The 53,341-nt window shown below is 70.7% G+C and carries 60 protein-coding genes (1 of these 60 cut by a window edge); 24 read left to right on the top strand and 36 right to left on the bottom strand.

Annotated elements, in window-relative coordinates; translation table 11 throughout:
- Positions 1 to 503: the 3' portion of an O-succinylhomoserine (thiol)-lyase gene (locus tag WCD84_RS07365; RefSeq protein ID WP_343280925.1), read on the top strand. 706 nt of this gene lie to the left of the window's left edge; the window shows 503 of its 1,209 coding nt (coding positions 707–1,209); its start codon lies beyond the left edge, outside the window; the stop codon is at positions 501 to 503.
- On the top strand, positions 500 to 1,606 hold the full coding sequence (locus WCD84_RS07360) for a homoserine dehydrogenase (RefSeq protein ID WP_343280924.1): 1,107 nt from the start codon (positions 500 to 502) through the stop codon (positions 1,604 to 1,606). The genes WCD84_RS07365 and WCD84_RS07360 overlap by 4 nt, the downstream gene beginning before the upstream one ends.
- A gap of 113 nt (positions 1,607 to 1,719) precedes the next feature.
- On the opposite strand, the gene WCD84_RS07355 is transcribed toward WCD84_RS07360, so the two are convergent.
- Positions 1,720 to 3,102 (bottom strand): L-serine ammonia-lyase, encoded by a 1,383-nt coding sequence (locus WCD84_RS07355; protein ID WP_343277613.1) that lies wholly within the window; start codon positions 3,100 to 3,102, stop codon positions 1,720 to 1,722.
- Between the two features lie 91 nt (positions 3,103 to 3,193).
- Between WCD84_RS07355 and WCD84_RS07350 the strand changes: the two genes are divergently transcribed.
- Positions 3,194 to 3,421 carry a glutaredoxin family protein gene (locus WCD84_RS07350; RefSeq protein WP_343280923.1) on the top strand — a complete coding sequence of 76 codons (228 nt, stop codon included), beginning with the start codon at positions 3,194 to 3,196 and terminating at the stop codon, positions 3,419 to 3,421.
- A gap of 40 nt (positions 3,422 to 3,461) precedes the next feature.
- Here the strand turns inward: WCD84_RS07350 and WCD84_RS07345 are convergent, their stop codons facing one another.
- Positions 3,462 to 4,157, bottom strand: coding sequence for a YceI family protein (locus WCD84_RS07345; RefSeq protein WP_343255705.1), 696 nt, complete (start codon positions 4,155 to 4,157; stop codon positions 3,462 to 3,464).
- 145 nt (positions 4,158 to 4,302) lie between these two features.
- Between WCD84_RS07345 and WCD84_RS07340 the strand changes: the two genes are divergently transcribed.
- Positions 4,303 to 7,866 carry a hybrid sensor histidine kinase/response regulator gene (locus WCD84_RS07340; protein WP_343280922.1) on the top strand — a complete coding sequence of 1,188 codons (3,564 nt, stop codon included), beginning with the start codon at positions 4,303 to 4,305 and terminating at the stop codon, positions 7,864 to 7,866.
- Positions 7,867 to 7,907: 41 nt separating this feature from the next.
- Positions 7,908 to 8,834 carry a hypothetical protein gene (locus WCD84_RS07335; protein ID WP_343280921.1) on the top strand — a complete coding sequence of 309 codons (927 nt, stop codon included), beginning with the start codon at positions 7,908 to 7,910 and terminating at the stop codon, positions 8,832 to 8,834.
- A 17-nt stretch (positions 8,835 to 8,851) separates the two neighbouring features.
- Here the strand turns inward: WCD84_RS07335 and hemE are convergent, their stop codons facing one another.
- The 4 genes from hemE to WCD84_RS07315 all read right to left on the bottom strand — a co-directional run bounded on the left by hemE (position 8,852) and on the right by WCD84_RS07315 (position 11,952).
- Positions 8,852 to 9,913: a uroporphyrinogen decarboxylase gene (gene hemE / locus WCD84_RS07330; RefSeq protein ID WP_449280080.1), complete on the bottom strand. Its 1,062-nt coding sequence runs from the start codon at positions 9,911 to 9,913 to the stop codon at positions 8,852 to 8,854.
- A gap of 47 nt (positions 9,914 to 9,960) precedes the next feature.
- Positions 9,961 to 10,218, bottom strand: coding sequence for a WGR domain-containing protein (locus WCD84_RS07325; protein WP_343255701.1), 258 nt, complete (start codon positions 10,216 to 10,218; stop codon positions 9,961 to 9,963).
- A gap of 73 nt (positions 10,219 to 10,291) precedes the next feature.
- Positions 10,292 to 11,383, bottom strand: a complete 1,092-nt coding sequence (aroB, locus tag WCD84_RS07320; RefSeq protein ID WP_343280920.1) for a 3-dehydroquinate synthase — start codon at positions 11,381 to 11,383, stop codon at positions 10,292 to 10,294.
- Entirely contained in the window at positions 11,380 to 11,952 is a 573-nt protein-coding gene (locus tag WCD84_RS07315; protein ID WP_343255699.1) for a shikimate kinase, read from the bottom strand. Before WCD84_RS07315 ends, aroB begins: the two co-directional genes overlap by 4 nt.
- A 133-nt stretch (positions 11,953 to 12,085) precedes the next feature.
- On the opposite strand from WCD84_RS07315, the gene WCD84_RS07310 reads away from it, so the two are divergent.
- Positions 12,086 to 12,289 (top strand): dodecin family protein, encoded by a 204-nt coding sequence (locus tag WCD84_RS07310; RefSeq protein WP_343255698.1) that lies wholly within the window; start codon positions 12,086 to 12,088, stop codon positions 12,287 to 12,289.
- On the opposite strand, the gene WCD84_RS07305 is transcribed toward WCD84_RS07310, so the two are convergent.
- A complete protein-coding gene (locus WCD84_RS07305) occupies positions 12,270 to 13,103 on the bottom strand; it encodes a kinase (RefSeq protein ID WP_343280919.1) in 834 nt (277 codons plus the stop codon). The two genes, WCD84_RS07310 and WCD84_RS07305, sit on opposite strands and share 20 nt — an antisense overlap.
- Before the next feature lie 86 nt (positions 13,104 to 13,189).
- On the opposite strand from WCD84_RS07305, the gene pdxH reads away from it, so the two are divergent.
- The 3 genes from pdxH (at position 13,190) to WCD84_RS07290 (ending at position 15,144) form a co-directional block, all read left to right on the top strand.
- Entirely contained in the window at positions 13,190 to 13,786 is a 597-nt protein-coding gene (gene pdxH, locus WCD84_RS07300) for a pyridoxamine 5'-phosphate oxidase (protein WP_343280918.1), read from the top strand.
- On the top strand, positions 13,783 to 14,613 hold the full coding sequence (locus WCD84_RS07295; protein WP_343280917.1) for a cobalamin-binding protein: 831 nt from the start codon (positions 13,783 to 13,785) through the stop codon (positions 14,611 to 14,613). The genes pdxH and WCD84_RS07295 overlap by 4 nt, the downstream gene beginning before the upstream one ends.
- A gap of 135 nt (positions 14,614 to 14,748) precedes the next feature.
- Positions 14,749 to 15,144, top strand: a complete 396-nt coding sequence (locus WCD84_RS07290) for a DoxX family protein (protein WP_343280916.1) — start codon at positions 14,749 to 14,751, stop codon at positions 15,142 to 15,144.
- Positions 15,145 to 15,146: 2 nt separating this feature from the next.
- Here WCD84_RS07290 and proC read toward each other — a convergent pair whose 3' ends face one another.
- Together proC and WCD84_RS07280 are read right to left on the bottom strand one after the other, a co-directional pair.
- Entirely contained in the window at positions 15,147 to 16,001 is an 855-nt protein-coding gene (gene proC, locus WCD84_RS07285) for a pyrroline-5-carboxylate reductase (protein WP_343280915.1), read from the bottom strand.
- An 81-nt stretch (positions 16,002 to 16,082) separates the two neighbouring features.
- Positions 16,083 to 16,796: a YggS family pyridoxal phosphate-dependent enzyme gene (locus WCD84_RS07280; RefSeq protein ID WP_449280078.1), complete on the bottom strand. Its 714-nt coding sequence runs from the start codon at positions 16,794 to 16,796 to the stop codon at positions 16,083 to 16,085.
- Positions 16,797 to 16,932: 136 nt separating this feature from the next.
- On the opposite strand from WCD84_RS07280, the gene WCD84_RS07275 reads away from it, so the two are divergent.
- The 5 genes from WCD84_RS07275 to WCD84_RS07255 all read left to right on the top strand — a co-directional run bounded on the left by WCD84_RS07275 (position 16,933) and on the right by WCD84_RS07255 (position 21,169).
- Positions 16,933 to 17,970 carry a type IV pilus twitching motility protein PilT gene (locus tag WCD84_RS07275; RefSeq protein WP_343255691.1) on the top strand — a complete coding sequence of 346 codons (1,038 nt, stop codon included), beginning with the start codon at positions 16,933 to 16,935 and terminating at the stop codon, positions 17,968 to 17,970.
- Between the two features lie 12 nt (positions 17,971 to 17,982).
- Entirely contained in the window at positions 17,983 to 19,113 is a 1,131-nt protein-coding gene (locus WCD84_RS07270) for a PilT/PilU family type 4a pilus ATPase (RefSeq protein ID WP_343280914.1), read from the top strand.
- A gap of 38 nt (positions 19,114 to 19,151) precedes the next feature.
- Positions 19,152 to 19,781 (top strand): YajG family lipoprotein, encoded by a 630-nt coding sequence (locus WCD84_RS07265; RefSeq protein ID WP_343280913.1) that lies wholly within the window; start codon positions 19,152 to 19,154, stop codon positions 19,779 to 19,781.
- A gap of 115 nt (positions 19,782 to 19,896) precedes the next feature.
- Positions 19,897 to 20,523, top strand: coding sequence for a superoxide dismutase (locus WCD84_RS07260; RefSeq protein ID WP_343280912.1), 627 nt, complete (start codon positions 19,897 to 19,899; stop codon positions 20,521 to 20,523).
- 184 nt (positions 20,524 to 20,707) lie between these two features.
- The gene (locus tag WCD84_RS07255; RefSeq protein WP_343280911.1) at positions 20,708 to 21,169 is read left to right on the top strand and encodes an FKBP-type peptidyl-prolyl cis-trans isomerase; all 462 of its coding nucleotides are present in this window, start codon (positions 20,708 to 20,710) and stop codon (positions 21,167 to 21,169) included.
- Positions 21,170 to 21,187: 18 nt separating this feature from the next.
- Here WCD84_RS07255 and WCD84_RS07250 read toward each other — a convergent pair whose 3' ends face one another.
- Complete coding sequence (locus WCD84_RS07250; RefSeq protein ID WP_449280077.1) at positions 21,188 to 22,993, bottom strand: DUF4153 domain-containing protein; 1,806 nt, start codon at positions 22,991 to 22,993, stop codon at positions 21,188 to 21,190.
- A gap of 78 nt (positions 22,994 to 23,071) precedes the next feature.
- Between WCD84_RS07250 and WCD84_RS07245 the strand changes: the two genes are divergently transcribed.
- From WCD84_RS07245 to WCD84_RS07235, 3 genes are read left to right on the top strand one after another with little or no spacing between them, the layout of a single operon-like run.
- Entirely contained in the window at positions 23,072 to 23,638 is a 567-nt protein-coding gene (locus tag WCD84_RS07245; RefSeq protein WP_343277629.1) for a YqgE/AlgH family protein, read from the top strand.
- A complete protein-coding gene (gene ruvX, locus WCD84_RS07240; RefSeq protein ID WP_343280909.1) occupies positions 23,638 to 24,126 on the top strand; it encodes a Holliday junction resolvase RuvX in 489 nt (162 codons plus the stop codon). The genes WCD84_RS07245 and ruvX overlap by 1 nt, the downstream gene beginning before the upstream one ends.
- The gene (locus tag WCD84_RS07235) at positions 24,123 to 25,064 is read left to right on the top strand and encodes an aspartate carbamoyltransferase catalytic subunit (RefSeq protein ID WP_343255683.1); all 942 of its coding nucleotides are present in this window, start codon (positions 24,123 to 24,125) and stop codon (positions 25,062 to 25,064) included. Before ruvX ends, WCD84_RS07235 begins: the two co-directional genes overlap by 4 nt.
- A gap of 184 nt (positions 25,065 to 25,248) precedes the next feature.
- Here WCD84_RS07235 and mgtE read toward each other — a convergent pair whose 3' ends face one another.
- The 15 genes from mgtE to WCD84_RS07160 form a co-directional block, all read right to left on the bottom strand.
- Positions 25,249 to 26,610, bottom strand: a complete 1,362-nt coding sequence (gene mgtE, locus WCD84_RS07230; protein ID WP_343255682.1) for a magnesium transporter — start codon at positions 26,608 to 26,610, stop codon at positions 25,249 to 25,251.
- A gap of 111 nt (positions 26,611 to 26,721) precedes the next feature.
- Positions 26,722 to 27,654, bottom strand: a complete 933-nt coding sequence (locus WCD84_RS07225; protein WP_343280908.1) for a 2OG-Fe(II) oxygenase — start codon at positions 27,652 to 27,654, stop codon at positions 26,722 to 26,724.
- Positions 27,651 to 29,372, bottom strand: a complete 1,722-nt coding sequence (gene ptsP / locus WCD84_RS07220) for a phosphoenolpyruvate--protein phosphotransferase (protein ID WP_343280907.1) — start codon at positions 29,370 to 29,372, stop codon at positions 27,651 to 27,653. Before ptsP ends, WCD84_RS07225 begins: the two co-directional genes overlap by 4 nt.
- On the bottom strand, positions 29,372 to 29,641 hold the full coding sequence (locus WCD84_RS07215; RefSeq protein WP_343255679.1) for an HPr family phosphocarrier protein: 270 nt from the start codon (positions 29,639 to 29,641) through the stop codon (positions 29,372 to 29,374). Before WCD84_RS07215 ends, ptsP begins: the two co-directional genes overlap by 1 nt.
- A gap of 12 nt (positions 29,642 to 29,653) precedes the next feature.
- Positions 29,654 to 30,046, bottom strand: a complete 393-nt coding sequence (locus WCD84_RS07210) for a PTS sugar transporter subunit IIA (RefSeq protein ID WP_343255678.1) — start codon at positions 30,044 to 30,046, stop codon at positions 29,654 to 29,656.
- Between the two features lie 100 nt (positions 30,047 to 30,146).
- A complete protein-coding gene (rapZ, locus tag WCD84_RS07205) occupies positions 30,147 to 31,016 on the bottom strand; it encodes an RNase adapter RapZ (protein WP_343255677.1) in 870 nt (289 codons plus the stop codon).
- Positions 31,013 to 31,972 carry an HPr(Ser) kinase/phosphatase gene (gene hprK / locus WCD84_RS07200; RefSeq protein WP_343255676.1) on the bottom strand — a complete coding sequence of 320 codons (960 nt, stop codon included), beginning with the start codon at positions 31,970 to 31,972 and terminating at the stop codon, positions 31,013 to 31,015. The genes rapZ and hprK overlap by 4 nt, the downstream gene beginning before the upstream one ends.
- Positions 31,969 to 32,442 carry a PTS sugar transporter subunit IIA gene (locus tag WCD84_RS07195; protein WP_343280906.1) on the bottom strand — a complete coding sequence of 158 codons (474 nt, stop codon included), beginning with the start codon at positions 32,440 to 32,442 and terminating at the stop codon, positions 31,969 to 31,971. The genes hprK and WCD84_RS07195 overlap by 4 nt, the downstream gene beginning before the upstream one ends.
- An 18-nt stretch (positions 32,443 to 32,460) precedes the next feature.
- Complete coding sequence (gene hpf, locus WCD84_RS07190) at positions 32,461 to 32,790, bottom strand: ribosome hibernation-promoting factor, HPF/YfiA family (RefSeq protein WP_343255674.1); 330 nt, start codon at positions 32,788 to 32,790, stop codon at positions 32,461 to 32,463.
- A 107-nt stretch (positions 32,791 to 32,897) separates the two neighbouring features.
- The gene (locus WCD84_RS07185) at positions 32,898 to 34,325 is read right to left on the bottom strand and encodes an RNA polymerase factor sigma-54 (protein WP_343280905.1); all 1,428 of its coding nucleotides are present in this window, start codon (positions 34,323 to 34,325) and stop codon (positions 32,898 to 32,900) included.
- Positions 34,326 to 34,360: 35 nt separating this feature from the next.
- Positions 34,361 to 35,080: an LPS export ABC transporter ATP-binding protein gene (gene lptB, locus WCD84_RS07180; RefSeq protein WP_343255672.1), complete on the bottom strand. Its 720-nt coding sequence runs from the start codon at positions 35,078 to 35,080 to the stop codon at positions 34,361 to 34,363.
- The gene (gene lptA, locus WCD84_RS07175; RefSeq protein WP_343280904.1) at positions 35,080 to 35,613 is read right to left on the bottom strand and encodes a lipopolysaccharide transport periplasmic protein LptA; all 534 of its coding nucleotides are present in this window, start codon (positions 35,611 to 35,613) and stop codon (positions 35,080 to 35,082) included. The genes lptB and lptA overlap by 1 nt, the downstream gene beginning before the upstream one ends.
- The gene (lptC, locus tag WCD84_RS07170; RefSeq protein ID WP_343280903.1) at positions 35,594 to 36,157 is read right to left on the bottom strand and encodes an LPS export ABC transporter periplasmic protein LptC; all 564 of its coding nucleotides are present in this window, start codon (positions 36,155 to 36,157) and stop codon (positions 35,594 to 35,596) included. Before lptC ends, lptA begins: the two co-directional genes overlap by 20 nt.
- Positions 36,154 to 36,705 carry a KdsC family phosphatase gene (locus WCD84_RS07165; protein ID WP_343280902.1) on the bottom strand — a complete coding sequence of 184 codons (552 nt, stop codon included), beginning with the start codon at positions 36,703 to 36,705 and terminating at the stop codon, positions 36,154 to 36,156. Before WCD84_RS07165 ends, lptC begins: the two co-directional genes overlap by 4 nt.
- Before the next feature lie 10 nt (positions 36,706 to 36,715).
- Complete coding sequence (locus WCD84_RS07160) at positions 36,716 to 37,720, bottom strand: KpsF/GutQ family sugar-phosphate isomerase (RefSeq protein ID WP_343280901.1); 1,005 nt, start codon at positions 37,718 to 37,720, stop codon at positions 36,716 to 36,718.
- 125 nt (positions 37,721 to 37,845) lie between these two features.
- Here WCD84_RS07160 and WCD84_RS07155 point away from each other — a divergent pair, with 125 nt between their 5' ends.
- Positions 37,846 to 38,082 (top strand): BolA family protein, encoded by a 237-nt coding sequence (locus WCD84_RS07155; RefSeq protein WP_343255667.1) that lies wholly within the window; start codon positions 37,846 to 37,848, stop codon positions 38,080 to 38,082.
- Positions 38,082 to 39,341 carry a UDP-N-acetylglucosamine 1-carboxyvinyltransferase gene (gene murA / locus WCD84_RS07150; RefSeq protein WP_343280900.1) on the top strand — a complete coding sequence of 420 codons (1,260 nt, stop codon included), beginning with the start codon at positions 38,082 to 38,084 and terminating at the stop codon, positions 39,339 to 39,341. The genes WCD84_RS07155 and murA overlap by 1 nt, the downstream gene beginning before the upstream one ends.
- 787 nt (positions 39,342 to 40,128) lie before the next feature.
- Here the strand turns inward: murA and WCD84_RS07145 are convergent.
- Genes WCD84_RS07145 through purM form a run of 4 tightly spaced genes read right to left on the bottom strand, consistent with a single transcriptional unit; the run spans position 40,129 to position 43,368 of the window.
- Positions 40,129 to 40,845 (bottom strand): DUF3108 domain-containing protein, encoded by a 717-nt coding sequence (locus WCD84_RS07145; protein ID WP_343280899.1) that lies wholly within the window; start codon positions 40,843 to 40,845, stop codon positions 40,129 to 40,131.
- A complete protein-coding gene (locus WCD84_RS07140) occupies positions 40,846 to 41,637 on the bottom strand; it encodes a DUF3108 domain-containing protein (RefSeq protein WP_343280898.1) in 792 nt (263 codons plus the stop codon).
- A gap of 10 nt (positions 41,638 to 41,647) precedes the next feature.
- On the bottom strand, positions 41,648 to 42,310 hold the full coding sequence (purN, locus tag WCD84_RS07135) for a phosphoribosylglycinamide formyltransferase (protein WP_343280897.1): 663 nt from the start codon (positions 42,308 to 42,310) through the stop codon (positions 41,648 to 41,650).
- Positions 42,311 to 42,321: 11 nt separating this feature from the next.
- On the bottom strand, positions 42,322 to 43,368 hold the full coding sequence (purM, locus tag WCD84_RS07130) for a phosphoribosylformylglycinamidine cyclo-ligase (RefSeq protein ID WP_343280896.1): 1,047 nt from the start codon (positions 43,366 to 43,368) through the stop codon (positions 42,322 to 42,324).
- Positions 43,369 to 43,481: 113 nt separating this feature from the next.
- Between purM and WCD84_RS07125 the strand changes: the two genes are divergently transcribed.
- Genes WCD84_RS07125 through hda form a run of 3 tightly spaced genes read left to right on the top strand, consistent with a single transcriptional unit; the run spans position 43,482 to position 46,527 of the window.
- Positions 43,482 to 44,549 (top strand): DUF2066 domain-containing protein, encoded by a 1,068-nt coding sequence (locus tag WCD84_RS07125; protein ID WP_343277646.1) that lies wholly within the window; start codon positions 43,482 to 43,484, stop codon positions 44,547 to 44,549.
- An 11-nt stretch (positions 44,550 to 44,560) separates the two neighbouring features.
- Positions 44,561 to 45,811 (top strand): AI-2E family transporter, encoded by a 1,251-nt coding sequence (locus tag WCD84_RS07120; RefSeq protein ID WP_449280076.1) that lies wholly within the window; start codon positions 44,561 to 44,563, stop codon positions 45,809 to 45,811.
- Positions 45,808 to 46,527, top strand: a complete 720-nt coding sequence (gene hda / locus WCD84_RS07115; protein WP_343280895.1) for a DnaA regulatory inactivator Hda — start codon at positions 45,808 to 45,810, stop codon at positions 46,525 to 46,527. The genes WCD84_RS07120 and hda overlap by 4 nt, the downstream gene beginning before the upstream one ends.
- 58 nt (positions 46,528 to 46,585) lie before the next feature.
- Here hda and rnk read toward each other — a convergent pair whose 3' ends face one another.
- From rnk to WCD84_RS07090, 5 genes are all read right to left on the bottom strand, one after another.
- A complete protein-coding gene (gene rnk, locus WCD84_RS07110) occupies positions 46,586 to 46,996 on the bottom strand; it encodes a nucleoside diphosphate kinase regulator (protein ID WP_343255659.1) in 411 nt (136 codons plus the stop codon).
- 131 nt (positions 46,997 to 47,127) lie between these two features.
- Positions 47,128 to 47,946, bottom strand: a complete 819-nt coding sequence (locus tag WCD84_RS07105) for a M15 family metallopeptidase (protein ID WP_343280894.1) — start codon at positions 47,944 to 47,946, stop codon at positions 47,128 to 47,130.
- Between the two features lie 9 nt (positions 47,947 to 47,955).
- Positions 47,956 to 48,561, bottom strand: a complete 606-nt coding sequence (locus tag WCD84_RS07100; protein WP_343280893.1) for a PH domain-containing protein — start codon at positions 48,559 to 48,561, stop codon at positions 47,956 to 47,958.
- Positions 48,558 to 48,746 (bottom strand): Arc family DNA binding domain-containing protein, encoded by a 189-nt coding sequence (locus WCD84_RS07095; RefSeq protein WP_343255656.1) that lies wholly within the window; start codon positions 48,744 to 48,746, stop codon positions 48,558 to 48,560. The genes WCD84_RS07100 and WCD84_RS07095 overlap by 4 nt, the downstream gene beginning before the upstream one ends.
- Positions 48,747 to 48,755: 9 nt before the next feature.
- Positions 48,756 to 49,622: an SPFH domain-containing protein gene (locus WCD84_RS07090; protein ID WP_343255655.1), complete on the bottom strand. Its 867-nt coding sequence runs from the start codon at positions 49,620 to 49,622 to the stop codon at positions 48,756 to 48,758.
- A 139-nt stretch (positions 49,623 to 49,761) separates the two neighbouring features.
- Between WCD84_RS07090 and WCD84_RS07085 the strand changes: the two genes are divergently transcribed.
- Entirely contained in the window at positions 49,762 to 50,193 is a 432-nt protein-coding gene (locus tag WCD84_RS07085) for a hypothetical protein (RefSeq protein ID WP_343280892.1), read from the top strand.
- A 53-nt stretch (positions 50,194 to 50,246) separates the two neighbouring features.
- On the opposite strand, the gene WCD84_RS07080 is transcribed toward WCD84_RS07085, so the two are convergent.
- Both WCD84_RS07080 and WCD84_RS07075 read right to left on the bottom strand, forming a co-directional pair.
- Entirely contained in the window at positions 50,247 to 51,479 is a 1,233-nt protein-coding gene (locus WCD84_RS07080) for an endonuclease/exonuclease/phosphatase family protein (RefSeq protein ID WP_343280891.1), read from the bottom strand.
- On the bottom strand, positions 51,476 to 52,198 hold the full coding sequence (locus tag WCD84_RS07075) for an arginyltransferase (RefSeq protein WP_343277653.1): 723 nt from the start codon (positions 52,196 to 52,198) through the stop codon (positions 51,476 to 51,478). Before WCD84_RS07075 ends, WCD84_RS07080 begins: the two co-directional genes overlap by 4 nt.
- A gap of 181 nt (positions 52,199 to 52,379) precedes the next feature.
- On the opposite strand from WCD84_RS07075, the gene WCD84_RS07070 reads away from it, so the two are divergent.
- Positions 52,380 to 53,087 (top strand): hypothetical protein, encoded by a 708-nt coding sequence (locus WCD84_RS07070; protein ID WP_343280890.1) that lies wholly within the window; start codon positions 52,380 to 52,382, stop codon positions 53,085 to 53,087.
- Positions 53,088 to 53,341: the final 254 nt, after the last annotated feature.

The following is a 53,341-nucleotide window of genomic DNA, read 5'->3' as shown; positions in this document are numbered from 1 at the left end:
TCACCGGTGCGCCGTTCGACAGCTTCCTCACCCTGCGCGGCCTGCGCACGCTGGATGCGCGCCTGCGCGTGCACCAGGAAAACGCCGAGGCCATCGCGCGCCAGCTTGACGGCCACCCGGCGGTGGCGCGCGTGTATTGGCCAGGCCTGGAGTCGCACCCGGGTCACGCCGTGGCGGCGCGCCAGCAGAAGGGCTTCGGCGCCATGCTGAGCGTGGAGCTGGAGGGCGGCGAGGACGCCGTGCGTGCCTTCATCGATGGCCTGGGCTGCTTCACCCTGGCCGAATCGCTGGGCGGCGTGGAAAGCCTGGTCGCGCATCCAGCCACGATGACCCATGCTGCGATGACGCCCGGGGCGCGGGAGAAGGCCGGCATCGGCGACGGACTCCTGCGCCTGTCAGTGGGCATCGAGGCGCTCGATGACCTGCGGGCCGACCTGGATGCCGCGCTCGAACGCGCCCAGGGCGTGCTGGCGGCGGCCACCTGCCTGAGGGCGGATGCATGAGCGCCGTCATCCGGTTGCCGCGGGCGGTCCGCGACCGTGGGCAAGCCCTGCGTGCTCCGCAGCCGGAGCCCCGCCTCGCCCTGCTGGGCACCGGCACCGTGGGCAGCGCCTTCGTCGAGCGCTGTGAACGCCTGCGCGCACAGGGCGCAAGCCTTCCCGCGTTCGCATGGCTGTCGAACACGCGCGCGCTGCGCGAAGGCGGCGCGCGCCCGCTTGAAGCACTCGCGGAGCTGGATGCCGCGGCGCCCGTGCGCCGCGGAGCCTGGATGCATTGGGTCGAAAGCGAGGGCCTGCGTCCGGGCGACGTAGTGGTCGATGCCACCGCCAACGACAGCGTGGCCGGCTGGCACAGCGAATGGCTGGCGCGCGGCATCCACGTGGTGACCGCCAACAAGCTCGGCAACGGCGGTGACCTGGCGCGCGCGCAGGCGATCGTGGAGGCGCAGGAGGCGGGCGATGCGCGCTATGGCGACAGCGCCACCGTGGGCGCCGGGCTGCCGCTGCTGCGCTCGATCCGCGAGCTGGTGGCCGGCGGCGACCGCATCCGCTCTGTCGAGGGCGTGCTGTCGGGGTCGCTGGCCTGGCTGTTCGACCGCCACGACGGATCGCGGCCGTTCTCGGCGCTGGTGCGCGAGGCGCGTGAACTGGGCTATGCCGAACCCGATCCGCGCACCGACCTCTCGGGTGAGGACGTGAAGCGCAAGCTGCTGATCCTTGCGCGCGCTGCCGGACTGGCGCTCGAGGCGGGGCAGGTGCGCGTGGATTCGCTGCTCACCGATGCCCTGGCGTCGGCACCGGGGGCCGAAGTGGACGCACTGCTGCCTTCGCTCGACGCAGCCCTGCACGCGCGTTTCCGGCAGGCCGCTGCCGACGGCGCGCGGCTGCGCTTCGTCGCCCGTTTCGACGCCGACGGCGCGAGGGTGGGCCTGGACGCACTTCCGGCTTCGCACCCGCTGGGCGCTGGCGGCGGCACCGACAACATCGTCGCGATCGGCAGCTGTCGCTACGCGCACCAGCCGCTGGTGATCCGCGGGCCGGGTGCAGGTGCGGGCGTCACCGCGGCGGCGCTGCTGGACGACGTGCTGGCCATCGTCCATCGCTGAGCAGGCCCGGTCGGCCGTGCAGCCGTGCAGTCGTGCAGCCGTTCAGTCGGCGGTGCGCCGTCCGCCATGGCCAGCGCCTGCGGGGCCACGACGGCAGGCCACAGTCGGAACGCTCAGCACTCGATGACGTTCACGGCCAGGCCGCCGCGCGAGGTTTCCTTGTATTTGTCCTGCATGTCGCGGCCGGTGTCGCGCATGGTCTTGATGACCTCGTCCAGGGTCACCTTGTGCTTGCCGTCGCCGCGCATGGCCATTCGCGAGGCGTTGATCGCCTTCACCGCGCCCATGGCGTTGCGCTCGATGCAGGGGATCTGCACCAGACCGCCGATCGGATCGCAGGTCAGGCCGAGGTTGTGCTCCATGCCGATCTCGGCCGCGTTCTCGATCTGGCTCGGGGTGCCGCCAAGCGCCGCGGTCAGTCCCGCCGCGGCCATCGAACACGCCACGCCGACCTCGCCCTGGCAGCCGACCTCGGCGCCGGAGATCGAGGCGTTTTCCTTGTAGAGGATGCCGACCGCGGCGGCGGTGAGCAGGTAGTCGAACATGCCCTGCTCGCTGGCGCCGGGGCAGAAGCGCTCGTAGTAGCGCATCACCGCGGGCAGGATGCCGGCGGCGCCGTTGGTTGGCGCGGTCACCACGCGGCCCCCGGCGGCGTTCTCCTCGTTCACCGCCAGCGCGTACAGATTGACCCAGTCGAGCACGGTCAGCGGGTCGCGTATTCCGGCCTCGGGGCGCTCGGACAGCTCGGCGTACAGCGCCGGCGCGCGGCGCGACACGCGCAGGCCGCCGGGCAGGGTGCCGCCGTTGGCGATGCCGCGCTGGATGCAGGACTGCATGGCGTCGTGGATCTCGCGCAGGCCCGCGCGCACCTCATCCTCGCTGCGCCAGCAGGTCTCGTTGGCCATCATCAGCTGGGCGATGCTCAGTCCGTGCTCCTGTGCCTGCGCCAGCAGCTCGCGGCCGCTGTTGAAGGGGTAGGGCACCGGCGTGGTGTCGGCGACGATGCGGTCTTCGGCGGCCTCGTCCTGGTTGACCACGAAGCCGCCGCCCACGGAGTAGTAGTCGCGGGTGGCGATCACGTCCTCGCTGGCGTCGTAGGCGGTGAAGCGCATGCCGTTGGTGTGGTGCGGCAGCTTCTGGCGCTTGTTCATCACCAGGTCGCGCTTCTCGTTGAAAGCAACCACGTGGCGGCCGAGGAGCCTGACCTGCTTTTCGCCGCGGATGCGTTCGAGCGCGGCGGGGATGATGTCGGGCTCGATGCTGTTGGGATGCTGGCCTTCCAGGCCCATCAGCACGGCCTTGTCGGTGCCGTGGCCACGGCCGGTCAGGGCCAGCGAACCGAACACCTCGGCGCGGATGCGGGCGACGTCCTGCAGGCGGCCGGATTCGTCGAGCCAGTGTTCGACGAAGCGCGCGGCGGCACGCATCGGGCCGACGGTATGCGAGGAGCTCGGCCCGATGCCGATCTTGTAGAGGTCGAACGTGCTGACGGCCATGGCATCCCGAAGCGGCTGGGTGTATTGCCTATGATAGCCGTCGCCGCGCACGGACCCGTGCGCCGGCGTACCGGAAGCGAGACCCTGCCGCATGCCCCTGATCCTGTTCCAGCGCGACGACTGCCACCTCTGCGACCTCGCCCTGGAGGTGCTGGCCGCGGCGCGGGTCCCGGAGTTCGAGAGCGTGTTCATCGACGGCGACGAGGCGCTGGAGGCCCGGTATGGCGAGCGCGTGCCGGTGCTGCGCGACGATGGCGGGGGCCGCGAGCTGGACTGGCCGTTTGATCTTCGCGGCCTTGAAGGGTTTTTGCCTGGTTGAAAGGCCCCGGGGTCGGGGCTTGCCGAAGAGGGCGGCGCTGTCAGCGGGTGGCTTCGAGTTCTATCCGCACGTCGACCGCGTCGCCAATCATGGAGTCCCATGCGGTGCTGCCGAAGTCCGCGCGGCTCAGCCTGGCGGTGGCCGAAAACCCGACGGTGTGGCGGAACGGCGGCAGCGGATAGCGGCGCTCTGCGTTGCGGACCGCATCAAGCACCACCTCCCGGGTGGTGCCGCGCAGCGTGAGCTGGCCGTGGATGCGGGCGCGCCCGGCACCCAGCACTTCGATGCGCGTGGAATGGAAGGCCGCGACCGGGTGCCGCCCGGTGTCGAGCAGTCCGCGCGCGGCGACCGCGCGGTTCCATGCGGCATCGCCGAAATCCAGCTGCGCGAGCGGGATCGCGACCTCCACCTGTGCGCCTTCCCAGGACCCGGGCACCAGCTGCAGCGTGCCGGTGGTTCCCGACACCGTGGCGACGGCTTTCGAGAATCCGGCGTGGTCGACCGCGATCACGATTCGCGTGTGCACCGGGTCCAGCGTGTAGGCGTGGGCCCCGGGATGCGGCGCCGGAGCAGGATCGGGGAGCACGCGGACGGAGCCGGTCGCCGGGTCGACCGCCGGCGACGCGCCGGCCACCGACGCATCGCGCGATGGGACCTGCGCGCACGCGCAGGCCAGCGCGCAGAGCGCGGCCACTGCCGCGGATCGCAGGCCGGGTCGCTGGTGGATGGCAGGCATGGCGTCACCCGGATGTGGCCGCACGGACCGGTGGCCCGATTCTAGGCAGCTCCGGCGCGTGGCGAAACTTGCGCCAGCGCGCGGCCATTGCGAGGATGCCCCGGGGTCGATCGGTGCGCGGCGCACCGTGGACATGGGGAGTTCGATGCGGGCTTGGGCAAGGGGCTGGTGGCTGTGCCTGCTATCGCTGCTTGCGGGTGCGGCCGCTGCCAGCGTGCCGCAGCTGGCGCAGCTGCCGCAGCCGCGGCAGGTCAGCGTGATCGACGGCCTGCCGTCCAATCGCGTCAATGCCATCGCCGAGGACCGGCAGGGCTATCTCTGGATCGCGACCCGCGACGGCCTGGCGCGTTACGACGGCGTCGGCTTCCGCATCTGGCGCGTTGGCGACGGGCTGCGTGACAACTTCGTGTGGTCGGTGCACGTCGACACCCGGGACAGGGTGTGGATCGGCACGGCATCGTCGGGCCTGGCGATGCTCGACGTCGACCGCGAGCATTTCACCTGGTACGACCGTGAGACGCAGCCGGAGATGGCCAGCAACGACATCTGGTCGATCAACGGCACGCCCGATGGCGACATCTGGTTCGGTAGCTCGGGAGGCGGCCTGCACCGGCTGTCGGCGGACGGTGTGCTGCGGCGCTACCAGCGCGATCCCGATGATGCCTCCAGCCTGCCCTCGGATGGCGTTTCGCACCTCATCGTGGACCGCAGCGACGGCACCCTGTGGGTCGGGACCAAGGGTGGCGTCGCGCGCTGGAACGGACGCGGCTTCGAGCGGCTGCCATCGGAAATGCTTGGCACGCAAATGGTCGACGGGATGGCCATCGACGACGCCGGCAGCCTGTGGATGGGCATCCACGGCGGCGGCATGGTGCGCCACGCCGACGGTCGCCTGGAGCCCCTGCCATGGGCCGACCCGATACTCGGCGAGGTGGCGCTCAACATGCTCATCCAGGACTCGCGGGGCGCGCGCTGGCTGGATACGCGCAGCGGGCTGGCCTGGGTCCATGAAGGACAGGTCCGGAACGTGCCGCTGTACAGCACCACCAGCCGCGGCATGGTGCGCCCGGCCTGGTCGAGCGCCTACGAGGATCGCGAAGGCGGATTGTGGTTCGCCAGCTCCGACTCGGGCCTGTGGCACCTGCCGGCCAACTGGCGGAACTTCACCGTGCTGCAGCGGCGCCTCGGCGATCCGTCCTCGCCGGCCAACGCCTTCGTCTACAGCGCCGCGCCGGCGTCGCCGGACACGGGCAGCGGGATGTGGCTGGTCGGCAGCGGTGGCACGCTCGACCACCTCTCGCCCGGCACCGGGGTGATCGAACACCGGCTGGCGGCGGCCTGCGGCGCGCTGTTCATCACCGGGGTGATCGAGGCCGCCGACGGCGGCGTCTGGCTCGGTTGCCAGGACCAGCTGGTGCGCTTCGACCCGGACAGCCGCGACGTGCGCCGCTGGCATGCCGACGGCAGCCCGGATGCGGCGCCGCCGGGACGCATTGCCCAGTTCGTCGAACAGCGCGACGGCAGCCTGTGGCTGGCGAGCCACCAGAGCATCCAGGTGCGCGATGCCGAGGGCACGGTGCTGGATACCATCCATCGCGGCGACGACCGCGGACTGGCCGCGTCGACCCTGGTCGAGCACATGGTGCGCGCGCCGGACGGCGGGGTCTGGCTGGCCAGCACCGAGGGCCTGCTCGCCTGGAACGACGGCACGGCGCGGTTCGAGCGCGTACCCGGTGCACCGGAGGCGGCGCTCTACAGCATCGCCTTCGATGGCGACGGCGTGGCATGGCTGGCCGGCTACGGCGAGCTCGGCGCCTACGCCTGGGACGGCGGCGCGCTGGCCCCGCTGCGCACGTTCGGTGCCGCCGAGGGCCTGCCGATGGTCGCCCCGGGCGGGGTGATGCTGGACGATGCCGGCGTGGTCTGGCTGACCACGGTGCGCGGCCTGGTGCGCATCGATCCGGAGAGCGGCCAGCTTCGCGTCTACGGCGTGCACGACGGATTGCCCAGCCACGAATTCAGCGAGTATCCCGTGCTGGCCTCGGCCCAGGGCTACGTCGCCGCCGGCACCGCCGACGGCCTGCTGCTGTTCCAGCCGGACCTGGTGCAGTGGAGCCAGCGCACGCCGACGCTTGCGATCGAATCGGTGGACCTGAGGCGCGGCGACGAGCGCATCGTCATGCCGCCGCAGGCCGCGATTTCGCTGCGCCACGACGACCGCGACCTGCGGGTGGTCGCGCGCCTGCTGTCGTTCACCGATGCCCATGCCCACCGCTACCGCTTCCGCCTCGACGGCTACGACCCCGGCTGGGTGGAGACCGGCGCCAGCGGGGAGCGCATCTTCGCGCGGCTCTCCCCGGGCAGCTACCGGCTCAGCGTCCAGGCGCGTACCGCGGACCAGCAGTGGACTCCCGTGCAGGGCCTGCAGCTGCGCGTGGAGCCGCCGTGGTGGCAGGCGCCATGGGCGGTCGTGGCGTTCGCGACCCTGGGCGCGCTGCTGGTGCTGTGGATCGTGCATGGCTACCGGCATCGCCTGAAGCGGCGGCACGCCTGGCAGCTCAACGAGCAGAAGCGCGAACTCGCCGAGCACGCATCACAGGCCAAGACGCGCTTCCTGGCCACGCTGGGCCACGAGGTGCGCACGCCGATGACCGGCGTGCTGGGCATGAGCGAACTGCTGCTGGGAACGTCCCTGGACACGCGCCAGCGCAGCTATGCCGACGCCATCCGCCGCGCCGGCGAGCACCTCATGCGGCTGGTCAACGATGCCCTGGACCTTGCGCGGATCGAATCCGGGAAGCTGGAACTCGTGCTTCAGCCCTTCGATCTGGTCAGCCTGCTGGAGGACGTCGGCGGCCTCGTCGAGCCGATGGCCCGGCAGCGCGGCCTCCGCTTCCGCTGCCACGTCGATGCGGATACGCCGCGCTGGCTGCTCGGCGATGCCGGGCGCGTGCGCCAGATCCTGCTGAACCTGCTCGGCAACGCAGTGAAGTTCACCGAAGCCGGAAGCGTCTCGCTGCAGGCCGCGCCGATCGCCTCCGGAGGCGTGCGCCTGGTGGTGTCGGACACCGGCCCGGGGCTCAACGAGGAGCAGCAGGTGCACCTGTTCCGCCGCTTCGAGCAGGCCGAGGGCGCGCGCACCGCCGCGCGCTATGGCGGCAGCGGCCTGGGCCTGGCGATCTGCCGGGAGCTGGCGATGGCGATGAAGGGGCGGATCGAACTCGACAGCACGCCGGGGCAGGGCACGGACTTCACCGTGGACCTGCCGCTGCCGGATGCGGCGCCGCCGGCGGCGCCGATCGCCGATGCCGCACCGTCCGCGCCGCGGGACGTGCAGGCGCCGCTGTCGCTGCTCCTGGTCGAGGACGATCCCACCGTCGCGCGCGTGATCGCCGGGCTCCTGCGTGCGCAGGGACACGAGGTGGTGCAGGTACCACACGGACTGGCGGCGCTCGCCGAGGTGGCGGGTACGTCGTTCGACATGGCGCTGCTGGACCTGGACCTGCCCGGCATCACCGGCCTGGCGCTGGCCAGCCAGCTGCGGGCGCGCGGGTTCGCCGCACCGCTGCTGGCGGTCACCGCGCGCGCCGACGCCGAGGCCGAGCCGCTTGCGCGGGAGGCCGGCTTCGACGGCTTCCTGCGCAAGCCGGTGACCGGCGCGATCCTGGCCGGCGCGATCGAACGCTTGCGGAACAGGGAGGGGGATTGATGGCGATATGGGACTGGAAGCGCGGGCTGGCATGCGCCGCGATGCTGTTGGTCGCGTGCGCCTCGCATGCGCTGCCGGCCGCGACCGGAGAGGCGGTGGACGATGCCCCGGAACCGTTCCTGGGCGGCTTCCTGAAGGAAACGCGCGTCGTCTATCCGCTCGAAGTCGATGGCTGGCGAGCGCAGGGCGAGAAGCTGTACGACGCAGCGGAGCTCGGCGCGTCGGTGCGCTACCAGTCCGGTGAGCGCCTGGACCGCTGGATCGACATCTATTTCTACCCGGTCGGCGTCGTGCAGGCCTCGCACCTTGACCAGGCCGCGCAGCTCACGCTGCAGGAAATCAGCACCGCCTCCGGCTACCGGGAGGTGGAGGCCGGAGCCTTGCGCAGCTTCGAAGTGGCGCTTGAAAGCGATGGCGAATCGACCAGCATCCCGGCGCGTTCGGCCGACATGCGGCTCGTGCGCGACGAGGGCGCCTTCCATTCGGCGATGGTGCTGCTGGTCGACCGCATGTACTTCGTGAAGGGTCGCTACAGCGTTGCCGCGCAGGCCATGGCGCGCGACGAGGTGCGCGCCATGCTGGAGGCATTCGTCGCGGCGATGCTGCGCGACACGTATATCGGCAGCACCGGCGGCTGCTGGTCGCCGCTGGCCATCGAGGTGCTGCCCGCGGACGCCCCGGCGCCCGCGGATGCGGGCCTCTCGATGACTTCGGATGGCGGAAACGGGGCCTGGGTGGTGGACGGGCGCGTCCTGGCGCGTGATCCGGCGAGTGCCGAAGCGCAGGCGCTGGCCGTGCTCGCGATGGGCATGGACGGCCGCGTGTACCCCGGCTGCGTCGACGCCGAGCCGCACAATCCCGAGGTGCCCGAGGGGCACCGCGAGATCCGCTTCGAATACCGCGCGCCCACCGATACGCGCAGGCACGACGGCCGCCGCCTGGCGCCGTCGGGCGCCGGCATCGGTTGAGCAAGAGCTGCGGCCGGTCAGCGCCGGCTGTAGGCGTGGACCTCGTCCACCAGCACGCGCACATGCTCCGGATCCATGCCCGGCGACATGCCGTGGCCGAGGTTGAACACGTGGCCCTCGCGCGAGCCGCCGTTGCCGTCGCGGTAGCTGTCGAGCGCGCGGCGCACTTCGCGGCGGATGGCCTCCGGCGTCCCGTACAGGGTGGTCGGGTCGAGGTTGCCCTGCAGCGCGACCTTGCCGCCGGTGGCGCGCGCGGCGTCGCCGAGCTCGATCAGCCAGTCGACGCCGAGGCCTTCCGCGCCCGAGTCGGCCAGCTCGCCGAGATAGGCGGCATTGCCCTTGCCGAACATGATCAGCGGCGTGCGGTCCGCGCCTTCGCCACGCTCGAGCTCGCGCGCGATGCGGTTGAGGTAGGGCAGCGAGAATTCGCGGTACATCGCCGGCGACAGCACGCCGCCCCAGGTGTCGAACACCTGCAGCGCCTGGGCGCCGGCCGCGCGCTGCGCGGCGAGATAGGCGATCACCGCCCGGGTGTTGACCTCAAGCAGGGCGTGCAGCGCTTTCGGATCGGTGTGCGCCATGGCCTTGATGCGGGCGAAGTCCTTGCTGCCGCCGCCTTCGACCATGTAGCAGGCCAGGGTCCAGGGGCTGCCGGAAAAGCCGATCAGCGGCACCCGGCCGTCAAGCTCGCGGCGGATCACGCGCACCGCGTCCATCACGTAGCCGAGCTCGCCTTCCATGTCCGGCACGCCGAGCTTCGCGATCGAGGCGGCGTCGCGCAGCGGGCGCTCGAACTTCGGGCCTTCGCCGTCGACGAAATACAGGCCCAGGCCCATCGCGTCGGGAATGGTGAGGATGTCGGAGAACAGGATCGCGGCGTCGAGTTCGAAGCGCTCCAGCGGCTGCAGGGTGACCTCGCAGGCCAGCTCCGGGTTCTTGGCCATGGCCAGGAAACTGCCGGCCTTGGCCCGGCTGGCGCGGTATTCGGGCAGGTAGCGGCCGGCCTGGCGCATCAGCCAGACGGGGGTGTGGTCCACGGGCTCGCGGCGCAGCGCGCGGAGGAAACGGTCGTTCTTCAGTGCTGGGGTCACGTCGGGATCCTGTAGTGCCGGCGCGCGGGGCTGCTCTAGGGCCGGGGAACGTCCGCGCCCTGCGCGAACGTCACCTGGAACCCGCGCTTGAGCTGCTGGTCGCGCGCCTGTTCCAGCGCGTGTGTCGCGCTGGCCTGGTCGAGGAACTGCTCGCGGCGCACCGTGCTGCGGCCGCCGATCTGCCCGCTTTCGCGCACCAGCAACCAGCCGCCCAGGAGGTCGGGCTGGAGCATGAGCTGCACGAAACGCGGGGCCTCGGGGCCGCCGGGTCGCTGTTGGAGGAGCAGGCGCATCCGGTGATTGTAGCCGGGCGCGGGCTTGCCGACGCCGGCCGGGCGCCGCCAGGCGCGTGCCCCGGGCGGCGGTTCAGCCCGCCCGGAGCACGTCCAGCACCCGCGCCTCGGGAACCCCGGCCACCACCCGCGCCCGGCCCGGCCCGTCCCACAGCACGAAGCGCAGGCCGTCGGCCTGGGCCTTCTTGTCCAGGCGCATGCGCGCCAGCAGCGCGGCCGGGTCGAGGCCGCGGGGAAGCGCCACCGGCAGCCCGAAGCGTTCGAGGACGCCGCACAGCGCGTCGGCATCGGCCGCGTCCGCGAGTCCCAGTCCGGCCGACAGCCGGGCCGCCAGCACCATGCCCACGGCCACCGCTTCGCCGTGGTTGAGGCCGTCGTAGCCCTGTTCGGCCTCGATCGCATGGGCGAAGGTGTGGCCGAAATTCAGCAGCGCGCGCTCGCCGTGCTCGAACGGGTCGCGCTCGACGATCGCCGCCTTGTGCGCGCAGCTGCGGGCGATGGCCGTCGCCAGCGCGGCGTCCTCGCGCTCCAGCAGCGCCCCGGCGTGGCCGCACAGCCAGTGCAGGAAGGCCTCGTCGACGATGGCGCCGTACTTGACCACTTCTGCCAGGCCGGCGCGCAGTTCGCGGTCGGGCAGGGTGCGCAGCGCGCCGGTATCGGCGAACACGGCGCGGGGTGGATGGAAGGCGCCGACGAGGTTCTTGCCGGCGGCCAGGTCGACCGCGGTCTTGCCGCCCACCGATGAATCCACCATCGCCAGCAGGCTGGTCGGCAGCTGCACGCAGTCGATGCCGCGCATCCAGCAGGCGGCGGCGAAGCCGGCCAGGTCGCCGACCACGCCGCCGCCGAGGGCGTAGACGCAGGCATCGCGGGTGGCACCGAGGGCGGCCAGCGCGTCGATCGCGGCGCCGAAGCCCTCCAGCGTCTTGCTGGCCTCGCCGGCGGCAAGCACGAAGGCATCCACGCGTGCGTCCGGGCGTGCGCCGCGCAGGGCGTCGCAGACCTGGCGCGCGTACAGCGGACCGACGTGGCTGTCGCTGGCCACCAGCGCCTGGCGTCCGCGCAGCGGCGCGGCCAGGGCTGCGCCGTCCGCCAGCAGGCCCGGGCCGATGGTGATGGCGTAGGGCGCCGGGCCGCCGACGTCGATGCGTTGGCGCGCGCTCACGCCGCCGGCTCCGGCGTGGCCCGCGTCGCCGCGGCCAGCGCGCCGCGGCGCCACGTGGACTCCAGCAGGGTCGCCAGCCGCTGCGCGGCGTCCTGGGCCGGCGCCGGGGCGGGTTCGAAGACGAGGTCCGCCACCTCCGCATAGAGCGGATCGCGCTCGGTGGCCAGGCGCGCCAGGATCGGGGCGCGGTCGCCGCGCGCCAGCAGCGGCCGGCTGCGGTCGCGCGCCAGGCGCTGCAGCTGCGCGGGCACGTCCGCATGCAGGTGGACCACGAAGCCGCCGCGGGCCAGGTTGCGCCGGGTGCCTGCATCCAGCACCGCGCCGCCGCCGGTGGAAATCACCGCATCCGGCCCGGCCAGCAGGTCGGCCAGCACGTCGCGTTCGCGCGCCCGGAAGCCGGCTTCGCCCTCGCAGTCGAAGATCGTCGCGACGGTGGCACCGGTGCGCCGTTCGATTTCCTGGTCGCTGTCGACGAAGGCGAGCTCGAAATGACGCGCCAGGCAGCGCCCGACCGAGGTCTTGCCGGCGCCCATGGGGCCGACGAGCACGAGGTGGCGGGCGGGATTCATGGGCGTTGGCGTGCGCTGTCCGGAGTGTGCCGATGCTAGCAGCCGGCCGCCGGCGAAGGCATGGCCTTAACGGCCACGCACCGAGGATGGCGCTTCGCCACCGGTCCGGTGGCCAATACGGAAGGAGAACACCATGTCGGTTGCCAAGGTCATCGAGATCAATGCGTCCTCGCCCACCAGCGTCGAGGACGCCGTGCGCAAGGGGCTGGCCAAGTGCGCGGAATCGGTGAAGGGCATCAGGGGTGCCTGGATCAACGAAACCAAGGTCGTCACCGACGGCGACGGCACCATCACCGAGTGGCGCGTGAACCTGCGCATCAGCTTCGTGGTCGACTGAGCGCGGTCGCCGCAGCGGCCGGTCGCCGCAGCGCGTCCAGCGTGATCACGTGGTCGGCAATGCCGGGCAGGGTGCGCAAGGCCTGGCGGCTGGTTCGTTCGTGGTGCTGGACGAAGCGTTCGACGCCGGCACGGTCCATGCCGGCGCTGGCGTCGCCGCTGGCGTCGCGCAGGCCCTGTTCGGCCTGCCATCGCCATTCCGGCACGACTCCGAACGAGGGCGGCAGGAGCAGGAGCAGGCGATCGATCAGCTGCCACAGCGCGGGATAGTCGCGTGCCAGCGCGTGGTTGCACCAGCGCCGCCAGCGGCCGTCGGCGTCTTCGTCGCGCTCCAGGGCGTTGAGCGGCGCGACCAGGGCCGCGTCGTCCTCGGCCGGCGTCCCCAGGAACCAGCCCTCGAACACGACCAGGTCCACTGCCCGCGCCGCCACCGGCCATCGGGCGCGCGGCAGGCGGTCGTCGGCAAGCTTGTCGAAGCGTGGCAGGGCGGCGCCGCGGCCCGCGCGCAGGGCGTCGAGCACGTCGATCGCAAGCGCGACCTCGTGCGTGCCCGGCGGTCCGCGCGTGGCCAGCAGCGGATGGACCTCGCGCGCCAGCCGCTGGCGGTCCGCGTGGCCGAGGTAGACATCGTCGATGGACAGCACCGCGCACTGCAGGCCGCGGCTCCGCGCGTGCGCGGCCAGCTGTGCGGCGAAGGTCGACTTGCCGCTGCCCTGCAGGCCGCTGATTCCCAGGATGCGCGCACCCTGGCGCAGCGCGTCGTCCAGCGTCGCGGACACGAGGCGGCTGTCGAAGCCCGGGGTGGACCTGTGCATCGGCGTCGCCATCCGGGCACGATAGCGCAGGTGCGCACGCGTCCCGCGCACGCCGACGACAGCAGAACCGCGGAGCCGCCCAGCTTATGACCGACCTTTACGCCGAAGCCCTGCACACCTTCGACGCGCTGTTTGACGAGGCGCTGGCTGGCGGCGAACCCGATCGCACCGCCATGCAGCTGGCCACCGCCACCGCCGACGGCCGCCCCTCGCTGCGCACCGTGCTGTTGAAGGCGCACGACGCGCGCGGCTTTGTCTTCTACACCCACCTTGAGGGCCGCAAGGGCCGCGAGCTCAAGTCCAACCCGCGGGCGGCGCTGCTGTTCCACTGGCCGCGCGTTCGGCTGGGGGTCCAGGTGCGCATCGAGGGCGGCGTGGCGATCGTGGACGAGGCCGAAGCCGACGCCTATTTCGCCAGCCGTCCGCGCGGCAGCCAGCTCGGCGCCTGGGCGTCGCTGCAGTCCGAAACGCTGGAGTCGCGCGAGGAGTTCGATCGCCGCCTGGCCGACTGCGAGCGCGAGTTCGAAGGCCGTGACGTGCCGCGGCCGCCGCGCTGGACCGGCCTGCGCGTGGATCCCGAACGCATCGAGTTCTGGTACGCCGCCGAATACCGCTGGCACGAGCGCTGGCTGTACGAACGCGACCTCGCCGGCGGCTGCAGCAAGCGGATGCTGTACCCGTGAGCAGCGCTGCCGCGGCCCTGCGTGGCCCCAGGCGCATCGTCTGCCTGACCGAAGAACCCACTGAAACGCTGTATGCACTGGGCGAGCAGGACCGGATCGTCGGCATCAGCGGCTTCACCGTGCGTCCGCCGCGGGCGCGCCGCGAGAAGCCCAAGGTCAGCGCATTCACCAGCGCGAAGATCGACGCGATCATGGCGCTGGAGCCCGACCTCGCGATCGGTTTCTCCGACATCCAGGCCGACATCGCCGCCGAGCTCGTGCGCCGCGGCGTCGAGGTCTGGATCAGCAACCATCGCAGCGTCGAGGGCATTGTCGACTACGTGCGCCGGCTGGGTGCCCTGGTCGGCGTGCCCGAACGCGCCAATGACTACGCCGACGCCCTGCTGCGAGGTGTCGAGGACGTCGAGGCCCGTGCGGCAGCGCTGTCGCGGCGCCCGCGCATGTATTTCGAAGAATGGGACGATCCGCCGATCACCGGCATCCGCTGGGTGGCCGAGCTGATGCGCATCGCCGGCGGCGACGATGTGTTCCCGGAGCTTGCGGCCGAGCCGCTGGCGAAGCAGCGCATCCTCGCCGATGCGACCGAGGTGGTGCGTCGCGCGCCGGACATCATCGTCGGCTCCTGGTGCGGCAAGAAGTTCCGCCCCGACAGGGTCGCGGCGCGGCCCGGCTGGGACGCGATCCCGGCGGTCCGCGACGGCGAGCTGCACGAAGTGAAGTCGCCGCTGATCCTGCAGCCCGGCCCTGCGGCGCTGACCGACGGCCTGCTTGCGCTGGCCGACATCGTGCATGGCTGGGCAGAGCGACAGCAGGCGCGCGCCCGGTAGGAGCACGGCCCGAAGGCGGCTGAAAAGCCGGCGCCGCCGTTCGCCAACGGCGGGCGGGCTGGCGGGCGGTGCACAAGCTGACGACCGCTGCGGGCGTCTGCCATGATTCGCGACTCCAGACAACGGGACACGGCCATGAACCAGGCTGCGATGCAAGACCTCGCGCGGCTGCTGCTGCGCGTCACCCTCGGCGTGCTCATCCTGCTGCACGGCATCACCAAGCTGCGCGGGGGCATGTCCGGCATCGAGGGCATGGTCGAGGCGCAGGGCCTGCCCCGCATCTTCGCCTACGGTGTCCTGGTCGGCGAGGTGCTGGCGCCGCTGATGCTGCTGGCCGGCTTCCACGCCCGCATCGGCGCGGTGCTGGTCGCGATCAACATGCTGTTCGCGATCGCGCTGGCGCACATGGGCGAGCTGGGCCAGTTGAATGCCAGCGGCGGCTGGGCGCTGGAACTGCAGGGCATGTTCCTGGGCACGGCCATCGCCATCGCGCTGCTCGGCCCGGGGCGCTACGGCATCAACCAGCGCTGAGGTCAGTCGTTCGCGGCCGACAGTTCGCGGCCGCGGACGGCGGCGGCATTGATCGCCGACGCGACCAGCGTGCGCAGGCCGCCGGCTTCGAACGTTTCGATCGCCGCCTGGGTGGTGCCGCCGGGCGAGGTGACGCGGCGGCGCAGTTCCGCCGGCGCTTCGTCGGAGCCGGTGAGCATGCGGGCGGCGCCGAGCAGGGTTTCCTGCACCAGGGTGCGCGCGGCGTCCGCCGGCAGGCCCTGGGCGCGGGCCGCGTCCTCCATCGCCTCGGCAAGCAGGAACACATAGGCCGGGCCGCTGCCGGACACCGCGGTGACGGCGTCCATCAGCGCTTCGTCCTCGACCCAGACCGTCTTTCCGGTGGTCGCCAGCAGCGCCTGGGCGCGCTCGCGGCCGGCAGCGTCCACGGCGGCGTTGGCGTGCAGTCCGGTCACCCCGGCGCCGAGCAGGGCGGGAGTGTTGGGCATGGCGCGGACCACGGCGGCATCGCCGCCGAGCCAGGATGCGAGCTGGCCGGCGGTGATGCCGGCGGCGATCGAGATCGCGAGCGGGCGTGACGCACGGGCGCGGTCGGCCAGGTCTTCGCAGACTTCGCGCATCACCTGCGGCTTGACCGCGAACACCCAGGCGTCGGCGGCGGCCACGGCATCGGCGGCATTGGCGTGGACCTGCACGCCGAACTCCCGCGCCAGCGCCTCGCGAAGCGCGTCGACCGGTTCAGCCACGTGGATGCCGGCCGGATCCGCGCCGCGCGCGACCATGCCGCCGATCAGGCTGCGCGCCATGTTGCCGCCGCCGATGAACGCGGTCGCCTGCGGGGTGGTGGTGGATCGGGAACCGGTCCGGGAATCAGTCATGGCGTGGATCCTGCATGGACGTGGCCGGCCATTGTCGCCGAGGCCCACCGCCGCCGCGACCTTCGCCAGGCCGCGCCCCGCTCAGGCCGGTGGCCGCGGTCCGAACAGCGCGCTGCCGATGCGGACCATGGTCGCGCCCTCGGCGATCGCGAGTTCGAAGTCCTCGCTCATCCCCATCGACAGCATGTCCGCGCCCGGGTGCCCGGCCAGCAGTGCGTCATGCAGCGTGCGCATGGTCGCGAACGCGGCGCGGCGGTGTTCGAGGTCGGGGTGCGGCTCGGGGATCGCCATCAGCCCGCGCAGCGCCAGCGTGGGCCGGGCGGCGATCGCCTCGGCCAGCGCCGGCACGTCGGCGGGTGCGCAGCCGTGCTTGCCGGCCTCGCCGTCGACGTTGACCTGGATCAGCACGTTCAGCGGCGGCCGCTGCGGATCACGCGCCGCGGCCAGCGCCGCCACCAGCTTCGGGCGGTCGATCGACTGCACCCAGTCGAACAGGGCCGCGGCCTGCGCCGCCTTGTTCGACTGCAGATGGCCGATCAGGTGCCATTCGATTCCGGCACCGTCCAGCGCGGCAACCTTGGCCGACGCTTCCTGCACGTAGTTCTCGCCGAACGCGAGCGTGGCGCCGGGGCGCAGGGTCGCCCACTCCCCGGCCAGGGCCGCGATCTCGCCGGCCTCGCGGGTCTTGCCCACCGCGACAAGGCGCGGCATTGGCCGCGGGCCGCCGCGGATCGCGTTTTCTTTGCGGGCGTCGTCCATTGCTTGAAGGACGCGCGCGAGGGGTCGATCCGGCATCTGCCTGCTCCTCCAGCACCGCTGGTTCTGTGACGCGTTTACGGGGCTATACTGCCGCCGGGGAGTACTCTGGCGCCAGTCGCGACGCGGCCTGGCGTCCCGCAATCAACTTGTGCACTGCCGCTGGGGAGCATGCATGGATATCGCCGAACTTCTGGCGTTCTCGGTCAAGAACAAGGCCTCGGACCTGCACCTGTCTGCAGGCCTGCCGCCCATGATCCGCGTCGACGGCGACGTCCGCCGGATCAACATTCCGGCGCTCGACCACAAGCAGGTCCACGCGCTGGTCTACGACATCATGTCGGACAAGCAGCGCCGCGACTACGAGGAATTCCTCGAGGTCGACTTCTCGTTCGAGATCGCAGGCCTTGCCCGCTTCCGCGTCAACGCCTTCAACCAGAACCGCGGCGCCGGCGCGGTGTTCCGCACGATTCCGTCCGAGGTGCTGACGCTCGAGGACCTCGGCACGCCGCGGATCTTCAAGGAGCTGATCGACCAGCCGCAGGGCCTGATCCTGGTCACCGGCCCGACCGGCTCGGGCAAGTCGACCACGCTCGCGGCGATGGTCGACCATGTCAACAAGACCGAGTACGGGCACATCCTCACCATCGAGGACCCGATCGAGTTCGTGCACACCGCGCAGAAGTGCCTGATCAACCAGCGCGAAGTGCACCGCGACACCCACGGCTTCAACGAGGCGCTGCGCTCGGCGCTGCGCGAGGATCCCGACGTCATCCTCGTGGGTGAGCTGCGCGATCTTGAAACCATCCGCCTGGCGTTGACCGCTGCGGAAACCGGCCACCTGGTGTTCGGCACCCTGCATACCTCGTCGGCGGCCAAGACCATCGACCGCATCATCGACGTGTTCCCCGCCGGCGAGAAGCCGATGGTGCGCTCGATGCTGTCGGAGTCGCTGCGCGCGGTGATCTCGCAGGCGCTTTTGAAGAAGGTCGGCGGCGGCCGCACTGCGGCCTGGGAAATCATGGTCGGCATCCCGGCCATCCGCAACCTGATCCGCGAGGACAAGGTCGCGCAGATGTATTCCTCGATCCAGACCGGCCAGCAGCACGGCATGATGACGCTCGACCAGCACCTGCAGGACCTGGTCAAGCGCGCCATGGTCACGCGCCAGCAGGCGCGCGACTATGCCAAGGACAAGCGGCTGTTCGAGTAACCGGAGCATTCCATGAGCGCCATCGACTTCACTTCCTACCTCAAGCTGATGGCCCACCAGAAGGCCTCGGACCTGTTCATCACCGCCGGCATGCCGCCGTCGATGAAGGTCCACGGCAAGATCTCGCCGATCACCCAGAACGCGCTGACGCCGCAGCAGGCGCGCGACCTGGTGCTGAACGTGATGACGCCGCCGCAGCGCGAGGAGTTCGAACGCACCCACGAGTGCAACTTCGCCATCGGCGTGTCCGGCGTCGGCCGTTTCCGCGTGTCGTGCTTCTACCAGCGCAACCAGGTCGGCATGGTGCTGCGCCGGATCGAGACCCGGATCCCGTCGATCGAGGAGCTCAACCTCCCACCGATCATCAAGACCCTGGCGATGACCAAGCGCGGTCTGATCATCTTCGTCGGTGCCACGGGTACCGGTAAATCGACCTCGCTTGCGTCGATGATCGGCTACCGCAACCAGAACTCCACCGGGCACATCATCACCATCGAGGACCCGATCGAGTTCGTGCACAAGCACCAGGGCTGCATCATCACCCAGCGCGAGGTCGGCATCGACACCGACAACTGGGAGAACGCGCTCAAGAACACCCTGCGCCAGGCGCCGGACGTGATCATGATCGGCGAGGTGCGCACCCGCGAGGGCATGGACCACGCCATCGCCTTCGCCGAAACCGGCCACCTGGTGCTGTGCACCTTGCATGCCAACAACGCCAACCAGGCGATGGACCGCATCATCAACTTCTTCCCCGAGGACCGTCGCGGCCAGCTGTTGATGGACCTGTCGCTGAACCTCAAGGGCGTGGTCGCGCAGCAGCTGCTGCCGACGCCGGACGGCAAGGGGCGCCGCGTGGCGATGGAGATCCTGCTCGGCACGCCGCTGGTGCAGGACTACATCCGCGACGGCGAGATCCACAAGCTGAAGGAGGTCATGAAGGAGTCGACCAACCTCGGCATGAAGACCTTCGACCAGAGCCTGTTCGAGCTCTACCAGGCCGGCGAGATCTCCTACGAGGACGCGCTGCGCTACGCCGACTCCGCCAACGAGGTGCGCCTGCGCATCAAGCTCGCCCAGGGCGGCGATGCGCGCACGCTGTCGCAGGGGTTGGATGGGGTCGAGGTGGCGGAAACGAACTGATTCATCAACATGTGACAGGGGGTGTTATGGGTCGTTTGATGCGTTGCGTGCTGGTTGCAGCATTCCTGGCCTTGGGCGGATGCGCGTTGACGGCGGAGAAAATCGACGTCGCCTATCAGCCCGCGTCGGGCGTGGCGCCGATCGAAGGCGCCGGAAACGTGCAGGTCGCCCTGCAGGTCAATGACGTCAGGACCGAGCGCGATCGCGTCAGCTCCAAGACCAATGGCTACGGGCAGAAGATGGGGGCGATCTCGCTGAACCAGGACCTGACGGAACTGGTCAAGGACGCGCTGGAGGCCGAGCTTGACGTCCGGGGGTACAGCCTGGCCGGCAACGGGATCCAACTGGTCTGCGACATCGTCGACTTCAACAACGAATTCCGGAGCGGCTTCTGGTCGGGGACTGCGGTCGGCAACGTCCGCTTCAACGTCAAGATCCGGAGTTCGGAAGGCAACATCATCTATACCGAGATGATCACCGGTGACGGACAGGAGGAGGGGATCCAGCTCGCGTCGGGCAAGAACGCCGCTCCAGCGCTCGAACGCGCGCTCCAGGCCGCGGTTGCGGCGCTGATGGCACGGAGTGATTTCCATGCCGCACTGGCCAAGGCGGGTGGAGCCGCTGGCGGGCAGCCGCCGCCGATGCCCCAGACGCCCGGATCGGAGTAGTCGCTGCCCCGGGAGCCGCCGGTGCGACCGGAACGGAGCATCCCCACTGTCTTGTCCGAATCTTTACCGGTTCCGTAGGACAATGTGCTGCAACCCATTTTTTACGGAGATCCCCATGGCCTTCACCCTGCCCAAGCTTCCCTACGCCTATGACGCGCTCGAGCCACATATCGACGCGCAGACGATGGAAATCCACCACACCAAGCACCACCAGACCTATATCAACAACGCCAACGCCGCGCTCGAGGGCACGGAATGGGCCGACAAGAGCGCCGAGGAGATCATTGCCAACCTCGACGCGCTGCCCGAAGACAAGCGCGGCCCGCTGCGCAACAACGCCGGTGGCCACGCCAACCATTCGCTGTTCTGGACGGTGATGTCGCCCAAGGGCGGCGGCAATCCGACCGGTGAAGTGGCCAAGCGCATCGACAGCGACCTCGGCGGCTTCGACGCCTTCAAGGAAGCCTTCACCAAGGCCGCGCTGACCCGCTTCGGCAGCGGCTGGGCGTGGCTGAGCGTGGACACGTCCGGCAAGCTCAAGGTCGAGAGCAGCGCCAACCAGGACAACCCGCTCATGAAGGGCATCGGCTCGGGCAACACCCCGATCCTGGGCCTGGACGTGTGGGAGCACGCGTATTACCTGAAGTACCAGAACCGCCGCCCGGACTACATCGGCGCGTTCTACAACGTCGTCGACTGGAACGAGGTCGAGCGCCGCTACCAGGAAGCCGTCGCCGGCTGATCGCCCAAGAGCCCGCGCGGACGCGTGGTCTCTTTCCCGCAAAGCGGGGAAATACCGGCAATAGAAGAACCCCGCAATCCTGCGGGGTTTTTCATGGAGCCGGTCACGCCGATGCGAATCCGGGCTTGCGCGGCCGCGTGGCGCTGGCGAGGATGCTGCGGTACCCGACGAGGATCGCGCCAGGATGGACATCGCCGACAGCCGCATCGCCACCGTGCACTTCACGCTCACCGACGCTGACAGCGGCGAGCAGATCACCAGCACGCGTGGGCACGCGCCCTTGACCTACATGCACGGCAGCGGCGGCATCGTCCGCGGCCTGGAGAATGCGCTGGCAGGACGAAAGGCCGGCGACCGGTTCGAGGTTGTCGTTGCTCCGGAAGACGGCTTCGGCCCTCGCCACGAGGCGCTGCTGCAGACGCTGCCGCGAACGATGTGGCGCGCGCCGTCGGAGCCGAACGTCGGCGACCGGCTGGAGACCACCACCGCCAATGGGCCGCTGGAGGTGGTGGTCACGGCGGTGGATGCCGACACCCTCACCGTCGACGGCAATCATCCGCTGGCCGGGCGCCGCGTCCGTGCCGAGGTCGAAGTGGTCGCAGTGCGGGTGCCGACGCCGGACGAGGTGCAGTTCGGCCTCGGCTGAAGCGCCACAGCTGCCGGCTCAGGGACCAGCGGGGCCGGCGCTGTCGAACTGCCGCGGCTGGTCATCGCCGATCCGCAGGTCCGGCCAGCGTTGCGGAACCGCCTGCACCCGGCCAGCCAGCAGGTCGCGGCGCAGCGCGCGGCGCCAGGCCTGCTCCGGTGTCCCCGGTGGCCACATCTGCAGGTGGGCCGTGATGCCCCACTCGCCCGCATCATCCCGGGCGAACAGCGCGCACCGGGCGCCATAGCCGTCTCCGAGCGTACACAGCAGGGGGTCGACGGCGCCGTCGGCGTCGAGGTCGGGCGTCAGCAGGATGCAGTCGTCGGCCGCCCCGGCACACTCGTTCCTGCCCGGGCGTTCCGTGGCCAGCGCCTCCCACCAGTCCTCACCGGGCGCGATTGCGCCATCGGCCAGCTGGACCTGCGCACGCAGCTGCGCCACATCGCGCACCGATCGTGCGGCTTCGTCGTTCCGCGGCGCGCCCCAGCGGTTGGTTCGCGCAATCACTCGCTCGAGCTCCCCGAGCCGTTTCGCGTTGCCTGCCCAAGCGGCGTGGTCGCGCAGTGCAAGCGTGGCTTCGTAGCCGCGGCGACCGCTGTCGTGACGCAGCCAGGCGAGGTCGAAGTCTTCGGCATCGATACGTCCGTCCGCCAAGCGCTGCAGCTGGCTCGCCACCGCGATCCGCTGCGCGTCCAGAAGCGGCGTGTTGGCGAGGATCGCCAGCGCCACCACGACCAGCGACATCACCCGGTTCACCGGCCGGATCGCGCCCAGCCAGCCGGAGCGGTTGCGCAGCGTCGCCCAGGCGTAGCCAAAGGCGTAGCCGCATACCACCACCGCGAGCAGCACGGCCCAGAACCGTTCAGTGGTCCAGCCGTACTGGTGGATGCGCAGCCACAGCGCATACAGCGCCAGCAGCGCGTACACCGGCAGCAGCACCAGGCCGGCGTCGACCAGGCGCCGCAGCCAGCCCGGATAGGGCCGTTCGCCCTGGCCGTCCTGCAGCACCGAGTTGGTGAACGCCACCAGCAGCGCGACCACGGCAACCAGCGTGGACGCGGCCGAGCGCATTTCCCACAGCGGCGCCAGGCCGGTGAACGGCAGGCTGGCCACGAAGAGCACGGCGATGAACGCCAGCAGCGGCAGCAGGCCGGTGAAGATCGCGAACAGGATCTGCCGCGCCACCTGCACCGCGCGGTGCTGGGTGCGGCCGATCAGCACGCCCAGGCCGGCCATGGCGCCGGTGGCGAGGTAGATGAAGGCGTCTTCGCGGAACAGCTCGCGGAAGAAGTCGATCTTCACCAGTGCGAACAGCGCCCCCCAGAGCCACAGCACCAGCCAGCAGATGCCGGTGAACAGCGCCGCCAGCGCCAGCGTCAGCGTGTTCTGCCAGGCGTGTTCGAACAGGCAGGGGTAGGGCGCGCGCCAGTGGCCGTGGGCCAGCCTGCACTGCAGCCAGGGCAGGGCGACGAACAGGCCGACGGCCAGCGACGCACCGAATGGCCCCAGCACGCTGCCGGCCTTGATCCCGGGGCCGCCGGTGGCGTTCCACGATGCCCAGGCGGCCAGCACGGCGAACACCACGGTCGCCCCGATCGCGTGCTGCCAGAAGCGCGCGTCGCGCAGGCGCACCACGCTCAGCGCCATCATCGTCGGCACGGCCAGCACCAGGGTGTACCAGCAGACCCGGCCGGCCAGCTCGGCGAACGGCCACCAGCCCGCGTCGTGGCCCTTCTGCGCCAGGTACATCAGGCCGCCCTGGAGCACCGCCAGCAATACGATGAAGGCGCGCTCGTTGCGCGGCAGGGTGGCGTCTACGGACATGGCGGTTTCCGCGGCGGGTGAAGGCACCATGGTAGCCGGCAGCGGGCGCGTGGCGCCGCCACTGGATAGAATGACGCCATGTCCGTCCAGTCCACGCCACTCGCCAACCAGCTGCTGGTCGCGCTTCCCTCGCTGGCCGACGGCAATTTCGCGCGCACCGTGTCGCTGCTGTGCCAGCACGATGCCGGCGGCGCCATGGGCGTGGTGGTCAACCGGCGCTCGGACTACACGCTGGGCGAGATTTTTTCGCAGATGGGCATCGCCTGCAGCGACGACGCGCTGTGCGCGAGGGTGGTCCTTGCCGGTGGTCCCGTGCACCCCGAGCGCGGCTTCGTGATCCACGATGGCGATCGCGACTGGGATTCCAGCCTCACCATCGCCGACGGCCTGCGCGTCACCACCTCGCGCGACGTGCTTGAGGCGATGGCGCGGGGCGAGGGTCCGGACAAGGCCGTGCTGGCGCTTGGCTGCGCCGGCTGGAGTCCCGGGCAGCTGGATGCGGAACTGGCCGAGAACAGCTGGCTGACCGTGCCGTCCGACGATGAACTCCTGTTCGACCTGCCGCTGGACGCGCGCTGGCAGGCCGCGGCGGGCCGCATCGGCGTCGACCTGGCGCATATGCCCGATTACGCCGGGCACGCCTGATGGCCGGCATCCGCCAAGACGGGACGGTGCTCGGCTTCGACGTCGGTGCGCGCCGCATCGGCGTCGCCGTGGGCAGCGCCTTCGGCCACGGCGCGCGCGCGCTGGAAGTGGTCGACGTGCATGCGGGCAAGGTCGACTGGTCCGCGATCGACAGGCTGCAGAAGGAGTGGCGCCCCGATGGCTGCGTGGTCGGCGACCCGATGACCCTCGACGGCGGCGACCAGCCGATCCGGCTGCGCGCGCGCGCGTTCGCGCACGAACTGGCGCGTCGCTATTCGATCCCGGTGGTGATGGTCGACGAGCGATCGAGTTCAATCGAAGCCGCGCAGCGCTTCGCCGTGGACCGCGCCGAAGGCCGTCGCCGCCGCCGCGACGCCGCCGCGCTGGACGCGGTGGCCGCCGCGGTCATCGTCGAGCGCTGGCTGGCCGCGCCCGGCGACGCCACCGTGGTCGATCCCGACGCCGCCGAACCGGACGCGAGCGCATGACCCTGCAGTCCACCGCCGACGGCCGCCTGCGCCACCTGCTGACCCTGGAGGGCATGCCGCGGTCGACCCTGGTCGGGCTGCTCGACCGAGCCCAGGCTTTCGTGGACCACGGCGGCGGCGCCGATCCGCGCGCGGCGCTGGCCGGCACCGCGGTGTGCACGCTGTTCTTCGAACCCTCCACGCGCACGCGGCTGTCGTTCCAGCGCGCGGCGCAGCGCCTGGGTGCGGACGTGCTCGGCTTCGATGCGTCCACGTCATCCACCAGCAAGGGCGAGACCGCGCTCGACACCCTGCGCAACATCGAAGCCATGGGCGTGCGTGGCTTCGTCGTCCGCCATCGCGAAGACGGCGCCGCGGCCATGCTTGCCACCGCCGCCCGGCCGGGCACCGCGGTGGTCAACGCCGGTGATGGCCGCAGCGCGCATCCGACACAGGGCCTGCTGGACGTGCTGACCCTGCGCCAGGCCAAGGGCGCGGACTTCAGCGGCTTGAAGGTGGCGATCATCGGCGACATCCGCCATTCGCGCGTCGCACGCTCCGAGCTGCATGCGTTGCGCGTGCTGGGCGTCGGGGACATCCGCGCCTGCGGGCCGCAGGCCCTGCTGCCCGACGACGCGACGCTGGCCGGCTGCAGCGTCGGCAGCGACCTCGATGCCGCGCTCGAGGGCGTGGATGCGGTGTTCATGCTGCGCCTGCAGCGCGAGCGCATGGTCGAAGGCCTGGTCCAGTCGCTGGAGGAGTATCACCGCGACTATGGCCTGACCCGCGAACGCCTGCGTCGCGCCGCGCCCGATGCCGTGGTCCTGCATCCCGGGCCGATGAACCGCGGCGTGGAGATCAGCGACGAGGTGGCCGACGGGCCGCAGTCGATGGTCCTGCAGCAGGTGGCGAACGGCGTGGCGGTGAGGATGGCCGTGCTGGAAGCGTTGCTGGCCTGAGCTGGCGTCGGCATCCCCGCCTGACGCGGCAGCCTTCACTGTAGGAGCAGCTATAGCTGCGATCGTAGATCCGGTCGCAGCTATAGCTGCTCCTACGGAGGGAGGGCCCGGTCGCAGCTATAGCTGCTCCTGCGGAGGGAGGCCCCGGTCGCAGCTATCGCTGCTCCTGCGGAGCGGGCTTCTGTCAGCGCAGCAGGACGACTGTCGCCAGGCCCAGGAAGCTGAAGAACCCCACCACGTCGGTCACCGCGGTGACCACCACGCCACCCGCGACCGCCGGATCGATGTCGGCGCGCTTCATCGCCAGCGGCACCAGAACACCGGCCAGCGCGGCCGAGGCGAAGTTGATGACCAGGGCGGCCGTGATCACCACGCCCAGCATCCAGTCCTGGAACCAGGCGAAGGCCACCAGGCCGACGAAGCCGCCGATCAGCAGGCCGTTGATCAGCGCCACCCGCAGCTCCTTCCACAGCAGCACGCTGGCATTGCTCGCACCGACCTGGCCCAGCGCAAGGCCGCGCACCATCAGCGTCAGCACCTGCATGCCGGCGTTGCCGCCGATGCCGGCGACGATCGGCATCAGCACGGCGAGCGCCACGATCTGTTCGATGGTGGCCTCGAAGCGCCCGATCACCGCGGCGGCCATGAAGGCCGTGGCGAGGTTCACGCCCAGCCACACGATGCGCCCGCGCACCGCGCGCCGCACCGGCGAGAACAGGTCCTCGTCCTCGTCCAGGCCGGCGGCGCCCAGCGCCTGGTGCTCGGCCTGCTCGCGGATGATGTCGACCACGTCGTCGATGGTGATGCGGCCGAGCAGCACGTTGCCCTCGTCGACCACCGGCGCGGAGACCCAGTCATGGTCGGAGAACTGGCGCGCCACCGACTCCGCCGACTCGCCAACGTGGATCGCGGTGAGTTCGTCGTCGATCAGCTTGTTGACCGGGCTGCCCGGGTCGCGGGTCACCAGGTCCTGCAGCGCGACCCAGCCCAGCAGCTGGTGGCGGCGGTTGACCACGTACAGATGGTCGGTGTGCTCGGGCAGCTCGCCGCGCAGGCGCAAAAAGCGCAGCACCACGTCGACCGTGGTGTCGGCGCGCACCGTGACCACGTCGGGGTTCATCAGTCGGCCGGCGGTGTCCTCGGCGTAGGACAGGGCCTGCTCCAGGCGCTCGCGGTTCTCCCGGTCCATCGACTTCAGGACTTCGTCGATCACCGTGTCCGGCAGGTCCTCGACCAGGTCGGCGAGGTCGTCGATGTCGAGGTCTTCGACCGCGGCGACGATCTCGTCGGGATCCATGTCCGCGAGCAGGCTTTCGCGCACCTCGTCGCCGACGTGGACCAGGACCTCGCCGTCGTCCTCGGCATTGACCAGGCCCCACACCACCATGCGGCGGTCGGGCGGCAGCGACTCGAGCAGGTTGCCGATCTCGGCCGGCGCCAGCGTGTTGACCAGCCGCCGCACCGGGCCCAGGCGGCCGCTGTCGAGCGCATCGGACAGCAGGCGCAGCTGGCGCGCGGTCTTGTCGTGGCGGACGGCTTCGGCCATGGAATGCTTCCGAGGGGGCGCGTCGCGCGACGGTGATGCGCGACAGGGGTCAGGCGTTCATGGCTGCATTATCGCCCGCGCCGATGTCGCTGCCCACCCCGCAGCCGGGGCTCAGCGCCTGAAGCGTGCAAGGATCCGCCGCGCGGCCGCGAACAGTCGGCTTGCGAAGCTCCGGCCCAGCTCCGCCTGGAGCAGGCGCATGTCGGCATACAGGCGCCGGCTGTGCGCATCGCGGCGTGCGAGCAGCTCGTGCAGCTCCTCGACGTCGCGCGCGGTCAGCACGCGACCGGGGGCGATGCGGGCAGGCAGCGGGCGGTCCACGTAGACGGTGGAGTGCGGTGATGCGGCTTCGTCGCTCGGCCGCTCGCGCGTATAGAAGTACAGCGCGATCGATCGCCGGGTGAGCCCGGCCCGTTCCGGCGGCAGGCGGATCGGGGGGAAGCCGTGCCAGCTGTGCTCGGTGGTCTCGAAGATCACGCAGCGGTTGTACGCAGGCACCACCGCGACCACTTCATCGGCGCCGGGATCATGCGGGTCGCGGTGGAGCTCGAGTGCGCCACCCCAGTCCGCGTCCCACTCCGGGTTGAGGTACACGATCAGGTTCAGGCGCCGGTGCCAGCCGGTGGCGGGGTGGTGGTTGAAGTCGATGTGGTTGTCGAGGCTCTGGCCGTCGCGGTTCTCGTGGGTGCCGCCGCCGAAATAGTCGACGTCGTAGAGCAGGCCGTCGATGCCGGTCGTTCGTTCGACCAGGCCGAGGAACCCGGGCGACCGGACGCAGGCATCCAGCCGGGCATACGCCTCGCCCAGTCCGCGAATGCGCTCGACCGTGGACTTGCCGCTCGCGATGCCATCCTCGTTGAGCGCGTTGCCCCGTTCGAAGGCCGGGAACTGCGCCAGCAGTGCGTCGGCGAACGCGGGGACGAAGAAGCCTTCCATGACGCAGTGGCGAAAGGGCGTGGCCGAGAGGAAACCGGCCCGCGTTGTTCCTGCATCCTCGATCACCGCGGGTGCGATGATGCCGGCGAGGGCGTCATCACCGCTCATGTCGCGGTGGCCGCCGCCAGCCAGCGCGCGATGCCGGCCTGGTCGCGGGCGCGCAGCAGCGTCGGAAGGCGCTGCTTGAGCGCGGCAAGGTCGAGCGAGCGCACTTCGCGCCGTACTTCGAGCAGGGTTGCCGGGTGCAGGCTGAATTCCTCCAGCCCGAGCGCGAGCAGCAGCGGGGTGAACAGGGGATCGCCGGCCATCTCGCCGCAGATCGCCGCCGGGCGGCCATGCGCCCGCGCGGTGGCCAGCACCTGGTGCAGCAGCTGGATCACCGCGGGGTGCAGCGGACTGTGGAGTTCCTGCAGGGCGTCGTTGCCACGGTCGGCCGCGAGCAGGTACTGCACCAGGTCGTTGGTGCCGATCGAGATGAAGTCGACCATGTCGATCAGCGCCGGCAGCGCGATGGCTGCCGCCGGCACTTCGATCATCGCCCCCAGGGGAATGGTGTCGGACACCGCATGCCCGTCGCGACGCAGGCGCGCGCCGACCTGGCGCACGAGCCGGCGCGCGGCGACCAGCTCTTCGCGCCGCGCCACCATCGGCAGCAGGATCCGCAGCGGCCCATAGCCGGACGCACGCAGGATCGCGCGCAGCTGGGTGGTGAACACTTCGCGCCGGCTCAGGGCCAGGCGCACGCCGCGTACGCCCAGCGCCGGATTGGGCTCGCCGGGCAGCACGAGCCCGCTGTCGTCGGCCTTGTCGGCGCCAACGTCGAGGGTGCGGATGGTCGCGATGCGCCCGGTCATGCCAAGGACGAGGTCGCGGTAGGCAACGAACTGTTCGTCCTCCGACGGCAGCTCGTTGCGCTGCAGGAACAGGTATTCGGTGCGGTAGAGGCCGATGCCGGCCGCACCGAGGGCGTGCGCTTCGGCCACGTCCTCGCGGGTCTCGGCGTTCGCATACAGGCGGATGTCGACGCCGTCGAGCGTGCGCGAGGGCTCGCGGCGCAGGCGGTGCAGCTGGCGCCGCTCGCGCTTGCCTTCGCGCACGCGTTCGCGGTGCGCAAGCAGGTCGTCGGCACCGGGATCGACGATCACAAGCCCGGTCGTGCCGTCGATCATCAGCACGTCGCCGTCGTTGACCTGGGCCAGCGCCTGCGGCGCGCCCACCACCAGCGGGATGTGCAGGCTGCGCGCGAGGATGGCGCTGTGCGACAGCAGGCTGCCACCCGCGGTCACGATGCCGATCACGCCGCGCGCATGCAGCCGCGCGACTTCCGACGGACCCAGGGCGTCGGCCACCAGGATTTCGCCGGCCACGCCCGTCGGCCTGGCGTCGTGCCGGTGCAGCGCGGCATGGATGCGGCCGATGACGTGGTCGATGTCCTCGATGCGGCTGCGGAAATAGGGGTCGTCCATGCTCTCGAACACCGCGGCCAGGCGGTTGCGCTGCATGCGCAGCGCGTAGTCGGCGCCGTAGAGATCACGGGTGATGAGATCGTCCAGGCCCTGCAGCAGCTCGGGGTCGTCAAGCAGCAGGGCATGCAGGTCGAGGAATTCGCCGACCTCCTTGGCGAGCGCGCCGTGCAGGCGCGAGCGCAGGTCGCGCAGGTCGGCCCGCACCATGTCGATGGCCTCGTGCAGGCGCGCCACTTCGCCGGGTGCCGCGGCGCGGGTGATGCGCTCCTCGGCGACCTCCAGCGCGTGCGGCTGCCGCACCCGGGCGCGGCCCAGGGCGTTGCCCCGGGATGCGCCGTGGCCGGGCAGCAGCTGGCGCATCAGCTGTCCTCGTCGAATCGCCGCTCGAACAGCCCGCACACAGCGTCGGCGGCGGCCACTTCGTCCGGCCCATCGACGCACAGCCTGACGGCGGTGCCGGTGCCGGCTGCAAGCAGCATCACTCCCATGATGCTCTTGGCATTGACCTCGCGACCCTTGGCGGTGAGGGTCGCGTTGACGTCGTAGTCCGACAGCAGCTGCACCAGGCGCGCGGTGGCGCGCGCGTGCAGCCCCAGCCGGTTGGAGACGGTGAGTTCGCGTTCGATCATGGCAGTCCCGCCTCAGGCGTCATCGTGCACCACTCCATTGCGCGCGCCCGCGGCGGCCACCGCGGGCAGTTGGTCCAGCGGCAGTTCGGGATAGTTCAATACCCGCAGCAGCATTGGCAGGCTCAGCGCCGAGACGCGACGCACAGGCGTGCCCAGGTGGGCCAGGCGCGCGGCGAGGTTGGCGGGGGTGGCGCCATAGACATCGGTCAACAGCAGCACGCCGTCGCCGCTGTCGGCGCGACGCAGGGCGGCGCTGGCGGCTGGCAGCATGGCGTCCGGATCGGCGTCATAGGACATCTCGAAGACTTCGATCGCGAGGGGCAGCGTACCCAGAAGCCGGCCCGCCACCGCCTTGAACGCGGTGCCGATGCCAACGTGGGTGATGAGCAGGATGCCGACGGCCATCGATACAAATTAGCAGAGCCGCATGACCCTCAGGAAGCGGCGCGTGCGGGATCCGCAGATTCCAGCGCTGCCCGCGGCCGGCCCGCGCCCGGTTGGGCCATCAATCCAGGCCGCGGTGGTGGGTGGCGACTTCCTTCCAGCCCTTGGCGCGCGCATGTTCGGCTGCGGCTTCGGCCAGGTAGACCGAACGGTGGCGGCCGCCGGTGCAGCCGAAGGCGACGGTGACGTAGCTGCGCGTGGACGAATGCATGCGCGGCAGCCAGGCGTCGAGGAAGCCGTTGACGTGCTGCAGGTACTCGACGACCTCCGGCTGCGCCGCGAAGAACTCGCGCACCGGGCCGTCGCGCCCCGACAGCGGCCGCAGTCGGGCATCCCAGTGCGGGTTGGGCAGGGCGCGGGCGTCGAACACGAAGTCCGCGTCCGGCGGCACGCCGCGGCGGTAGGCGAAGGATTCGAACAGCAGCGACAGCGATGAATCCATGCTCAGGCCGAGATCGGTCAGGACCCGGCGGCGCAGCTGGTGCACGTTCAATTCGCTGGTGTCGATGATGACGTCGGCCAGCGAGACCAGCGGGCGCAGCACCTGGCGCTCCAGCGCGATGGCGTCCGACAGGGCCAGTCCAAGCCGGGTCAGCGGGTGCCGGCGGCGGGTGTCGGCGTAGCGCTTGAGCAGGACGTCGTCGATGGTGTCGAAGAACACCAGCTTCGGGTCGAAGCCCATCGCCCCGACCGCGGACAGCCACTCCGGGATGCTGGCAAGGTCGCCGCGGCTGCGCACGTCGACTCCGACCGCGAGCTTCTGCGAGGCGCGCTCGGGATGGGTGGCGCTGCGCACGAAGTCGGGCAGCAGCTCCGCCGGCAGGTTGTCGACGCAGTAGAAGTCGAGGTCTTCGAGCGTGTTGAGGGCCACGGATTTGCCGCTTCCGGACATGCCGCTGACGATGATCAGCGAGTTGTTGGCGGTGTTCATGACATGCCCCGCTCGAGGAAATGGGAGTGGCGCGCGAGGAATGCGGACGCCGGGTCCACGCCCTTTGCGCGCAGCACGTGCACGCGGGTGGCGGCTTCGGTGAGCACCGCGAGGTTGCGGCCCGGCATCACCGGCAGGGTGATCATCGGCACGTCCAGGTCCAGCACGCGGCGCGCGCCGAGGTCGCCGGTCAGGCGCACCATGCCGCTGGGGTCGCGCGCCTCGCGGCCGTCCTCGGGCCGTGCAAGATGGACGATCAGGCGCAGGTACTTGTTCCGCTTCACCGCGGTGTCGCCGAACATCTCGCGGATGTTGAGCACGCCAAGCCCGCGCAGCTCGAGCAGGTCCTGCAGCAGTTCGGGGCAGGTGCCGTCGAGGACGTCGGGGGCGATCTGCGCGAACTCCGGGGCGTCGTCGGCGACCAGGCGATGGCCGCGCGTCACCAGCTCCAGCGCGAGCTCGCTTTTGCCGGTCCCGGACTCGCCGGTGATCAGCACGCCGATGGAGTAGATCTCCATGAACACCCCGTGCAGCGTGACCCTGGGCGCCAGCGCACCGGCCAGGTGGTACTGCAGCACGTTGTAGAGCTCGTGGCCGCGGCGCTGCGACGACCACAGCGCGATGCCCGACTCCTCGGCCATCTCCACTAGGTCCTCGGGGCAGGGCTGGCCTTTGTTGACCACCAGCGCCAGCGGCTCGAACTGCAGGATCTTTTCCAGTGTTTCCCAGCGCTGCCTGGGCTCCAGGCCGTCGAGCCAGGCCAGCTCCTCGCTGCCGAGGATCTGCACCTTGTTGGGATAGATGATGTTGAGGTAACCGGCCAGCGACGGCCGGCGCGACACGGTGTCGACCGACTCGAGCTGGCGCGTGGCGCCGGCCCGGCCGGCGAGCCACTTCAGCTCGAGCCGTTCGCGGAGCTGGTCGAACAGCGCCTGCGCGGTGATCACCGCCTTCATGCCGATCGCGCCGCGGGCGAGCCGCCCGAGCGCAGGAGCAGCGCACGCAGCGCGTTGATGTCCGGTGCGTGTCGCACGGCCTGCCGGAAGTCGGCATCGGCGAACCGCCCCGCCAGCTCCGACAGGGTATCGAGGTGGTGCTGGGTGCGATCGCCGGGCACCGCCATGGCGAAGACGAGGTCTACCGGTTCGCCGTCGCGCGCGTTGAAATCTATCGGGTTCGCCAGCCGCAGGAAGGCGGCAAGCGGCTCGCTGCAGGAGTCGCTGCGGCAGTGCGGAATGGCGACGCCGTGGCCAATCGCGGTGCTGCCGACGGCCTCCCGGTCGCGAAGGCCATTGGCGATCAGCCCGGTCCATTCCGGAGAATCGCCGCCCAGCAGGCGGGCGGCGACATCCAGGACCTGGTCACGGCTGCCGGGCGACACCACCTGCACGATGCGGCTGGCGGAGAGCAGGTCGGTGTATGGCATCCCCGGGCCTTCTGTGCCTCAGCCGAACTCGCCGTCGCGCACGGGATTGCCGCCGCGGCGATGGTGGTCGATCATTTTCTTCTTCTCCTTCACCAGCATCCGGTCGAGCTTGTCGGCGAGCAGGTCGATGGCCGCGTACATGTCGGCGGCGCGGGCGTCGGCGTGGAGCGTCTTGCCGGCCACGCTGACGGTGGCTTCGGCGCGGTGGTCGGGCTTGTCGATGCTGAGCTGGGTGCGGACCTGCAGCGGCGGGTCGTACAGCCGCGACAGGCGGCCAAGCTTGGTCTCGACGTAATCGCGCAGCGCCGGGGTGACGTCCATCTGCTGGCCGTGGGTCTCGATGAGCATCGCAACCTCCTTCTCGGTGGGAGCCACAGCATCGCGCATCGCGGCGCAGTGGGTGTCATGGACAGGTTAACCCAGCCCCCGGAGGGCGGGAAGCGGCGACGTGGCGTTCAGGCAATCCGCACGCGCTCGTGCGAGGACGGGATGTTCAGGGCCTCGCGGTACTTGGCCACGGTGCGCCTGGCCACCGGTACGCCGCTGTCCTTCAGGCGTTCGGCCAGGCGTGCGTCGGAGAGCGGCTTGCGCGGATCCTCGGCGTCCACCAGGCGCCGGATCATGTCCTGGATCGCGATGCTGGAGGCCTCGCCGCCGCCGCCGGTGTCGATTCCCGATGCGAAGAATGCGCGCAGCGGGATGGTGCCGCGCGGCGTGTGCACGTGCTTGCGGGCGACCGCGCGCGACACGGTGGACTCGTGCATGCCGATCTGCGCCGCGACTTCGCGCAGGGTCAGCGGGCGCAGCGCCTGGGCGCCGAACTCGAGGAAGCCCGACTGTTCGCGCACCAGGCAGTGCACGACCTTGAGCAGGGTTTCGCCGCGGGCGGCCAGGTTCTTGAGCAGCCAGCGCGCTTCCTGCAGGCGCCCGCGCAGGTAGCCGGCGTCGGCGCCGACGGTGTGCTGCAGCATCTGTTCGTAGCCGCGATGGATGGTCAGGCTGGCGTGGCGGCCGCCGGCCAGCGACACCTTCCAGATGCCGTTGTGGCGCGAGATGCTGCAGTCCGGCACCACATAGGTGTCGTGCGGCATGCCGCCGATGCTGGAGCCGGGGCGCGGGTCGAGGCTGCGGATCAGCTGCAGCGCCGCGTTGGCTTCGTCCTCGCTGCAGTGCAGGGCGTCGGCCAGGCCCGGGGCGCCGAGCTTGGCGATGCGTTCGATCAGGGTGGCCACCGCGTGTTTCGCCAGCGCATGGCCGGGCGTGTCGGCGGGCAGGGCCTCCAGCTGCAGCAGCAGGCACTCGCCGAGGTCGCGCGCGCCAACGCCGGTCGGATCCAGCCGCTGCACCCGCTGCAACACGGCGTTGATCTCGGCTTCGTCGCACTGCAGCTCGGGGGCCATCGCTTCGGCGATGGCGGACAGTGGTTCGCGCAGGTAGCCATCGTCGTCGATCGCGTCGACCAGGGCCTCGCCGATCGCCAGTTCGCGTGGCGACAGGTGGCTGAGATTGAGCTGCCAGGACAGGTGGCCGCGCAGGGTTTCCGACTGGGCGATGCGCTCGGACGCGTCGCCGTCCGGATCGCCGTCGCCACCGCCGCCGCCGCGCCCGCGATCGTCCCACGCGACGTCGCGCTGGTCGTCCCAGTCGTGGTCGGCTGCTGCGCTGTCGGTGTCGGCGCGCTGTTCGTCGCCGCCGGGAGCGTCTTCGGCCGACGCGGACAGCGGCGAGGATTCATCCCACTCCAGCAGCGGATTGCTCTCGACGGCCGCAGTGATCTCGGCTTCGAGTTCGGGGATCGGGAGTTGCAACAGATGCAGCGCCTGACGCAGCTGCGGCGTCAGTACCAGGTGCTGTCCCAGCGATGTCTGCAGACGAGGCTTCACGGCGTTCCCGATCAGGCGGGGACGCACCCTCCGCTTTACAGCCGGAAGGACTCCCCGAGGTAGACCCGGCGCACGTCCGGGTCGGCCAGCAGCGCGTCCGGAGCCCCCTGCGCGAGCACGCCACCATCGCTGAGGATATACGCGCGGTCGCAAATGCCCAAGGTCTCGCGCACGTTGTGGTCGGTAATGAGCACGCCGATGCCGCGATTCTTCAGGTGACGGACGATGCGCTGGATCTCGCCGACCGAGATCGGGTCGACGCCGGCGAAGGGTTCGTCGAGCAGGATCAGGCGTGGGCGGGCTGCCAGCGCCCGGGCGATCTCGACGCGCCGCCGCTCGCCGCCGGAAAGGCTCGCGCCATGCTGGCCGGCCACGTGGCCGACCTGCAGTTCGTCCATCAGCGAGGCCAGCTCGGCCTCGCGGCCCTTGCGGTCCAGGTCCTCGCGCAGCTCGAGCACCAGCATGATGTTGTCGGCCACGCTGAGCTTGCGGAACACCGAAGGTTCCTGCGGCAGGTAGCCGACGCCGAGGCGCGCGCGGCGGTGCATCGGTTCACCGGTGATGTCGCGGCCGTCGAGCACGATGCGTCCGGCATCCGCCGGCACCAGGCCGACGATCATGTAGAAACAGGTGGTCTTGCCGGCGCCGTTGGGGCCGAGCAGGCCGACGACTTCGCCCGCTTCCAGGGTCAGCCCGAACTCGCGCACGACTTCGCGCTGGCCATAGCGCTTGCGCAGGCCCTCGGCGACCAGCATCAGCCGCCGTCCCCGGTCGCCTTCGCTCCCTTGGGCAGGATCCGGGTGCGGATCTGCTGGCCGTCCTGGCCGCCACCCTGCACGCGGCCGGTGGCCATGTTGTAGACGATGCGACCGCCGGCCATGGTGCCGCGACCGGGCTGGTTGATCTCGACGTTGCCGGTGAAGACCACGGTTTCGGTCTGCAGGTTGTAGTCGACGTTGCTGGCGGTGGCATCGATCGCGCCGCCGTCGTCGAGCTCCTGCTGCAGGCGCACCGGCGATCCCGTCAGGATCACCTTCTGGATGTCGCCGCCGCCGCGACGGACGTCGGCCTTGGCGGCGCGCACGTCGAGCGTGCCCTGAACGATGCGCACGTTGCCGCTGAAGACGCAGGGGCTGCCGTCGTCGGCCAGCGAACAGTCCTGGCTGTCGGAGGTCAGGTCCATCGGCCGGGTGCGGTCGCTGGATTTCGCCCACGCGGGCGCGGCAGCCAGGGCCGCGGCGATGGCGATGGCGATGGGCGTGGCGAGGCTAGCGGCGCGTGGGGACATAGCGGGTCTGGACCTTGGAGTTGAGCTTGAAGCGTTTGTCGGCCAGGTCGGCTTCCATGCCGATGCCGCGCATTGTAGTGCCGGGCTGGGTGATGGTCACGGAGGCGTCGCTGCGGGCCCGGCGCTGGCCCGGGAACACGTCCAGGGCCTCGGTGTCCATGCGCATTTCGCGGCTGCCGGCGGGGTCGGATACCACCACCACCTCGCCGCGCAGGCGCATCTCCTCGCTGTCGGCGCTGATCCAGCCGGTGGCTGCGCGCAGGTCCCAGTACAACCCGCTGTCTTCTTCGGGCAGCAGGAAGACCGGCTCGCGCAGCGACATGGTCTCGTCCGCGGGATTGCGATGCAGGTGCGGGGCGCGGAGGGTGAAGGCTTCCCGGCCATCGCTGTCGAGCGACACCAGCTGGAAGTCCTCGAGCACGTAGTCGGAGCGGTTGCTGGTCGCGGTCGCGTCGGCGACTTCGGCGCGCTGCCGCCATGCCGACCAGCCGCTGGCGATCGCGGCAACCAGCAACACGAGGATCATCGCGGCGCGCCAGTTCATTGGCGCGCCGTCCCGGCGTCATCGCCGGCATCATCGCCGCGCGCGGCCAGCAGCAGGTCGCAGAATTCGCGCGCCGCGCCGCGGCCACCGCCGGCCGACGCCTGCCAGTGCACGCTGCCCAGGATCGCGGGATGGGCGTCGGCCGGCGCCGCCGCCAGGCCGGCGCCGGAGAGCACGGCGAGGTCGGTCAGGTCGTCGCCCATGAACGCCACCTCGTCGGCGGCCAGCCCCAGGCGCCGGCACAGGCCGTCCACGCAGGCCTGCTTGTCCTTGATGCCGGTGTAGGCCTCGACGCCGAGGTCGCGGGCGCGGATTTCCGCCGCCGGGCTGGTGCGCGCGGTGACGAAGGCGACCGCGATGCCGGCGCGGCGCAGCAGCGAGATGCCCAGGCCATCATGGACATGGAAGGCCTTGGTCTCGGTGCCATCGCTGGCGATGTACAGGCGGCCGTCGGTCAGGGTGCCGTCGACGTCGAAACAGACCAGCCGGATGCGCGCGGCGCGCGCGAGCAGCCCGGGGGAGGGGGAGGCGGGAGGCGAGGTCGACATGGACGCGCGATCACACCACGCGCGCGCGCAACAGGTCGTGAATGTTCAGCGCGCCGACCGCGCGACCCGCGCCGTCCACCACCACCAGGGCACCGATCTTGTGCGCTTCCATCAGCTGTGCGGCCTCGACGGCAAGCGCGTCGGCGCCGATGGTCCGCGGGTCGCGGGTCATCACGTCCGAGATCGCGGTGCTGCGCACGTCGATGCCGGCGTCCAGGCTGCGGCGCAGGTCGCCGTCGGTATACAGGCCTAGCAGGCGGCCGTCGCCATCGACCACGGCGGTCATACCCAGCATCTTGCGGCTGATCTCGGCCAGCGCTTCGCTCACGGTGGCGTCGGCGTGGACGCGGGGCACGGCGTCGCCGGTGTGCATGACGTCGGCAATGTGCAGCAACAGGCGGCGCCCGAGCGCGCCGGCGGGGTGCGAGCGGGCGAAGTCGTCGGCGGTGAAGCCGCGCGCCTCGAGCAGGGCCACCGCGAGCGCATCGCCCATCGCCAGCGAGGCGGTGGTGCTGGAGGTCGGCGCCAGGTGCAGCGGACAGGCCTCCTCGGGCACGCTGACGTCGAGGTGCACGGCCGCCGCCCGGGCGAGCGTGGAGCCGGTGCGCCCGGTCATCGCCACCAGTGCGTTGCCCTGGCGCTTGAGCACCGGCAGCAGCTGCAGCAGTTCGTCGGATTCGCCCGAGTACGAGAGCGCCAGCACGATGTCGGCATCGGTGACCATGCCGAGGTCGCCGTGGCCGGCCTCGCCGGGGTGGACATAGAAGGCGGGCGTGCCGGTGGAGGCCAGGGTGGCGGCGATCTTGCGCGCCACGTGGCCGGACTTGCCCATTCCCGTGCAGACCACGCGGCCGCTGCAGGCCAGGAGCAGGCTGCAGGCGCGCGAGAAATCGCCGTCGATGCGCGCGGCCACGGCCGCGAGGCCGCGGGCCTCGATGTCGAACACGCGGCGGCCACTTGCCGCGAAATCATGCGCGGGCGCGGCGTTCTCGGACTGTTTGCTGGTGCCGGACATTACGGGCCGGGCCCTTATTGGTTATGCTAACCCGTTCATCTTACGCGGATTTGTCCCCCGGCCTGCGGCCCGCCGCGCCGGCGCGGACAGGCCGCTTACATGCCCTTCATGACCGGGACGACGCCTTGAACGCAGACACCATCCGCAATCTCATCGAACAGGGCCTGCCCGGCGCGGAGGTCGAGGTGCGCGGCGATGACGGCGTGCATTTCGAAGCGCTGGTGGTGCATCCGGACTTCGCCGGTCGCCTGCCGCTGGCGCGCCACCGCATGGTCTACGCCACCCTGGGCGCTCTGATGGGCAACGAGATCCACGCCCTGGCGCTGCGCACGGTGACGCCGGACGAGCCGCGGCCGGCCTGATGCAGAAGATCGTTGTTGAAGGCGGCGTGGCCCTGGAGGGCGAGGTCCGCGTGTCCGGCGCCAAGAACGCCGTGCTGCCCATCCTGTGCGCGACGCTGCTGGCCGACGAGCCGGTGGAGATCGGCAACGTGCCTCACCTGCACGACGTGGTCACGACCGCGCGCGTGCTTGACGGGCTGGGTGCCGGCGTCACCCACGATGCCGACGGCAGCCACATGGTGGTCGACCCGCGCAGCGTCGACAGCCACATCGCACCCTACGAGCTGGTGCGCACCATGCGCGCATCGGTGCTGGTGCTGGGGCCACTGGTCGCCCGCCACGGCGCCGCCGAGGTCGCACTCCCCGGCGGCTGTGCCATCGGCTCGCGTCCGGTCGACCTGCACATCCGCGCGCTGGAAGCGCTGGGCGCGCGGATCACGGTCGAACACGGCTTCATCAACGCGCGTGCCGGCCGCCTGCAGGGCGGGCACGTGGTGTTCGACACGGTGAGCGTGGGCGCGACCGAAAACCTGCTGATGGCGGCGACGCTCGCGCAGGGCACGACGGTGATCGACAACGCCGCGCGCGAGCCGGAAATCGTCGACCTCGCAGACTGCCTGCTGGCGATGGGCGCCGATATCGAAGGCGCGGGCGATTCGCGCATCATCGTCCGCGGCGTCGACCGCCTGCACGGGGCGCGCCATGACGTGGTCGCCGATCGCATCGAAGCGGGCACGTTCCTCGTGGCCGCGGCCATCACCGGCGGCCGGGTCACGGTGACCCATGCGCGGCCGGACACCATGGACGCTGTGCTGGAACGTCTTGCCGCCGCCGGCGCCGACATCACCATCGATGGCGGCCGCATCACCGCCGACATGCGCGGCCGCCGGCCGCGCGCGGTCGACATCACCACCGCGCCGCACCCCGCGTTCCCCACCGACATGCAGGCGCAGTTCATGGCCATGGACTGCATCGCCGAAGGCGTGGCGACGATCGACGAAACGATCTTCGAGAACCGCTTCATGCACGTGAACGAACTCATGCGCCTGGGCGCGGAGATCCACGTCGACGGCAACCGGGCCACGGTCACCGGCGTCGAGCGCCTGAGCGGTGCGCCGGTGATGGCCACCGATCTGCGTGCCTCGGCGTCGCTGGTGCTGGCCGGGCTGGTGGCCGAGGGCGAGACGGTGATTGATCGGGTCTACCACCTGGACCGCGGCTACGAGCACATCGAGCGCAAGCTGTCCGGGCTGGGCGCGCGGATCCGCCGCATCGACTGAGGCGGACACCAAAGGTTCTTCTTCCGATTGAGGGGGGCGTACGGCTGGCCTGGCAGGGTGGCTGCTTCTTCTCGAGACCCTGCGGTGCTGAGGTGACAGTTGGAGCGTTGTTGGGCCGGGAGCTGCTCCGTCCTGGTCCGCGCTGCCGTCCCGCGCATTTCTCCGTTGTGGTGCGCGCTGCTCGTCTCGTGCATTTCTCCGTTGTAGTCCGCGCTGCCCGTCCCGCGCACAGGGGGTGTGCTGCGCCGGCCGTCTCCGCGTCCTGCTCCCAGCGGCCGGGCGCCGGCCATCCATGGCCGGCTCTCCGCACACCCCCTGTGCACGGGACGGGCCGTGGCGTTTTCCTGCTTCGGGAAGGAGATCAAGAGCGGGCGCGCTCGCGCTCGTGGCATTGGGCGTGGGGTGGCTGGCCCGCTTGATCCGGTGACGACCGCCCGGTTGCGACATCTGCGTCAACGTTGCCCCCGTCCACCACCGCGCAAAAGGTCCGGGCCCGCCGTGGATGCAGGGGGGATGCCCAGAGCCGGCCATGAATGGCCGGCGGCCGGAACTGGGAGCAGGATGCGCATATTCCGGCTGGGCATCCCCCCTGCGTCCGCGGCGGGCAGCGCGCTCCCTCCCGGAAGACGACCAGCGGGCCAAATCACCCGAAAGCCCCACGCAATTGGGGCCCCATCGGCCTGCTGCCGCAGCGCGCCCGAATCGGAAGAGAACCATACAAAAAGGGCCCCGCGATGCAGGGCCCTTTGTCATATGCATGCCGCGGGTTTCGGTCCGGGGGTGCGGGTCAGTTGACGGCGGTCAGCTTCAGGTCGATGTGGTCCTTGCCATCCCGGCGCTGCAGCACCCGCGCCGGCACCGGCAGGCCATCCACGACCCAGGCGATGATTTCGCGCTTGCCGTCCTTGCGCACCACTCGCGTGGCCTGGTGCGATTGGCCGCCGACCTGGATGGCTTCTTCGCCGGCGACCTGGAAGGTCTGGCGCTTGACCCGGCCGTCCTCGACCAGGCGGTAGTCGAGTGGCTTGCCCGCGGCCACGTCGCGCACCAGGACCAGGTTCATCAGCATGCCGTCGAGATCGCCGGCGCGCAGTTTCACCGGCCCCGCGCGATCGTCCTTGATGTCGCCGGTCCAGCGCGCTTCGCCGCGGTCCCAGTCGTAGTCGGCGGTCACTGTCTTGCGCTTGACCAACATCGCCGCGAGGCCGCTGGTGCCGCGCTGGCTGTCGACACTCTTGATCGGGCGCCATTGCTTGCCGTCGACTTCGAACGTGGTGCTCTGTTCCAGCTCCGCGCCCATGCCGCCGATGTCGATGCGGTATTCCCAACGATCCTTGCCAACGCTGGCGAGGGTCATTTTCGCGGTCGCTTCCATGCCCATGTAATTGGCCTGGTAATCGGCGCTGAATGCTTCGATCGCGAGCGCGGGCGTGAATGCCAGTGCGAGCGACAGGCCGGCACCGATCATCGCGGCACGGCCGCGCAGGGACTTGATGTACTGCATCTATTGGACTCCTTGGTATTCGACCAGCCGCAGGTCGATGGCGTCTTCGCCGTTTTCCCTCTGCAGGATGCGGATCGGCGTGGGAACGCCGCGCGCCACCCAGAAGATCGTTTCATCATTGCCGCCGTTGGTGCGTGAAACCCGCATGGCCCGGTAGGACAGGCCGTCGACTTCGACGTGTTCGGCGACCTCGGCCACCGAGTACCGGTGGTCACGCACGCGGCCACCGTCCACGAACCGGTAGCCAAGGCTTCGCCCGGGCTCGGCATCGCGGACGATCGCGAGGTTGATCAGCAGGCCACTCATGTCGCCCGGCTGCAGCGCCACCGGCTCCCGCCGTGTCTGCTTGATGTCACCGCTCCACTTGGCGAAGCCCGCATCCCAGTCGTACACGCCCTCGACCTCGCGGCCCATGAACAGCGCCTTGCGCCGGGTGCTCTGGCGGAGTGGGCGATAGCGATCATCGACCACGTCGAACACGGTGTCCTGGTCGATATCCAGCCGGATCCAGCGGGCAAGGCCGCGGTTTCCGGTCACGTCGAGGTCGACCTGCCAGCGCCCGCCATCCAGGCGCGCGAGGCGCATGCTGGCGGTGCCGGCGGGCTTGCCCTGGTTCCAGGCGTCGTAGGTCGCGATGAAGGGCTGCAGCGCGGGTGGGCCATCGTCATCGGGGGCGTCCGCGTCCGTTGAAGGCGCCGACGCGGCGGGGACGGCGACCTGGCTGGCCGCCGCGGGCGCTGGCGCGCAGACGGCAAACAGGGCCGCCAGTCCGATATGGAAGAAGGTGTTCATGACCGGCGGATCATGCCCGCAGGCGGTTGGCTGCCAGCTGAAGCGGTGCCTGCAGGACCTGGCCGTCGAACTCGACCGCGGTGCCCCGAAGGCGGATGCGGCCGGTGCACAAGAGCTCCAGCGCCGAGATCATGAGCGGATGCTCGACCGCGAGGACGCGTTGCGCGAGGGCATCCGCATCGTCTCCGGGCAGCACGGGCACCCGCGCCTGCGCAATCACCGGGCCGCCGTCGAGGTCGGCGCTGACGAAGTGCAGGCTGGCGCCGTGTTCCGCGATTCCGGCCTCCAGCGCCCGTGCATGCGTGTCCAGGCCCTTGAACGCCGGCAGCAGCGATGGGTGGATGTTGACGATCCGTCCCTCCCAGGGCGCGATCGCGTCGGCCCCGAGCAGGCGCATGTACCCGGCACAGACGATGAAGTCCGGCTCCACGGCTGCAACCGCCGCGAACAGTGCAGCGTCGAACTCGCCGCGGCTGGCGAAGTCGCGGGGCCGCAGTGCGTGCGCCGGGATGCCCGCGTCGCGCGCGCGCTCCAGCGCAAACGCCCTGGGGCGGTCACCGAAGACCCCGGCCACCCGCGCATGCAGGCGACCTTCGGCGACCGCGTCGAGAATCGCCTGCAGGTTGCTGCCGCGGCCCGAGGCCAGCACCGCCAGGCGCGGGGTTGCGGCCACGGACAGTGCGCTCAGCCGATGCGCACGCGGGGCGCGCCGGCATCGGCCGGCAGCACCGACCCGATCGTCCAGTGCGCGAGCGACAGCGCGTCGAGCGCGGCCGAAACCGCAGGCGCACGCGCCGGGTCCACCACCAGCACGAAGCCGATGCCGCAGTTGAACGTGCGCCACATTTCCTCGGCAGCCACTGCGCCTTCGCGCTGCAGCCATTCGAACACCGCGGGCATCGCCCAGGCGCCGGCATCGATGTCGACGCCCAGCCCCTCGGGCACCACGCGCACGATGTTCTCGGTCAGGCCGCCGCCGGTGATGTGTGCCATGGCGTGGATGGACGCGCCCTCGGCGCCGCGCAGCAGCTCCAGCACCGGCTTCACGTACAGCGCGGTGGGCGCCATCAGCGCGTCTTCCAGGCGCACGCCGCCAAGGTCGGTGTCGCCGGGGCGGCCGGCGCGGTCGTAGATGCGGCGGATCAGCGAATAGCCGTTGGAATGCGGGCCGCTTGAGGCGATGCCGATGAGCACGTCGCCGGCGGCCACGCGGCTACCGTCGCGCAGCTCGGACTTCTCGACCGCACCCACGGTGAAACCGGCCAGGTCGTACTCGCCCGGGGCGTACATGTCGGGCATTTCCGCGGTCTCGCCGCCGATCAGCGCGCATCCCGCCAGCTCGCAGCCCTTCGCGATGCCGCCGACCACCGCCACCGTGGCGTCGATGTCGAGCTTGCCGGTGGCGAAGTAGTCGAGGAAGAACAGCGGTTCGGCGCCCTGCACCAGCACGTCGTTGACGCACATGCCGACCAGGTCGATGCCGATCGTGTCGTGGCGGCCGAGCTGCTGCGCCAGCTTGAGCTTGGTGCCGACGCCGTCGGTACCCGAGACGAGCACCGGCTCGCGGTACTTGCCCGACAGGTCGAACAGCGCGCCGAAGCCGCCCAGCCCACCCATCACCTCGGGACGGAAGGTCCGCTTCACCAGCGGCTTGATGCGTTCGACGACTTCATTGCCTGCGTCGATGTCGACGCCGGCGTCACGGTAGGTCAGCGGAGTGGGGCTGGTCACGATGGCTCGCCGCGCGGGAAAACGGGAATTTTAGCAGCCTCCGGGCCAACTTCATGGACGCGGCGGCGCGGCTGCGGCACCATCCCTGCCTGACACTGGTCCAGGGAACGACGATGCCCAAGGCGTTGCTGCTCGCGCTGCTCCTCGCACTTCTGCTCCCGGGCTGGGCCCATGCCCAGCGCGTGGAGGGCGATCGCGCCGGGGCCAGCGGCCTCTACCAGGCCGAAGTCACGGTTGGCAGCCAGACGGAGGCGGCGCGGCAGTCCGGTTTCTCGCGCGCGCTGGCCCAGGTCCTGGGCAAGCTTTCGGGCGATGCCGGCGTCGCCAGGCGTCCGGGGGTTTCGCGCGAACTGCGTCGCGCGGGTGATTTCGTCGAAGGCTACGACTACCGCCAGGACGAAGGCCGCTCGGCCGCCGGTTCGCCGACCTACAGCACGGTGCTGGTGGTGCGTTTCCGCGAGGACGAGGTCAACGCCATTGCCGGCGCGCTCGGCCTGCCGCTGTGGCCGGAGCCGCGGCCGAAGCCCGTGCTGTGGCTGGCGATCGACGATGGCAGCGGCCCGCGCCTGGTTGCGCTGGGTCAGAACAACGTGGCGCGGCCGGTGCTGGACCGGGCGATCGAGCGTGGCTACCGCCTCGGCCTGCCCAACGGCACGGCCGCCGAGAAGGCCGCAGTGGGCGCGATCTGGCGTGGCGACACCGCGGCGATCTCGCGCATTTCCGCGCGCTACAGCCCGCCGATGCAGCTGGTCGGCAAGCTCTATCGCGCCGGTGGCGGCTGGAAGGCCGATTGGACGTTCATCGACGACGGCCGCGTGCTCGCGACCTGGTCCGAAGAAGACGGGCAGGCGCGCCGCGCCATCGCCTCGGGCGCGGATGGTGCGGCCAATGCGCTGGTGCGCCGCTATGCCAAGGCCAGCCCCGTGGGCGAGCCCGGTGTCGAACGCGTGGTGGTGACCGGCATCAACAGCGCCAACGACTTCGTGCGCCTGTCCTCCTGGCTGCAGTCCACCTCGGTGGTGCGCGGCATCCGGCCGCTGCGCGCGACCCCCAACAGCCTCGAACTCGAACTCGACCTGCTGACCGGCCTCGCGGGCTTCCGTCGGGTGCTGGATGAAACGGTGCTGGTCGAGTCGGGCGGCAATATCGAAGGCGTGCCGCCCGAGTTCTACCTGCGCTGAGGCCCCGGATCATGGACGAGCACGCCAACGTGGTGGTTTCGCGCTTCCTCATCCGCCTGCAGTGGGCACTGCTGCTCTGCGTCATCGGCTGGCTGGTATGGCGGCTGGGCCCGGTGCTGACGCCGTTCGTGTTCGCGGCTCTGCTGGCGTGGATGGGCGATCCGCTGGTCGACCGGCTCGAGGAGTCGGGGCGCTCGCGCAACGTCGCGGTGGTCATGGTGTTCACCGTGATGGTGCTGTTCCTGGTGCTTGCGCTGGTGATCCTGGTGCCGATGATCGCGCGCCAGATCAGTATCCTGGGCGAAGCCCTGCCGGACTATCGCGACTGGCTGTTGCAGACCGCGCTGCCGTGGCTGGAGGCGCGCACGGGAGTCGACATCGACGCCTGGATGGATCCGGCGCGGATCCTGGACTTCTTCCGCGAACACTCCGAGCGCGCCGGCGGCATCGCCGCGACCGCCCTGGGCGTGGTCTCGCGTTCGGGCATGGCGATGGTGACCTGGGCGGTCAACATCGTGCTGATCCCGGTCATCACCTTCTTTTTCCTGCGCGACTGGGACCTCATGGTGGAGCGCGTGGCCTCGGTGATCCCCCGTGACCATGTGGACACGGCCAGCCGGCTGGCGCGCGAGTCCAGCGACGTGCTGGGCGGCTTCCTGCGCGGGCAGTTCCTGGTGATGGTGATCCTGGGCGTGATGTACGGCCTCGGCCTGTGGCTCGTGGGCCTGGAGCTGGGCCTGCTCATCGGCCTGATCGCCGGACTGTTCACTTTCATTCCCTACATCGGCCCGGCCACCGGCATCGTCCTGGGCATCATCGCGGCGCTGATCGAGTACGGGGACTGGCAGCACCTGCTGGGCGTGTCCGTGGTGTTCGGCCTGGGCCAGCTGATCGAAAGCTACTGGCTGACGCCGAAGCTGGTCGGCGACCGCATCGGGCTGCATCCGGTGGCGGTGATCTTCGCGGTGATGGCCGGTGGCGTGCTGTTCGGCTTCGTGGGCATGCTGATCGCGCTGCCGGGGGCGGCGGTGGTCAACGTCATGCTGCGTTTCGCACATGAGCGCTACACCGCCAGCAGGCTCTATGCCGGCCGCGCCGCCGGGGCCGACCTGGAGGTGGTGGTGGACACCAGCGTTGGCGTGGCCGGTGGGCTGCCGGCGCAGCTGCTGGTGCCGGCCACGGCCACGGCCGGGGCGCCGGCGGATCCCGCCGATGTGCCGGCGAGGAACGCCGGGCCGGGACCCGGCCGCGACGGCGCGTGAACCGGCAGCTGCCGCTCGCGCTGCGCTATCCCCCGGACCAGCGTTTCGACACCTTCGTGGATGCGCCGCCTGCTGCGATCGGGCAGCTGCGCATGCTGGCCGCCGGCAGCGGCGACTGGCTGTACCTCGACGGCGCGGCGGGCACCGGCAAGACGCACCTGGCGCTGGCGGCATGTGCGCAAGCCGATGCCATGGGACGCCGTGCAACCTATCTTCCGCTGGCACTGGCCGCCGGACGCTTGCATGAAGCGCTGGAATCGCTGGGCGATGGCCCCGGACTGGTCGCTTTGGACGGGCTCGAGGCGATCGCCGGCCGGGGTGGCGACGAGGTCGCACTGTTCGAGTTCCACAACCGCGCCCGCGCCGCGGGAGGCAGCGTGCTCTACGCCGCGTCCGCGGCCCCGGCGGCGCTGCCTCCCGGGCTGCCGGACCTTCGCTCTCGGTTGGCGCAGTGCGTACGCATCCCCTTGCAGCCGCTGGACGACGCCGGCCGCGCCCAGGTGCTGCGACTGCGGGCGCGAAGGCGCGGCCTGCAGTTCGACGAGGCCGCGATCGGCTGGTTGCTCAGGCGTGCCGGACGTGACCTGGCCGGTCTGACGACCCAGCTTGATGCGCTGGACCGGGCATCGCTGGCGGCGCAGCGGCGGGTGACGGTGCCGTTTCTGCGCGAAGTGCTCGGGCCGAATGTCGGCCCCGGGCCGCTTCAGGCCCCTTGAGCACTCCGGTGGCGAGGATGCCTGGCGGCGACCATGGCTCCGATGCGCCGACCGGTGTTCAGCGGTGGTACTCGCCCGCGCGCTCGGGCTGGTAGGTCACTTCCTCGATCAGCACCTTGATGGCGCCGCCGCCGGGCTTGGGCCATTCCATTTCGTCGCCCTGGGAGAGCCCGAGCAGGGCGCTGCCCACCGGCGCCAGCACCGAGATGCGGTCGGCGCTGCCGTTGGCATCGCGCGGATAGACCAGGGTGAGCAGGAAGCTCTCGTCCGGCCCCACGCGGAAGCGGACGGTGGAGTTCATGGTCACCGTGGTGGCCGGGACGTCCTTGGGCGCGACCACGTCGGCGCGAAGCAGTTCGGCCTCGAGCGCGTCGCGGCCGGGAAAGGCGCCGTCGGGAAGGGATTCGAGCAGGCTCTCAAGGCGCTCGGAATCCAGCGTCGAGATGGTGATCTTGGGTCGGGTGTTCACGCGTGCGTCTCCTGACAATGCGCTTGCCGCCAGCAACGCGCCCCGGGCGACGTCTCGCGTCGGCCGGGGCGCGGGTGGGCTGGCGGCTATGGTGTTCGTTGCCGTCAATGTAGCTGCAGCCGGCCGCGATCTCAATCGATTCGCGCGGCCCCATCGTAGCGCCAGTGCCAGGGCTCGTGGACGATGCCGTGCGGGTTGTCGCGCGGATAGCTCATGGTGAAGCCGAGCGCCGCGGCATGGGAGCGGAGCCACGCGAACGCCGCGGTCTGCTCGAAGGATTCCTCGGCCGCCGGCTCGCCGGGCGTGCTGATGTCGATGGCGCGGCCGGAATGGTGTTCGGACCAGCCGGGGGCGGCGTTGACGGCGAGGATCTCGTCGATGGCGATCCCGCGCGCGAGCTTGCGCTCGATGATGCCGGCCTGGTAGTCGTGGCTGCGGTAGCCGGACACGGCTTCCAGCGCGATGCCGTCGCGTGCGGCAGCGCCGACCAGGTGCCGCCAGCCGCGCGCGGCGTCCACGCGCAGCCACAGCGCGCGGCGGTAGCGGTCATGGCCGGCCAGGTCCAGCCACGCGGGTTCGGACTCCAGCGCGAGTCCAGTGCGCGCGGCATAGGCATCGCCGTCGATGCCCAAGGCCTCCAGGCGCGTGGCCAGGCGCGTCGGCGGCAGGGTCGGCACCACGTCGATCCCGGTGCGCAGGCCCCGAAGCGGCGGATGCTCGAGGACGTCGAGGGCGGCATCGATCCCGGTTTCGCGCGCCAGGCGCGGCACCAGCGGCAGCAGGCCTTCCGGCAGGTCGGCGGCAAGCAGCGTGCCGTCGCGCTTGCGCCGCAGTACGGTGCGCGCGCGGGCCAGGGCACGGGCGTCGCGGTTGCCGCGTGCGCGCAGCACGCCGCCCGGCCAGAGTTCGATGTCCGGGGTGTTGGCGAGGATGGCGTCGCGATCGCGCATGGCGGGAGGCTAGCGCCTGCCGCCGCTGTCCGCCATTGCGCGCAGCCGGTCGAGCAGCGCCTGCGGATTTTCGGGCTGCAGCAGCAGGTCATGCCCGGCGGCGGTGGGAATCCACAGCAGGCGCTTTCCGCCACTGGCAGCCACCAGCGCCCGTTGCCCGCTGCGCAGGCGGAACCAGCCGCTGCGGAAGCCGGGAATGGAGACGCCATTGGTCCTGAGCATCGCGCGGAATTCGGGACGCTCGTCGATGTCGACCACGCGTGCGCGTGCGAGATCCAGTGCATCGAGATCGAAGCGGCGGCGATAGAAGGTCGTGGCGACCTCCAGCCCGCCCGCGTCCAGCTGCAGGCGATGGCGGCGCACCAGCGCGGCCAGCGCGCCCCAGAGCACCACGCAGAGCGCGGCGACGCTGGCGAAGGCGCGGACCGCGAGCGCTTCCTGGCCTTCGCCGCTGCCGCTGCCTGAAAGCTCGGTCAGGCCGACCAGCACCAGCGGCAGGATCACCACCAGCGCGAACAGCCAGGCTTGCGCGCGTGGCGAGGCCGGCACCAGCGCCGTGGCCGGATCGTTGTCGTGAACCGCGCCGTGGCGGCTGCTGTCATCGGACACTGTCATTTTCCCTCCGTTTTTGCGGCGCTGGCGGCGGCCCGTTCGGGCAGCCGGCCGGCCTTGCGCAGCGCCTCGCGCAGCAGGTATTCGATCTGTGCATTGGCGCTGCGCAGGTCGTCGTCCGCCCACTGCTGCACGGCCGCGAGGATCGCGGCATTGATGCGCAATGGATAGGCCTTTTTCTCAGCCACGGCGCGCCATCAGTACAGCGAACCGGAGTTGACCACCGGCTGCGCGCCACGGTCGCTGCACAGCACCACCAGCAGGTTGCTGACCATCGCGGCCTTGCGTTCTTCGTCCAGCGTCACCACGCCGCTCTTCTCCAGCTCGGCCAGCGCCAGTTCGACCATGCCGCAGGCACCGGCCACGATGCGCGTGCGTGCCGCGACCACCGCGTTGGCCTGCTGCCGCTGCAGCATGGCCTGCGCGATCTCGGGCGCGTAGGCGAGGTGGCTGATGCGCGCCTCCAGGACTTCGACGCCGGCCGAGCCCAGGCGTTCGTCCAGATGCTGCTTGAGTTCGTTGGAGATTTCGACCGGATGGCTGCGCAGCGACATCTGGCCGTCCTCGTGCTGGTCGTAGGGATGGGTGGTGGCCATGGCGCGGAGCGCCGCCTCGGATTGGATGTGGACGAAGCTTTCGTAGTCGTCGACGTTGAACACCGCTTCGGCCGAATCCACCACCTTCCACACGATCACCGCCGCGATCTCGATCGGGCTGCCCTCGAGCTCGTTGACCTTGAGCTTGCCGCTTTCGAAGTTGCGGATGCGCAGCGAGACCTTGCGCTTGGTGAGGAAGGGATTGTTCCAGCGCAGGCCGTTCTCGTGGACGGTGCCGACGTACTTGCCGAACAGGCTCAGCACCGCCGACTGGTTGGGCTCGACCATGTACAGGCCGGCAAGGCAGAACAGCGCGATGCCGCCGATGGCGATCGCCGCAACCAGCTGCAGCACGGCGCCGCCGTTGACCAGCGCCTGGAAGAAGAGCCAGCCGCAGGCGAGTGCGACCACGACCAGGAGCAGCAGCATCGGAATGCCGGGCAGGGAGCGGATCGGGTTTTCCTTCATGGCGTTCTCCGGGGGGGCCGTGGTTGGGCGAGCTGACATTATTGATATCTAAATGATATCTATTCGTCAAGCCGGTCGCGGGCATCCGCGGCCGACCTGCGATGATGGCGACCTTGGAATCCGAGGGAGTCAGCCACCGATGAAAGGCCGCGACGGCTATGCCGTGTTCTTTTTCCCGCAGGCGATCGAAGCCCTGGGGGACGCCATCAAGCCCTACATCCAGGACAGCCCGGTGGTTGGCCCGCACGTGCCCTGCGACGAAGTCGACACCGGCGGCGCATTGATCGAGCTGACCATGAAAGGCCGCATGCCCACGGGTGATGACGTCGCCCTGGAGCTGATGGTGCCGACGTCGATGGTGCGGATGATCGTGTCGCGGCAAAGCGGCGGCATGTTCGGCTTCGGGCCGCGCAGCTACGAGGCCGCCGCCCAGGCGGCGCTGCCGGTCATTGGCGCCTCGGCGCCGGCCGCGGAGGCACCGGCCGAAGCGGTGCCGGCAAGCGCCGACACCGCCTCGCCCGCGGTGACCGCCCCCGCCGAAGGTGATGCGGCCGCCAAGCCCGCGCCCTGAGGCCAGGTGGTTGGGGCGCTCCCGCGGCGGTCCCGGCTGCGAAGCGCCCTGGCTCAGTTGGTGAGGTCGATCCAGACCAGGCGGTGGTCGCTGCCGTCGACGATGGCGGCGCCGTCCTCGCCCGGGGCCGGCCAGTACACGCCTGAATCCAGCGCCCGGAAGCCGACGGAAGGCAGCGCATAGTCCAGGCGCAGCGGGCCGGTACGCGGGCCGAAGTCGCCGGTGGCATGGGCCACGCTGCCGCGGCGATCCGGACGGTCGGCCCCGGCGGCGTGCGCCGCGCCCTCGCTGCGCGGGGTCGCCATGCGCAGCACGCGCGGGTGTTCGAGCAGTTCGATGATGGCCTCATGGCGACCGTCGCCGTCGACGGGATCGTTGTTGAGGTCGCCGAGGATCACGAAGCGCGCTTCCCGGGCGAGTCCTCCGCAGTGGCCGGCGTCGTCACACAGCCAGGGTGCGTCGTCGCTGCCGATGTACTCGCGCCACAGCCGGATCTCGTCGTGGTTGCGCGCGCCGTTGCGATCCTCGGGGCCGTCGAATACGGGCGGCGTGGGATGCGAGGCCAGCACGTGCACGGTTCCCAGCGGCGTGCGTACCGGCACGTCCCAGTGCGACTTCGACGACAGCCGCAACTGCTCCCAGGTGGCGTCGTCGTACCAGGGCGCAGCGGTCCCTGGATCCACCGGCCGCGCGGCACCGGGCATCGTGCTCCAGCGCAGCTGCTGGAAGGTCCGTGCCGCATCGGCATCAATCGGGTGCATGGACAGCAGCAGCATCCCGTATTGCCCGGGGTGCAGGCCATAGCCCCAGGCGTCGTTGCCGCGCCCGCGGGCGGCGGCCCCGTCTTCGCCGGGGGGCGCGGCGCCGGCACCGACGTGTCCGCTGCGGTCGAGGTCCAGGCCGCTGGGCACGCCGGTGTTGACCGGTGCGATGTAGCGGTAGGGGTAGCGCAGCGGGTCGCCGCCGCCGGGCTGCGGAACATCCAGATAGTCGCGCTGGAAGGCATCCGCCGCGCGGCCGCTGGCGTCGTAGTCGAATTCGTTGACCAGCACCACGTCGGGGCGGACCCGCTGCAGCACCGCGGCGACCTTGCGCGCATCGGCGTCGTCGGATTCGAGTCGCCGCAGCAGGCCGCCGGCGTCATCGGAATAGAGCGATGCGTTGTAGCTGGCAACGCGGAGGGTCTGGGGCGGGGTCATGGACTGTCCGGGGTCTCCGTGGACGTTGACGCGCACGCAGCCGGCAAGCAGCGCGCAGCACAGCAGCGCGGCCAGGCGCGCGCTCATGCGTTGCTCCCGCGCGGGAGGGTTTGCCAACTGCGGCCATCAAAGTGTTCGAGGGTCTGGAAGTTGCGCTTGTAGTCCATTTTTGTGTGTCCTTGAATCCAGTAGCCAAGGTAAAGGTGGCGATAGCCGTCGCGCCGGGCCCAGGCGATCTGCTGCAGGACCGCCAGCGTGCCCAGGCCGCGCGCGGCCTCGTCCGGGTCGTAGAAGGTATAGACCGCCGACAGCGCATCCTCCACCAGGTCGGTGACAGCCACCGCCAGCAGACGTCCGCCCGCGCGCAGTTCGAGGAAGCGACCCTGCGACCAGCTGCCGACCAGGAACTGCGCGAACTCCGCCTTGCCATGATCGTCCATGCCGCCGCCCGGATGGCGGCCGAGGAGATAGCGGCGGTAGAGCTCGAAGCGCTCCGCGTTCTCGTCCGCGGGCAGGATCCGCGCCTGCACGTCGGCATTGCGCACCAGGCAGCGGCGCTGGCTGCGGTTGGGTACGAAGTCGGCCACGGGGATGCGCACCGGCACGCAGGCACGGCAGCCATGGCAGTGCGGGCGATAGACCAGGTCGCCGGAGCGGCGGAAGCCCCAGGCCAGCGCGCGGGCATAGGACTCGGCCAGGCGCGGATCGCCGGGATCAAGCACCAGGTCGCGGGCCGGGCGTTCGGGCCAGTAGCCGCAGGGGTGTTCGGCGGTGTGGAACAGGCGCAGCGGCGCTGGCTCAGCCATGGCGAACCCGGCGCGGAGATGCATGGACGGCGCGAAGCATGCAGGCAGGATACTGCGCGGCGTCGCAGCGGCTGCGAACCGGCTGCCAGCTGAACGCCCACGGCCGACCGTCAACCACGTCCGGCGCCACGCGTTGACCGATGCACATGCAGCACTGCCGCTGCGAGCAAAGGAGACACGCATGAAGCGTCATGCCCTGTTTTTCGCCACCGCCCTGGCCGTGGCTTCCCTTGGTGCCGCAGGCCTGGCAGCCGCGCAGTCCGCGCCGGCCACCAGTGCCACCAAGGCCACCACCGCCACCGCCACAGGTGACGCCCGCACCGATGCTCCGCGCGCCGCAAAGGGCGAGCGCCCGATGCGCCACGGCAAAGGCCATTCCGGCCACCGCGGCGGCCATGCCATGCGCGGCGGCATCGAGCGCATGGACACGGACGAGGACGGCCGCATCAGCCGCGCCGAGTTCGACGCCGCCAAGGCTGCTCGCGAAGAGGCGCGCGCCGCCCGCATTGCACAGCGCGAGAAGGCCGGTGCCGGCGAATCCCCGCGCCGTGCGCGCGCTGATCGTGCAGATCGTCCGGCCCGCGACGGCGTCGAAAGTGGCCCGCGCATGGGCTTCGACTTCGACGCCATCGACACCAACAAGGACGGCTACATCGTCCGCAGCGAGGTGGCGGCCCACCGCGACCGCATGCAGCAGCAGATGCGCGCGAAGCACGCGGAACGCTTCGCCGAAGCATTTGCCGCCGCCGACCTCAACAAGGACGGCAAGCTCAGCCGCGTCGAGGTCGACGAGAAGATGCCGCGGCTGTCGAAGCGCTTCGCATGGACGGACGACAACCGCGACGGCTTCCTGAGCCGTGCGGAACTGGAAGCCGGCAAGCGCCGCTGAGCCAGGCGTTCCACTGATGGGGTGGTGCCGGTTCGACCGGTGCCGGGCCCGCGCTCATGGCGCGGGCCTTTTTTCATGGTTTTTCACCCGATCGAGGGGCGCTTTCGGGTGATACGCCCGCTGGTCGTCTTCCGGGAGGGTGTGCGCTGCCCGCCGTGGAGGCAGGGGGGATGCCCAGCCGGAATATGCGCATCCTGCTCCCAGTTCCGGCCGCCGGCCATCCATGGCCGGCTCTGGGCATCCCCCCTGCCTCC

This window comes from Luteimonas changyuni, from assembly GCF_039548395.1.
Lineage (GTDB): Bacteria > Pseudomonadota > Gammaproteobacteria > Xanthomonadales > Xanthomonadaceae > Luteimonas.
This window is presented reverse-complemented; position numbering and strand designations above follow the sequence as displayed.

Excerpts from the sequence above, each read along its gene's own strand:
- WCD84_RS07360 (WP_343280924.1), top strand. The coding sequence starts at position 500 with ATGAGCGCCGTCATCCGGTTGCCGCGGGCGGTCCGCGACCGTGGGCAA.
- WCD84_RS07355 (WP_343277613.1), bottom strand. The coding sequence starts at position 3,102 with ATGGCCGTCAGCACGTTCGACCTCTACAAGATCGGCATCGGGCCGAGC.
- WCD84_RS07350 (WP_343280923.1), top strand. The coding sequence starts at position 3,194 with ATGCCCCTGATCCTGTTCCAGCGCGACGACTGCCACCTCTGCGACCTC.
- WCD84_RS07345 (WP_343255705.1), bottom strand. The coding sequence starts at position 4,157 with ATGCCTGCCATCCACCAGCGACCCGGCCTGCGATCCGCGGCAGTGGCC.
- WCD84_RS07340 (WP_343280922.1), top strand. The coding sequence starts at position 4,303 with ATGCGGGCTTGGGCAAGGGGCTGGTGGCTGTGCCTGCTATCGCTGCTT.
- WCD84_RS07335 (WP_343280921.1), top strand. The coding sequence starts at position 7,908 with ATGCTGTTGGTCGCGTGCGCCTCGCATGCGCTGCCGGCCGCGACCGGA.
- WCD84_RS07325 (WP_343255701.1), bottom strand. The coding sequence starts at position 10,218 with ATGCGCCTGCTCCTCCAACAGCGACCCGGCGGCCCCGAGGCCCCGCGT.
- WCD84_RS07315 (WP_343255699.1), bottom strand. The coding sequence starts at position 11,952 with ATGAATCCCGCCCGCCACCTCGTGCTCGTCGGCCCCATGGGCGCCGGC.
- WCD84_RS07310 (WP_343255698.1), top strand. The coding sequence starts at position 12,086 with ATGTCGGTTGCCAAGGTCATCGAGATCAATGCGTCCTCGCCCACCAGC.
- WCD84_RS07305 (WP_343280919.1), bottom strand. The coding sequence starts at position 13,103 with ATGCACAGGTCCACCCCGGGCTTCGACAGCCGCCTCGTGTCCGCGACG.
- pdxH (WP_343280918.1), top strand. The coding sequence starts at position 13,190 with ATGACCGACCTTTACGCCGAAGCCCTGCACACCTTCGACGCGCTGTTT.
- WCD84_RS07290 (WP_343280916.1), top strand. The coding sequence starts at position 14,749 with ATGAACCAGGCTGCGATGCAAGACCTCGCGCGGCTGCTGCTGCGCGTC.
- proC (WP_343280915.1), bottom strand. The coding sequence starts at position 16,001 with ATGACTGATTCCCGGACCGGTTCCCGATCCACCACCACCCCGCAGGCG.
- WCD84_RS07280 (WP_449280078.1), bottom strand. The coding sequence starts at position 16,796 with ATGCCGGATCGACCCCTCGCGCGCGTCCTTCAAGCAATGGACGACGCC.
- WCD84_RS07275 (WP_343255691.1), top strand. The coding sequence starts at position 16,933 with ATGGATATCGCCGAACTTCTGGCGTTCTCGGTCAAGAACAAGGCCTCG.
- WCD84_RS07270 (WP_343280914.1), top strand. The coding sequence starts at position 17,983 with ATGAGCGCCATCGACTTCACTTCCTACCTCAAGCTGATGGCCCACCAG.
- WCD84_RS07265 (WP_343280913.1), top strand. The coding sequence starts at position 19,152 with ATGCGTTGCGTGCTGGTTGCAGCATTCCTGGCCTTGGGCGGATGCGCG.
- WCD84_RS07260 (WP_343280912.1), top strand. The coding sequence starts at position 19,897 with ATGGCCTTCACCCTGCCCAAGCTTCCCTACGCCTATGACGCGCTCGAG.
- WCD84_RS07255 (WP_343280911.1), top strand. The coding sequence starts at position 20,708 with ATGGACATCGCCGACAGCCGCATCGCCACCGTGCACTTCACGCTCACC.
- WCD84_RS07250 (WP_449280077.1), bottom strand. The coding sequence starts at position 22,993 with ATGTCCGTAGACGCCACCCTGCCGCGCAACGAGCGCGCCTTCATCGTA.
- WCD84_RS07245 (WP_343277629.1), top strand. The coding sequence starts at position 23,072 with ATGTCCGTCCAGTCCACGCCACTCGCCAACCAGCTGCTGGTCGCGCTT.
- ruvX (WP_343280909.1), top strand. The coding sequence starts at position 23,638 with ATGGCCGGCATCCGCCAAGACGGGACGGTGCTCGGCTTCGACGTCGGT.
- WCD84_RS07235 (WP_343255683.1), top strand. The coding sequence starts at position 24,123 with ATGACCCTGCAGTCCACCGCCGACGGCCGCCTGCGCCACCTGCTGACC.
- mgtE (WP_343255682.1), bottom strand. The coding sequence starts at position 26,610 with ATGGCCGAAGCCGTCCGCCACGACAAGACCGCGCGCCAGCTGCGCCTG.
- WCD84_RS07225 (WP_343280908.1), bottom strand. The coding sequence starts at position 27,654 with ATGAGCGGTGATGACGCCCTCGCCGGCATCATCGCACCCGCGGTGATC.
- ptsP (WP_343280907.1), bottom strand. The coding sequence starts at position 29,372 with ATGCGCCAGCTGCTGCCCGGCCACGGCGCATCCCGGGGCAACGCCCTG.
- WCD84_RS07215 (WP_343255679.1), bottom strand. The coding sequence starts at position 29,641 with ATGATCGAACGCGAACTCACCGTCTCCAACCGGCTGGGGCTGCACGCG.
- WCD84_RS07210 (WP_343255678.1), bottom strand. The coding sequence starts at position 30,046 with ATGGCCGTCGGCATCCTGCTCATCACCCACGTTGGCATCGGCACCGCG.
- rapZ (WP_343255677.1), bottom strand. The coding sequence starts at position 31,016 with ATGAACACCGCCAACAACTCGCTGATCATCGTCAGCGGCATGTCCGGA.
- hprK (WP_343255676.1), bottom strand. The coding sequence starts at position 31,972 with ATGAAGGCGGTGATCACCGCGCAGGCGCTGTTCGACCAGCTCCGCGAA.
- WCD84_RS07195 (WP_343280906.1), bottom strand. The coding sequence starts at position 32,442 with ATGCCATACACCGACCTGCTCTCCGCCAGCCGCATCGTGCAGGTGGTG.
- hpf (WP_343255674.1), bottom strand. The coding sequence starts at position 32,790 with ATGCTCATCGAGACCCACGGCCAGCAGATGGACGTCACCCCGGCGCTG.
- lptB (WP_343255672.1), bottom strand. The coding sequence starts at position 35,080 with ATGCTGGTCGCCGAGGGCCTGCGCAAGCGCTATGGCCAGCGCGAAGTC.
- lptA (WP_343280904.1), bottom strand. The coding sequence starts at position 35,613 with ATGTCCCCACGCGCCGCTAGCCTCGCCACGCCCATCGCCATCGCCATC.
- lptC (WP_343280903.1), bottom strand. The coding sequence starts at position 36,157 with ATGAACTGGCGCGCCGCGATGATCCTCGTGTTGCTGGTTGCCGCGATC.
- WCD84_RS07165 (WP_343280902.1), bottom strand. The coding sequence starts at position 36,705 with ATGTCGACCTCGCCTCCCGCCTCCCCCTCCCCCGGGCTGCTCGCGCGC.
- WCD84_RS07160 (WP_343280901.1), bottom strand. The coding sequence starts at position 37,720 with ATGTCCGGCACCAGCAAACAGTCCGAGAACGCCGCGCCCGCGCATGAT.
- murA (WP_343280900.1), top strand. The coding sequence starts at position 38,082 with ATGCAGAAGATCGTTGTTGAAGGCGGCGTGGCCCTGGAGGGCGAGGTC.
- WCD84_RS07145 (WP_343280899.1), bottom strand. The coding sequence starts at position 40,845 with ATGCAGTACATCAAGTCCCTGCGCGGCCGTGCCGCGATGATCGGTGCC.
- WCD84_RS07140 (WP_343280898.1), bottom strand. The coding sequence starts at position 41,637 with ATGAACACCTTCTTCCATATCGGACTGGCGGCCCTGTTTGCCGTCTGC.
- WCD84_RS07125 (WP_343277646.1), top strand. The coding sequence starts at position 43,482 with ATGCCCAAGGCGTTGCTGCTCGCGCTGCTCCTCGCACTTCTGCTCCCG.
- WCD84_RS07120 (WP_449280076.1), top strand. The coding sequence starts at position 44,561 with ATGGACGAGCACGCCAACGTGGTGGTTTCGCGCTTCCTCATCCGCCTG.
- WCD84_RS07105 (WP_343280894.1), bottom strand. The coding sequence starts at position 47,946 with ATGCGCGATCGCGACGCCATCCTCGCCAACACCCCGGACATCGAACTC.
- WCD84_RS07100 (WP_343280893.1), bottom strand. The coding sequence starts at position 48,561 with ATGACAGTGTCCGATGACAGCAGCCGCCACGGCGCGGTTCACGACAAC.
- WCD84_RS07090 (WP_343255655.1), bottom strand. The coding sequence starts at position 49,622 with ATGAAGGAAAACCCGATCCGCTCCCTGCCCGGCATTCCGATGCTGCTG.
- WCD84_RS07085 (WP_343280892.1), top strand. The coding sequence starts at position 49,762 with ATGAAAGGCCGCGACGGCTATGCCGTGTTCTTTTTCCCGCAGGCGATC.
- WCD84_RS07080 (WP_343280891.1), bottom strand. The coding sequence starts at position 51,479 with ATGAGCGCGCGCCTGGCCGCGCTGCTGTGCTGCGCGCTGCTTGCCGGC.
- WCD84_RS07075 (WP_343277653.1), bottom strand. The coding sequence starts at position 52,198 with ATGGCTGAGCCAGCGCCGCTGCGCCTGTTCCACACCGCCGAACACCCC.
- WCD84_RS07070 (WP_343280890.1), top strand. The coding sequence starts at position 52,380 with ATGAAGCGTCATGCCCTGTTTTTCGCCACCGCCCTGGCCGTGGCTTCC.